This window comes from Cryobacterium sp. TMT1-3 (genome assembly GCF_004402315.1).
Lineage (GTDB): Bacteria > Actinomycetota > Actinomycetes > Actinomycetales > Microbacteriaceae > Cryobacterium > Cryobacterium luteum.
Window position 1 is genome coordinate 1 of record NZ_SOFW01000039.1, and the last position, 56,750, is coordinate 56,750.

The 56,750-nt window shown below is 66.4% G+C and carries 53 protein-coding genes and 1 pseudogene (1 of these 54 running past the window's edge); 31 read left to right on the top strand and 23 right to left on the bottom strand.

Translation table 11 applies throughout. The features are described from left to right. A partial coding sequence (locus E3O25_RS13635; RefSeq protein WP_194085951.1) for a YhgE/Pip family protein occupies positions 1-1,332 on the bottom strand: 1,332 nt, incomplete at its 3' end. A 3-nt stretch (positions 1,333-1,335) separates the two neighbouring features. Next, a complete protein-coding gene (locus tag E3O25_RS13640; RefSeq protein ID WP_092111852.1) occupies positions 1,336-2,151 on the bottom strand; it encodes a hypothetical protein in 816 nt (271 codons plus the stop codon). A gap of 116 nt (positions 2,152-2,267) precedes the next feature. Here E3O25_RS13640 and E3O25_RS13645 point away from each other — a divergent pair, with 116 nt between their 5' ends. Next, a complete protein-coding gene (locus E3O25_RS13645) occupies positions 2,268-2,909 on the top strand; it encodes a TetR/AcrR family transcriptional regulator (protein WP_134361399.1) in 642 nt (213 codons plus the stop codon). A gap of 153 nt (positions 2,910-3,062) precedes the next feature. Here the strand turns inward: E3O25_RS13645 and E3O25_RS13650 are convergent, their stop codons facing one another. Further along, the gene (locus E3O25_RS13650; RefSeq protein ID WP_092111849.1) at positions 3,063-4,739 is read right to left on the bottom strand and encodes a flotillin family protein; all 1,677 of its coding nucleotides are present in this window, start codon (positions 4,737-4,739) and stop codon (positions 3,063-3,065) included. Between the two features lie 164 nt (positions 4,740-4,903). Continuing rightward, positions 4,904-7,180, bottom strand: a complete 2,277-nt coding sequence (locus tag E3O25_RS13655; protein ID WP_134361400.1) for a caspase family protein — start codon at positions 7,178-7,180, stop codon at positions 4,904-4,906. 205 nt (positions 7,181-7,385) lie between these two features. Between E3O25_RS13655 and E3O25_RS13660 the strand changes: the two genes are divergently transcribed. Beyond that, positions 7,386-9,167, top strand: coding sequence for a hypothetical protein (locus tag E3O25_RS13660; protein ID WP_134361401.1), 1,782 nt, complete (start codon positions 7,386-7,388; stop codon positions 9,165-9,167). 16 nt (positions 9,168-9,183) lie between these two features. Here the strand turns inward: E3O25_RS13660 and E3O25_RS13665 are convergent, their stop codons facing one another. Next, positions 9,184-10,041, bottom strand: coding sequence for a caspase family protein (locus E3O25_RS13665; protein ID WP_134361402.1), 858 nt, complete (start codon positions 10,039-10,041; stop codon positions 9,184-9,186). Between E3O25_RS13665 and E3O25_RS13670 the strand changes: the two genes are divergently transcribed. Further along, positions 10,040-10,996: a bacterial transcriptional activator domain-containing protein gene (locus E3O25_RS13670; protein ID WP_092111841.1), complete on the top strand. Its 957-nt coding sequence runs from the start codon at positions 10,040-10,042 to the stop codon at positions 10,994-10,996. The genes E3O25_RS13665 and E3O25_RS13670 overlap by 2 nt on opposite strands. Before the next feature lie 51 nt (positions 10,997-11,047). After that, the gene (locus E3O25_RS13675) at positions 11,048-11,890 is read left to right on the top strand and encodes a TIGR00645 family protein (protein ID WP_134450332.1); all 843 of its coding nucleotides are present in this window, start codon (positions 11,048-11,050) and stop codon (positions 11,888-11,890) included. A gap of 138 nt (positions 11,891-12,028) precedes the next feature. Here E3O25_RS13675 and pflA read toward each other — a convergent pair whose 3' ends face one another. From pflA to E3O25_RS13690, 3 genes are all read right to left on the bottom strand, one after another. Next, positions 12,029-12,820: a pyruvate formate-lyase-activating protein gene (gene pflA, locus E3O25_RS13680; RefSeq protein WP_134361403.1), complete on the bottom strand. Its 792-nt coding sequence runs from the start codon at positions 12,818-12,820 to the stop codon at positions 12,029-12,031. 4 nt (positions 12,821-12,824) lie between these two features. Beyond that, positions 12,825-15,089, bottom strand: coding sequence for a formate C-acetyltransferase (gene pflB / locus E3O25_RS13685; protein ID WP_134361404.1), 2,265 nt, complete (start codon positions 15,087-15,089; stop codon positions 12,825-12,827). A 79-nt stretch (positions 15,090-15,168) separates the two neighbouring features. Further along, the gene (locus E3O25_RS13690; RefSeq protein WP_092111833.1) at positions 15,169-16,908 is read right to left on the bottom strand and encodes an AMP-binding protein; all 1,740 of its coding nucleotides are present in this window, start codon (positions 16,906-16,908) and stop codon (positions 15,169-15,171) included. A gap of 115 nt (positions 16,909-17,023) precedes the next feature. Between E3O25_RS13690 and E3O25_RS13695 the strand changes: the two genes are divergently transcribed. Both E3O25_RS13695 and E3O25_RS13700 read left to right on the top strand, forming a co-directional pair. Beyond that, the gene (locus E3O25_RS13695) at positions 17,024-17,380 is read left to right on the top strand and encodes a hypothetical protein (RefSeq protein ID WP_241983834.1); all 357 of its coding nucleotides are present in this window, start codon (positions 17,024-17,026) and stop codon (positions 17,378-17,380) included. A gap of 21 nt (positions 17,381-17,401) precedes the next feature. Continuing rightward, entirely contained in the window at positions 17,402-17,902 is a 501-nt protein-coding gene (locus E3O25_RS13700; protein ID WP_092111829.1) for a GNAT family N-acetyltransferase, read from the top strand. A 440-nt stretch (positions 17,903-18,342) separates the two neighbouring features. On the opposite strand, the gene E3O25_RS13705 is transcribed toward E3O25_RS13700, so the two are convergent. After that, entirely contained in the window at positions 18,343-19,014 is a 672-nt protein-coding gene (locus tag E3O25_RS13705) for a GntR family transcriptional regulator (protein ID WP_241983833.1), read from the bottom strand. 284 nt (positions 19,015-19,298) lie between these two features. Here E3O25_RS13705 and E3O25_RS13710 point away from each other — a divergent pair, with 284 nt between their 5' ends. After that, positions 19,299-20,846 carry a phosphotransferase gene (locus tag E3O25_RS13710; RefSeq protein ID WP_134361405.1) on the top strand — a complete coding sequence of 516 codons (1,548 nt, stop codon included), beginning with the start codon at positions 19,299-19,301 and terminating at the stop codon, positions 20,844-20,846. A gap of 15 nt (positions 20,847-20,861) precedes the next feature. Here E3O25_RS13710 and E3O25_RS13715 read toward each other — a convergent pair whose 3' ends face one another. Further along, the gene (locus E3O25_RS13715; RefSeq protein WP_092111823.1) at positions 20,862-21,338 is read right to left on the bottom strand and encodes a VOC family protein; all 477 of its coding nucleotides are present in this window, start codon (positions 21,336-21,338) and stop codon (positions 20,862-20,864) included. A 236-nt stretch (positions 21,339-21,574) separates the two neighbouring features. On the opposite strand from E3O25_RS13715, the gene legP reads away from it, so the two are divergent. Further along, a complete protein-coding gene (legP, locus tag E3O25_RS13720) occupies positions 21,575-23,494 on the top strand; it encodes a Dot/Icm T4SS effector Zinc-dependent metalloprotease LegP (RefSeq protein ID WP_134361406.1) in 1,920 nt (639 codons plus the stop codon). On the opposite strand, the gene E3O25_RS13725 is transcribed toward legP, so the two are convergent. The 6 genes from E3O25_RS13725 to E3O25_RS13750 all read right to left on the bottom strand — a co-directional run bounded on the left by E3O25_RS13725 (position 23,465) and on the right by E3O25_RS13750 (position 28,265). Further along, positions 23,465-23,971: a YbaY family lipoprotein gene (locus tag E3O25_RS13725; RefSeq protein ID WP_092111819.1), complete on the bottom strand. Its 507-nt coding sequence runs from the start codon at positions 23,969-23,971 to the stop codon at positions 23,465-23,467. The two genes, legP and E3O25_RS13725, sit on opposite strands and share 30 nt — an antisense overlap. Before the next feature lie 40 nt (positions 23,972-24,011). Beyond that, entirely contained in the window at positions 24,012-24,350 is a 339-nt protein-coding gene (locus tag E3O25_RS13730) for a P-II family nitrogen regulator (protein WP_092111883.1), read from the bottom strand. A gap of 34 nt (positions 24,351-24,384) precedes the next feature. After that, positions 24,385-25,629, bottom strand: a complete 1,245-nt coding sequence (locus E3O25_RS13735) for an ammonium transporter (protein WP_134361407.1) — start codon at positions 25,627-25,629, stop codon at positions 24,385-24,387. Between the two features lie 67 nt (positions 25,630-25,696). Next, positions 25,697-26,686, bottom strand: a complete 990-nt coding sequence (locus tag E3O25_RS13740; protein ID WP_092111815.1) for a DUF3445 domain-containing protein — start codon at positions 26,684-26,686, stop codon at positions 25,697-25,699. Then, positions 26,683-27,723, bottom strand: a complete 1,041-nt coding sequence (locus E3O25_RS13745; protein ID WP_134361408.1) for a PDR/VanB family oxidoreductase — start codon at positions 27,721-27,723, stop codon at positions 26,683-26,685. Before E3O25_RS13745 ends, E3O25_RS13740 begins: the two co-directional genes overlap by 4 nt. After that, positions 27,720-28,265 carry a dimethylamine monooxygenase subunit DmmA family protein gene (locus E3O25_RS13750; RefSeq protein WP_092111811.1) on the bottom strand — a complete coding sequence of 182 codons (546 nt, stop codon included), beginning with the start codon at positions 28,263-28,265 and terminating at the stop codon, positions 27,720-27,722. Before E3O25_RS13750 ends, E3O25_RS13745 begins: the two co-directional genes overlap by 4 nt. 235 nt (positions 28,266-28,500) lie before the next feature. Between E3O25_RS13750 and E3O25_RS13755 the strand changes: the two genes are divergently transcribed. From E3O25_RS13755 to E3O25_RS13770, 4 genes are read left to right on the top strand one after another with little or no spacing between them, the layout of a single operon-like run. Beyond that, entirely contained in the window at positions 28,501-28,881 is a 381-nt protein-coding gene (locus tag E3O25_RS13755) for a cupin domain-containing protein (protein WP_134361409.1), read from the top strand. 16 nt (positions 28,882-28,897) lie between these two features. Then, entirely contained in the window at positions 28,898-29,443 is a 546-nt protein-coding gene (locus E3O25_RS13760) for a dimethylamine monooxygenase subunit DmmA family protein (RefSeq protein WP_134361410.1), read from the top strand. Beyond that, positions 29,440-30,381, top strand: coding sequence for a PDR/VanB family oxidoreductase (locus tag E3O25_RS13765; RefSeq protein ID WP_134361411.1), 942 nt, complete (start codon positions 29,440-29,442; stop codon positions 30,379-30,381). The genes E3O25_RS13760 and E3O25_RS13765 overlap by 4 nt, the downstream gene beginning before the upstream one ends. Then, entirely contained in the window at positions 30,378-31,397 is a 1,020-nt protein-coding gene (locus E3O25_RS13770; RefSeq protein ID WP_134361412.1) for a DUF3445 domain-containing protein, read from the top strand. Before E3O25_RS13765 ends, E3O25_RS13770 begins: the two co-directional genes overlap by 4 nt. Before the next feature lies 1 nt (position 31,398). On the opposite strand, the gene E3O25_RS13775 is transcribed toward E3O25_RS13770, so the two are convergent. Continuing rightward, positions 31,399-31,989: an XRE family transcriptional regulator gene (locus E3O25_RS13775; RefSeq protein WP_092111800.1), complete on the bottom strand. Its 591-nt coding sequence runs from the start codon at positions 31,987-31,989 to the stop codon at positions 31,399-31,401. 119 nt (positions 31,990-32,108) lie between these two features. On the opposite strand from E3O25_RS13775, the gene E3O25_RS13780 reads away from it, so the two are divergent. Together E3O25_RS13780 and E3O25_RS17020 are read left to right on the top strand one after the other, a co-directional pair. After that, positions 32,109-33,569, top strand: coding sequence for an NAD(P)/FAD-dependent oxidoreductase (locus E3O25_RS13780; RefSeq protein ID WP_134361413.1), 1,461 nt, complete (start codon positions 32,109-32,111; stop codon positions 33,567-33,569). Positions 33,570-33,619: 50 nt separating this feature from the next. After that, positions 33,620-33,763: a hypothetical protein gene (locus tag E3O25_RS17020; protein ID WP_166787688.1), complete on the top strand. Its 144-nt coding sequence runs from the start codon at positions 33,620-33,622 to the stop codon at positions 33,761-33,763. Between the two features lie 90 nt (positions 33,764-33,853). On the opposite strand, the gene E3O25_RS13785 is transcribed toward E3O25_RS17020, so the two are convergent. Then, the gene (locus E3O25_RS13785; RefSeq protein WP_092111796.1) at positions 33,854-34,609 is read right to left on the bottom strand and encodes a FadR/GntR family transcriptional regulator; all 756 of its coding nucleotides are present in this window, start codon (positions 34,607-34,609) and stop codon (positions 33,854-33,856) included. Positions 34,610-34,723: 114 nt separating this feature from the next. Here E3O25_RS13785 and E3O25_RS13790 point away from each other — a divergent pair, with 114 nt between their 5' ends. From E3O25_RS13790 to E3O25_RS13815, 6 genes are all read left to right on the top strand, one after another. Beyond that, the gene (locus tag E3O25_RS13790; RefSeq protein WP_092111794.1) at positions 34,724-35,638 is read left to right on the top strand and encodes a carbon-nitrogen hydrolase family protein; all 915 of its coding nucleotides are present in this window, start codon (positions 34,724-34,726) and stop codon (positions 35,636-35,638) included. Then, a complete protein-coding gene (locus E3O25_RS13795; protein ID WP_092111793.1) occupies positions 35,635-36,999 on the top strand; it encodes an APC family permease in 1,365 nt (454 codons plus the stop codon). The genes E3O25_RS13790 and E3O25_RS13795 overlap by 4 nt, the downstream gene beginning before the upstream one ends. A gap of 63 nt (positions 37,000-37,062) precedes the next feature. Further along, a complete protein-coding gene (locus tag E3O25_RS13800; RefSeq protein WP_241983832.1) occupies positions 37,063-37,881 on the top strand; it encodes a carbon-nitrogen hydrolase family protein in 819 nt (272 codons plus the stop codon). 256 nt (positions 37,882-38,137) lie between these two features. Next, a complete protein-coding gene (locus E3O25_RS13805; RefSeq protein ID WP_134361414.1) occupies positions 38,138-40,045 on the top strand; it encodes an HNH endonuclease signature motif containing protein in 1,908 nt (635 codons plus the stop codon). A 200-nt stretch (positions 40,046-40,245) separates the two neighbouring features. Beyond that, complete coding sequence (locus E3O25_RS13810) at positions 40,246-40,641, top strand: hypothetical protein (RefSeq protein WP_134361415.1); 396 nt, start codon at positions 40,246-40,248, stop codon at positions 40,639-40,641. Next, the gene (locus E3O25_RS13815; protein WP_134361416.1) at positions 40,638-41,102 is read left to right on the top strand and encodes a hypothetical protein; all 465 of its coding nucleotides are present in this window, start codon (positions 40,638-40,640) and stop codon (positions 41,100-41,102) included. The genes E3O25_RS13810 and E3O25_RS13815 overlap by 4 nt, the downstream gene beginning before the upstream one ends. Positions 41,103-41,131: 29 nt before the next feature. Here the strand turns inward: E3O25_RS13815 and E3O25_RS13820 are convergent, their stop codons facing one another. After that, on the bottom strand, positions 41,132-41,965 hold the full coding sequence (locus E3O25_RS13820; RefSeq protein ID WP_134361417.1) for a Ku protein: 834 nt from the start codon (positions 41,963-41,965) through the stop codon (positions 41,132-41,134). 71 nt (positions 41,966-42,036) lie between these two features. On the opposite strand from E3O25_RS13820, the gene E3O25_RS13825 reads away from it, so the two are divergent. From E3O25_RS13825 to E3O25_RS17715, 3 genes and pseudogenes are all read left to right on the top strand, one after another. Next, positions 42,037-44,556, top strand: a complete 2,520-nt coding sequence (locus tag E3O25_RS13825) for an ATP-dependent DNA ligase (protein WP_134361418.1) — start codon at positions 42,037-42,039, stop codon at positions 44,554-44,556. 25 nt (positions 44,557-44,581) lie between these two features. Continuing rightward, positions 44,582-45,283: a phosphatase PAP2 family protein gene (locus E3O25_RS13830; protein WP_092111295.1), complete on the top strand. Its 702-nt coding sequence runs from the start codon at positions 44,582-44,584 to the stop codon at positions 45,281-45,283. 280 nt (positions 45,284-45,563) lie between these two features. Beyond that, positions 45,564-46,010 (top strand): annotated as a pseudogene (locus E3O25_RS17715) (phosphatase PAP2 family protein); the annotation flags it as partial. A gap of 27 nt (positions 46,011-46,037) precedes the next feature. On the opposite strand, the gene E3O25_RS13840 reads toward E3O25_RS17715, so the two are convergent. Both E3O25_RS13840 and E3O25_RS13845 read right to left on the bottom strand, forming a co-directional pair. Beyond that, a complete protein-coding gene (locus tag E3O25_RS13840; protein WP_092111297.1) occupies positions 46,038-46,841 on the bottom strand; it encodes a DUF1206 domain-containing protein in 804 nt (267 codons plus the stop codon). 62 nt (positions 46,842-46,903) lie between these two features. Continuing rightward, positions 46,904-47,377, bottom strand: coding sequence for a VOC family protein (locus E3O25_RS13845; RefSeq protein WP_092111299.1), 474 nt, complete (start codon positions 47,375-47,377; stop codon positions 46,904-46,906). 159 nt (positions 47,378-47,536) lie between these two features. On the opposite strand from E3O25_RS13845, the gene E3O25_RS13850 reads away from it, so the two are divergent. Both E3O25_RS13850 and E3O25_RS13855 read left to right on the top strand, forming a co-directional pair. After that, positions 47,537-47,845, top strand: coding sequence for a hypothetical protein (locus E3O25_RS13850; protein WP_092111301.1), 309 nt, complete (start codon positions 47,537-47,539; stop codon positions 47,843-47,845). Positions 47,846-47,875: 30 nt separating this feature from the next. Then, positions 47,876-48,877 (top strand): glutathione S-transferase family protein, encoded by a 1,002-nt coding sequence (locus E3O25_RS13855; protein ID WP_134361419.1) that lies wholly within the window; start codon positions 47,876-47,878, stop codon positions 48,875-48,877. A gap of 8 nt (positions 48,878-48,885) precedes the next feature. Here E3O25_RS13855 and ligD read toward each other — a convergent pair whose 3' ends face one another. Beyond that, positions 48,886-49,908, bottom strand: coding sequence for a non-homologous end-joining DNA ligase (gene ligD / locus E3O25_RS13860; RefSeq protein WP_092111305.1), 1,023 nt, complete (start codon positions 49,906-49,908; stop codon positions 48,886-48,888). Positions 49,909-49,992: 84 nt separating this feature from the next. On the opposite strand from ligD, the gene E3O25_RS13865 reads away from it, so the two are divergent. The 3 genes from E3O25_RS13865 to E3O25_RS13875 all read left to right on the top strand — a co-directional run bounded on the left by E3O25_RS13865 (position 49,993) and on the right by E3O25_RS13875 (position 52,178). Beyond that, positions 49,993-51,294: an MFS transporter gene (locus E3O25_RS13865; RefSeq protein ID WP_092111306.1), complete on the top strand. Its 1,302-nt coding sequence runs from the start codon at positions 49,993-49,995 to the stop codon at positions 51,292-51,294. Continuing rightward, on the top strand, positions 51,291-51,779 hold the full coding sequence (locus tag E3O25_RS13870; RefSeq protein WP_092111307.1) for a DUF427 domain-containing protein: 489 nt from the start codon (positions 51,291-51,293) through the stop codon (positions 51,777-51,779). The genes E3O25_RS13865 and E3O25_RS13870 overlap by 4 nt, the downstream gene beginning before the upstream one ends. A gap of 81 nt (positions 51,780-51,860) precedes the next feature. Beyond that, complete coding sequence (locus E3O25_RS13875; RefSeq protein ID WP_092111309.1) at positions 51,861-52,178, top strand: DUF6457 domain-containing protein; 318 nt, start codon at positions 51,861-51,863, stop codon at positions 52,176-52,178. A gap of 25 nt (positions 52,179-52,203) precedes the next feature. Here E3O25_RS13875 and E3O25_RS13880 read toward each other — a convergent pair whose 3' ends face one another. Further along, complete coding sequence (locus E3O25_RS13880) at positions 52,204-54,498, bottom strand: FdhF/YdeP family oxidoreductase (protein WP_092111311.1); 2,295 nt, start codon at positions 54,496-54,498, stop codon at positions 52,204-52,206. Positions 54,499-54,645: 147 nt separating this feature from the next. Here E3O25_RS13880 and E3O25_RS17025 point away from each other — a divergent pair, with 147 nt between their 5' ends. From E3O25_RS17025 to E3O25_RS13890, 3 genes are all read left to right on the top strand, one after another. Further along, positions 54,646-54,810 carry a hypothetical protein gene (locus tag E3O25_RS17025; RefSeq protein WP_092111313.1) on the top strand — a complete coding sequence of 55 codons (165 nt, stop codon included), beginning with the start codon at positions 54,646-54,648 and terminating at the stop codon, positions 54,808-54,810. Positions 54,811-54,939: 129 nt separating this feature from the next. After that, the gene (locus tag E3O25_RS13885) at positions 54,940-55,653 is read left to right on the top strand and encodes a succinate dehydrogenase cytochrome b subunit (protein WP_134361421.1); all 714 of its coding nucleotides are present in this window, start codon (positions 54,940-54,942) and stop codon (positions 55,651-55,653) included. Beyond that, positions 55,650-56,750, top strand: partial view of a fumarate reductase/succinate dehydrogenase flavoprotein subunit gene (locus tag E3O25_RS13890; protein WP_134361422.1) — the 5' portion only. It continues 939 nt past the right edge of the window; only the first 1,101 of its 2,040 coding nucleotides appear in the window; its start codon is at positions 55,650-55,652; its stop codon lies beyond the right edge, outside the window. The genes E3O25_RS13885 and E3O25_RS13890 overlap by 4 nt, the downstream gene beginning before the upstream one ends.

Consider the following 56,750-nt stretch of genomic DNA (forward strand, 5'->3'; position numbering starts at 1 on the left):
GGTGCTGGCCGTGGTGGCGCCGGCAGCCAGGCTGCTCGCGCCGGCGGCCGTGCTGTCGGCCCCGGCCTGGAGCGTGGCGGCGCCGGCCTGAAGCGACGCAGCACCCGCCGAGACGGAGTGGGCTCCGGTCGAGACGCTCGCAGCTCCGGCAGCCAGGGTACCGGCGCCGTCGGCGAGGGTGCCGATGCCGGTGACGAGCGGCGTTGCAGTCTGGTCGAGCGCGGCCGCCCCGGCTGCCACGGTGGCGGCGCCGTCGGCGAGGGCCGTGATCGATCCCCCACCGGCGGCGAGAGCAGCGTTCAGCTGCGTCACGGTCCAGTCCGGGTGCGCCGTGGTGAGGGCGGCGATCGTGGCTAGGTTCTCGGCGACGGTGTCGGTTCCCGCCTTGAGCTGGGCGGTCGCCGTCGGCAGCGTTGTCGCGCTCGTGTCCAGGGTGGCCGCTCCCGTGGCGAGGTGTGACGCACCACTGGCGACCTGCGCGGCGGCGCTCGCCACCGACGCCGAACCGGTGGCCAGGGAGCTCGCGCCGGTGGCGAGGGTATGGCTGCCGGCATCCACCTGGGACACCCCGCTGGCGAGGTCGGCGGCGCCGCTGGCAAGGGTACCGAGTCCGATGACGAGTTGCTCCGACCCGTCGCTCGCGCTCGTGGCGCCGTCGCGGAGGGTGACGGCGCCGTCAGCGGCCAGCGCGAGGTTGTCGTGCAGGCTGGTGAAGCCCACATAGACGTGGTCGAGGTAGGTCTCAGAGATGGAACTCGACAGCTCGGACCGGATGGCGGCGGTGACCGTTTGGGTGACCTGGCCGACGATGAAGTTTGAGGCGTCGTCGGTGTACACGTGCAGTCGGGCCTGTTCTGGCGCGAAAGCGGATGCTGCGGTGCCGGCCGTGACCGCGCCCGGGTTGGTAGCGGTTGACGCGAGGGTGCTCGAGAAGTCGGCGGGAACGACGAGCACGGCGAAGTTGGTGGTGTCGGCGAGCGAGCGGCGCGCATCCGCTTCGTCGGTGGCGCTGCTCCAGGTGAATCCGGCGCTGTCGCTGCCCACGAGGGAGTCGACGAGGTCGGCGCCGGCAGTGATGGTCTGCTCGGTGCCGTCGGCGCCGGTGATGCTCGCGGCCAGGTCGTCATTGACGATGACGGCGTGGAGTCTGCCGACATTGCCGCTCGTATTCCAGTTCGCCGAGAGGTAGACGCCGCCGTAGATGGCGGGAACGGCGGCGATCATGACGAGCGCCACAATGGCCAGGAGGGATGATCGAAACCTCGACAGCTCGATGCCCGGCAGTGAAAACAGGCGCGGTGTGAACAGGCGGGGTGCGAACGGGCGGGCCACGATTCAGACCTTCCGGGTGAGAGTGGTCAGGGTTGGTTCAGCGCAGTCGAGGTCGAGCAGGCAGACCGGGCGCGTCGGCGCCGGCTGCACATCGTCGTCGACGCGGTCGAGGATCTCCAGTAGCTCCCTGGGATCCTGTCCGCTCGCCGCGATCGTGAGGTCGTGCCAGCCGGCCGTGCGCAGGGTGAGCAGTGCAGCCCAGGCGCGGGTGCGGTCATTTGTGTCTCGCAGGGTGTCGACGTCGTCGACGATCAGCAGGCGGGGCCGGCCGATGAGAGCCACGACTACGCCGAGCACGGCGCGATCGAGCGGTTGCAGGTTGAGGATGCGGTCGGTGCCGGTCAGTCGTGGCAGGCCGGCTGCACTTCGGTCGAGAATGTCACCGGCGCGCGCGTCGACCTGACGCAGCAGCGCATTCACCCGAATGAGGCGGAGTGCCACGGTTTTTCGGCTGACCAGCGGTTTGTACCAGGGCTGGCGCAGCACGAGGGCGGCGGCGATCTGGCGTTCGACCGTGAGGTCGTCGTCGAGCCGGTTTACGATCGGTGTTTCAGCGAGGGCCGACAGGTGCCGCACCTGCCCGCCGCCACCGCGAAGCGGATGCCCGAACACGGTCGCCGTTCCGGCGAACCCGCGCAGGCGGCCGGCCAGAGCGAGCAGGAGGGCGGTCTTGCCCGAGGCGAACCGACCGGAGACCACGAAGAGAGCGCCGACCGGAACGTCGAGGGTGACGGCGTCGATCACGGTCCGGCGGCGATTCCTGATGCTGAAATCGCGCGTTCGGATGGCGAAGTCGCCAGGTTCGAGGTCGAGGGTCATGCGGGTTTCCATCCAGCGTCGGGTTGTGCGGGGCGCGAGGCCGCCTTAGTATTTCAGTACCGAGAGTATCCAATACCCAAAGTATTCAGTTGTCAATTGCAATTCGGAGAAAACTCATGGTCGAGACGCCCGCACCACCCGCCAGCGCTCCCCTGCCACGCAAGCGGCCGCTGCGCACCGACGTGCGGGCCGACATTCTGCGAGCGGCCACCGAGCAATTTTTCGAATCGGGCTACCTCGGCACCAAACTCGACGACGTTGCGACGCGGGCCGGATATACCAAGGGAGCGGTCTACTCCAATTTCGGGTCGAAACAAGCCCTGTTCGGATCGATCCTGAACGAACGGCTGGCCACCCTGCTTGGCGGGCGGTTCGCGACCATTCTCGGCGACGAAGTTCAACTCGACGACGCGGCCCTCGCCCGCATCGCCCGTCGTCTGGCCGAGACGCTGGTCGACGACGGCCCCTGGCACCTGCTGCTCATGGAACTGGCTGTGCACGCCGCGCGTGATCCCCAGGCCGCTGACCTCTATCGCCAGAGCCGGCAGAGCGTGCGGCTCGCTCTCGGCGCGGTCATCCTGGAACGCGCCGACCGATTCGGCATCGACCCGGCCGCCCACCGCGTGGATGTGCTCGCTCCCCTGATCATGTCGGCGACCAACATCATGGCACTCGAAGGAATTCTCGACCCGCACTACTTCACGAGCGAGGTGCAGGCCCGCATGATCGAGGCGCTGCTCGTTGGTACCCTGCGGTAGTCCCTCCCGCAGCATTCACCTCCGTCGCAGCGCGGGAGTCGACGGTGCTCGTGGCTGAAGGCCGTGACGCCGACCCCGGCGGTCCCGGCTGCTGTGAGCCCCGCGAACATGACCGCCGCGGCCTGGCCACTGACCAGGCCGCGGGCCACCTCGTTACGGAAGCAGGCGGTCCCCCGCCATCCTGGGCAACCGGTCCGCAGCGGCACGGGCGATCGCGGATTCGGCTTCGTTGGCGACAGCGTCGAAGTCGACGCCATCGATCGAATCAGCAACGGATGCCCCGGCTGCCGCTCGCGCCGCGGCAGCAGCCGTCGCGGTCGATGATGACACTGATGTGGGTGTAACCGCAGAAACCGTTGACCCGGCGTCCGCGATCGATGCCGGCGCCGAAACCGCAGCATCCGTCACGGTCGAACGCGGCGCGGCACCAGCAGCCGGCGAAGCGGATGCGCCGGCGCGGGCCGGCCCCGAGCTTCGCAGCGCGGCCCCGGCGGTGCCGCCGAGCAGCCCGCCGAGCAGGTCCTTGATGCCGATGCCCATGGTGGAACCGAGTACGGCATCGACCTCGCTGAAGCCCGACGCGACGTTCTTGGAGAGTTGGCTGGCGCCATCCGTTGAAATGACGGTGAGCTGGTCGATGTTACCCATGGGAGCGGCCAGTTCGTGGGCGATCTGCGGCAGCATCTCGACCAGGCGCAACTGAATGAGCGCCTCGGACTGCTGCGCGACGGCCTCGGCAGAGAGGCGTGTGGCCGTGGCTTCGGCGGTACCGCGGGCGAGGATGGCGTCGGCTTCGGCCTGACCCTCGGCGCGGGTGGCCTCAGAGTTGGCGACACGGCTGTCGCGATCAGCGGTGGCCTTAGCAACGGATGCCTCGGCGGCGGCGATCGCGGTCACCCGGATGCGATAGGCATCCGCGTCGGCGATGGCGTTGACCTCGGACTCGAGCTCGGCCTTGCGCAGGCTCGCGCGACGCTGGGCGGTGAGTTCCTGCTCCTGCACGATGGCCTGCTGCGCCTTCGCCTCGGCCAGCGGCTTTGAGGCCGCAGCCTCGGCGGAGGCCTTGTCGGTGTCGAGCTGCAGCGCGGCCCTGCGCAGGGCGAGCGTGTTCTGCGCTTCTGCGATGGCCTGCTCGGCGGTGATCAGGGCTTCCTGCGACTCGCGGTTGGCGACGTGCTCGGCTACCTCGGCCTGACGACGCACCTTGGCCTGCTCGGCACGACCGATGTCGCGGATGTAGTCGTTCTCGTCGGTGATGCCCTTGATTTCGAACGAGTCGACGTCGAGGCCCTGATTGGCGAGCGATTCGCGCGCGGTGGCGAGCACCGAACTGCCGAGCTCGTCACGCTTCTGGATGACGGTCATGACGTCGGTCGCGCCGATCGAGGAACGCAGCGAACCGCTCAGCACCTCTTGAGCGAAGCCGTCGATGTTTTTGTCCTGCCCGAGAAAGCGCTGGGCCGCAGCCCGAATCGCGGCGGGGTCGTCGCCGACCTTGACGATAGCGACGGCCTCGACAGAAAGCGTGATGCCGTTGCGGTCCTGTGCGACAGCGGTGATCTCGATCGCCCGGCTGCGCAGGCTGATCTTGAACGCCTTCTGAAAGAACGGGGTGATGAACACGCCCTGGCCGTGCACGACCCGCTGCCCGGATTCCTCGAGCGTCGCACCGTCAACGATGGTCTTACGGCTCTTCTTACCGGTGATGATGAGGGCTTCGTCGGGCCCGGCATTCTTGTAGATCGTCTTGGCGTAGATCAGGCCGATGAGCAGAACAACGACGATTGTGAAAATGATCCCGGGGATCGGGCTGAACAGAAAATCGAGCATGGGTTCCTTCCGAGGCGCGAGGCGCGTACATCGTGTCGGCGATCCGGTCGGGTTCCCGTGGCGCCGAGCTGTCTGCCCAGTCTCGCAGGCCACGGCGCCGGATGCGAAAGATGTCGACAATCAGAGCGTCGCCCGTGTGCCCATCCTCTCGGCCATGTGACCGGCTACCCGTCGATGAAGTCGGCGGCAGCGCGCAGAAACGCGGCGGCGGCGAGGGCGCGCGCTGCGGCATCCGCTTCGCGCGAACCGGCGAGAGCGCCGCTGCCCGGGCCAGCCGGGGCCACCGGGCCGCCGCTTCCAACACCACTGGCCGCACCCGAGGCACCACCACCAGAGGCACCGCCACCACTGGCGGCCGCCGCATCGAGCAGAGCCGTGATCGCGTCGGGGATTCCTGCCGCGGCAACCACGCCAGCCATCTCGGCCGCAGCACCAGCACCACCCAGCGGCGCCAGAAAGACGCGTGACTTCGCCGCCCGCGGGCCGTTAAAGTCGGGGTTCTGCCGCGGCTGGCTCGAGAAGGCCTCCCGCACCTTCGCCAGGAACTCCCCGTTGGTCAGCCGGTTCGCGCTCGGCACCACGAGCAAGCTCGCCGCCACGGTGAAGTCGCCGTGCCCGCCGGTCTCGTAAGCGACCTCGGTGGGCTTGCAGGCGCTGAACAGCACCTCCCGCGCCAATGCACGTTTGCCGGCCCTGGCCGGCGTGCCGCGTTTGGCCCGATAATTCTTGCTCGTCTGCTCATCAGGAATAATGAACCGCGCCCGACGCCCATGGGGAGCGGATGCCGCACTCAGGTCGGCAACCTCGGCCGGTTGCAGCTGCAGCCGGCGCTGGCCGTCGCCGGAGTGGCAAGAATCGAAGAAGGCCGTGAGACTGACACCGTCGGGCAGCTGGTCGAAGATCTCGCCCAGGTCGTCGTCGATGATCAGGTTCCCCTCGCGAAAGTCGACCGGGCAGAGCGCTTCGTCGTACTTCTTCTCCGCATTGCCGGCCTCGGCTTCGTCGCCGTCGAGGTCGTCGACATAGGTGCCATGGCCGGCGTACTGAAAGACCAGCACATCACCCACGACGCTGCTCGCGACCAGATCGAGCAGCCCGAGCAGAATGTTCTGCCGGGTCGCCTCCGCGTCGAGCAGGGTGCGCACCGCAAAGCCGGCGGCGGCAAGCTGCGCGGCCCAGGCCTCGGCATCCGCTACGCAGCCGTAGAGAGCATCGCCGCCCGGGTAGGCGTTGATGCCCACGCAGAGGGCGTGGTGGGTGCCGGCCGGCCGGGGCGCGGTCGGGCCTGGAGCCGGCCACAGTTGATCGCCGAGGTCGCGGGTGATCGGGAACGATTGGATGCGCGAGCTGCCGGTGACCCGGCGGGCGACGCTGTCCATCGTGGGAATATCGTTGTCGAAACCGCCGTGGCTGGTCGACGTGCTGCGGCTGGCCAACGGGCCCGTCGTCGTCTTCGACCAGACGATATCTGCGGCACCACCGACACCGGGCGACCCGCTCGCGCCCGACAGACCGAACAGTTTCGTGAGCACCGGGTTGGCCCGCAGGCACTCCTCGAGGCCGAGTATGGGCGAAAATTCCTCGGGTTCGAACGAAGCCCGCACGAGGTAGAGCAGGGATTTTCCGTAAGCGCCCAGGCAAGTATCGTCGCGCTCGAGCTTTTCGGTCATGGTGAACAGGGCGAGCGATTCCACCCCGTGGCCAACGAGAGGCATGAGCTGTTTTTCGAAGACGTCGGTGCGCACGGCCGGCGCGAGCAGGCTGAGTGTCTCGACGGCCGGCACCCCCGCTCTCAAGGCGGCCGGAAGAAAGAAGGAGTGGAAGATCGACCCGGCGCTGTGCCCGACCGCGTGCACACTGATCGTGCCGGGGTGGGCTATGCAGTACGCGCCCAGCGCCTCGGCCACGTAGCGGGCGCCGCCGTCTCCGGCCGACGCCGCCTCGGCCGAACGCTTCATCTGCCCCCAGATGGCCTGGCCCTGGCCGAATCGGGCGGCCAATTCGAGCACTCGGTCTTTCGCTTCGTCGAGCCAGCCGCGGCGGCCCCGGGCCCAATCACCGACGGCGCTCGTGATAGCACCGGCGAGGCTGGTCTCCCAGACAAAGTGAATCGGGTACACGCCGTTGGACTTCCACCAGTCCACCTGGGTAGCGGCGATGCGCAGCCCGGCTTGCTCGTCGACGAGCCCGCCGTGGGCGTAGAAGACCACGGGAACGACACCGCCCTGCTCGGCCGCGAAGGCCGGGAGGTGGGTGGCGAAAATGGCGTCGACATCTTTCTTCGTTGTTGCGAACGCCCCGCTCGATGAGAATTTGCCGCCGATGAGATTGACCACGTGCGGCCGGAGCTGCTCGAGCTCGCTTTTCGGTAACGATGGTTGCCGTTTCGTGGCCAGCTGGTGAGTGGAACTGGTCGACTGGGCGGGGCTCGATTCGTTCATAGCGTCGTTCCTTTCACGGTCGAACACGGGTGCCGCCGCACAGATCACCGCGATGACGATACCGGCGCGACGATACTGACGGCACGGTGATTATGGCCCGGAAGCGTTACTGCGGCGTTACTGCACGCCCGCTGCACCGCGTCGCCTTGACAGACCGGGTGTTCGGTTGCATATTGCAGGCACTAACGGATGCTGCGGGGCCACTATGACCAATGGTGCGGAGACAAATGGTGCGGAGCCGAATTGTTCTGAGCTGCCTGCCGCGGAGCCGCCGGGTACCGACCCCGGATCGGGCAATCCGGCGCACAGCGGCCAGCAGGTGGGCCTGACCGTGCTCGCCGAGGGGCCCTTCACCCGGGGCCCCGACGGTCCGCTCACGACAACCCTGCGGGTCCCGGTCGAACGCATCGGTCCGGGTCCGCGCAGTGCCCGGTTCGACGTGATCGTGCGCCGCCCCGGCGAGAAACCCTTCAGCCTCGAACTGGGCTCCCCCACCCCGCCCTGGATGGTCGTCGACGAAAGACCTCCCGACAGTCTCGCGGCGCTGTTACAGGACAGCCGCTTTCTGGCGCAGCAGGTGTACGCGGTGGCGGCATCCACTTTGGCGTTGTTCGAGTCGACGCTGGGGCGGCGCATGGGCTGGGTCGGCGGCGGCCGGCTCACCATCAGCGCTTACGATCGGGTCTCTTACCGGGAGTCTGGCTACTATCGCGATGACGGCCTGATTCGCTTCGGGCACAAGCGCGACGGCCGCGCGCAGAAAGCCGTGCCGCTCGCCCTGTTTCGGGACCTCGTGGCGCACGAAGTCACCCACGCCATCGTCGACGGCTACCGGCCGAAGTGGGCCGATTCTCATGCAGAAACCGACCAGCTCGCCCTGCACGAAGCCATCGCCGATCTCGTGGCACTGCTGTCGGTGTTCTCCACGCAGACCCTGGTCGAACAATTGCTGACCCAGAACGGCGAGGCCAGCCTCGACCTCGACACCCTCGACGAAAATCTGCTGCGCAGCGACCTGTTCCGCTTGGGTGACGGGATGTTCACCCGTGGCTCGGCCCGGCCGTCACTGGCCGAGGACCCGCACCCGAACTGGCGCACGCTCAGTGACCCGCACCTGCGCGGCGGGGCAATCGTGCAGGTGCTCCTGCGCGTGGTCGCCCGGCTGTGGATCACGCGTCTCGACGCGCCCGGTGGCCGCTCGAGCCTGTTCCAGGTGGCCCGAGCCGGGGCATCCGTCGGCCGGCAGGTGTTGAGCATGCTCATTCGCAGCCTCGGTTACATGCCGCCGGTGGATGTGACCTGGGAAGACCTGCTGCGCGGCATCCTCGCCGCCGACCGGACGGTCGTGCCCGATGACGACCTCGACTACCGCGGCGTCGTAGTGACGGCCTTCGCCGAGGCCGGAATCGTGCTGCCAACACCCACCGACCTTTACGGCGTGTCGACCTTCACCGGTCTGCGGTATCCGGTGCGACTCGCCGCCCTGGGTTCGGATCCGGAGGAAATCGTGCGATTCCTCTGGGAGAACCCCACCCTGCTCGCGGCGGCGAAAATCGATCCGACCCGGCCGATCGTGGTCGAACGGGTGCGCCCCACCCTGCGGGTCGGCCCCGACGGGTTCGTGGTCTCGGAGATCGGCTCCACCTTCACGCAGGGGTTTCAGTTGAGCACCGCCGAAGCGCGCCGCTTCGGTCTGACCACCCGGGCACCGGTGTTCATTCGCGGCGGCGGGCAGCTGCGCTTCGACGAGGGCGGGCGCCTCAGCTTCGCCGCCCTCAAACCGATTCTCGACCCGGAACGTCAGCAGGCCAAGCTCGACGCCGCAATCCAGGCGCCTCACCCGGTGGATGCCGCACCCCCGGCTGCCCCGCCCGTCGCCCCGCGTGCTGCCCCACCCCCCGTACCTGTGCTGCCGGGCGCGACCCGACGGATTGCCGCTGCGCCGCCCGAAGTATCAGCGCATCGGCGGCCCACATTTCACCCCTGACCGGTTCACCCGGTGACTAGAAGGCGGTGCCCCACGCGGTCGCTTTTCCGGGAGCGGATGCCTCCAGTTGCGCCCGCTGGGCGAACTTGCGCCCGCGTAACTTCACATTGACCTGCTTGATGACCGCGGCGCGACTCGGAGCGACGCCGGGCTGCAGAGCATCGAGCAGGAAATGCGTGAACGCCCCGCTATACCGGCCGTCGAAGTTCGCATCGGCCGCGGTCTGGTCGGCCCGGCAGGCGGCGAACAGAACCGGCTTGGCCGCCGCCTTCGAGGTGCGCACCAGGTCGCGCAGCGTTCGGGTATCCGCGCCTTCGGCTTCGGCTCCGTCGCGGCCGAGTGGCGTCGGGGGTGGAACGAACCGGGGGCGGCGGTCGTCCAGCGTCGGCACCAGATCCATGGCACGCAGCCCGCTGCCACTGTGGCAGGTGTCGAGGATCACATCGAGCAGCACTCCCTTCGGCAACCGGGTGAACAGCTGGTGCAACTCGTCGTCGAGGATCAGGGAACTCGCGTCCCAGGCGGCACCGTTCTGCCGCAGGTCGTAGGTGGCAAAAGCTTCGTCGACCTGGTCGGCCTCATCGCCGCTCGTGTCGGGCACCTGGGTGCCGTGACTCGACATGGTGAACACGATGTGGCCGAGGTGTTCCCCCGGCAGGTTCGCCCGGTCGAGGGCCTCGGTCAGCGCGCCCAAAACGGCGTCCTTGGTCGCGGCCTGGTCGGTGAGCACGGTGATGCTCGAGTCGGCGAAAGCGAAATCCCTGCTCAGCAGGGCGCTCACGTCGGCGGCGTCGTTGACGCCGCCGTTCAGCCAGCTGCTCATCGGCAGGTTCTCGAACCGGTTGATGCCCACGCAGAGGGCGAAGTGACTCATGGCCGTCCAATCTCGAAAGCCCGTGCCCGGTGAGGCTAGCCCCGTCGGCGTTACCGGTGAGTTACTGGAGGGCGGCGCGGTGACGCGCGCCCACGCATCCGTTGTGGGGGTGACGGCATTGACAATCCCGCCCGGGCTGGCCATTCTGGGCGGTAGCACCCGCCTCTTCGGTGCGGGGCAGCTGTGTATTCTTCGCGGATCGAGCACCATGGGATTTTCGGCGACACCGGGTTGGGATCTTCGCGTGCTGGGCTACTGGCAGTTGCGCTTCAACGGCGTGCCGGTTGAGGTCGGTGCCCGCCAGCAGCGGCTGCTCGCCGCCCTCGCCCTGCTGCACGCCCAGCCGCGGCACGTGCTCGCCGCCCTGCTCTGGCCGGACAGCCCGGAGCATCAATCTGCGGGCAACTTGCGGGCGAGCGTCTTTCGCATCTCCCATGAGCTGCCCGGGTTGCTCAGCGCCACCGATCCCCTGCAGATGGACACTGTGGTGCGCGTCGATCTGCGCGAGGTGCGCGCGTTGATCACCGAGATCACCCTGAACGCCACACGATCGGTATCACCGGATTCCATCGATCTGCTGCAGGAAGCGAACCTGCTGCCGGGCTGGTACGAGGAATGGGTGATCAATCAGCAGGATCACCTGCTGAATCAACGCTTGGACGCCCTGGAGACCGTGGCTCGCTCCTACCTCGCGGCCGGCAGCTTCGGTCGAGCCCTGAGCGCGGCGCGTGCCGCCGCGGTCGTCGATCCGCTGCGGGAGAGCGCGCAGCATCTTCTGGTGCGCTGCCACCTCGCCGAAGACAACTATGCGTCGGCGGTGCTGGTCTACCGCAGCTATCGCACCCACCTGCGCCGTGAGCTCGGCATTGCGCCGTCTGCCCGTTTTGCGCAGTTGCTCGGGCTGGAGACCGCCACGAGTGATTCCCGCCTGCTGGTGCGGTCGCTGAAAAACTAGAGCGCCAGGCGTACAGGAGGTTCCCACCCGACCCTCACTTATGATCGACCGGTGACTGAAACAGCCTTCCCCCGCCCGTTCCGCCCCCAGTCCCGCTGGGTACGCAGCGTCGGCCTGATGATTTTCTTCAGCCGCTGGCTGCAGGCGCCCCTCTATATTGGCCTAATCATCGCGCAGATCATCTATGTGATCGTATTCATGGTCGAGCTCATCAACCTCGGTGGCGACGTCTGGACCTCTCTGACCGTGCCCGGCGACGACGGTGGCATCCACGTTGAAGAAGCCGCGATCATGCTCTCGGTGCTTGGCCTGATCGACGTCGTGATGATCGCGAACCTGCTGATCATGGTCATCATCGGCGGCTACGAAACGTTTGTGTCCCGCATCCGTTTGGAGGGCCACCCCGACCAGCCGGAATGGCTCTCGCACGTCAATGCCAACGTGCTCAAGGTCAAGCTGGCCATGGCCATCGTCGGAATCTCATCGATCCACCTGCTGAAGACCTTTATCGAGGTCGGCGACCTGGCCGCGCGCGGCACGCCGGTCAGCTCGGACCCGACCGAGACCATCACCGGCAATGTCTACACCTGGGACGGCGTACTGTGGCAGGTCATCATCCACATGGTGTTCATTCTCTCGGCGATCGCCCTGGCGTGGATCGACCGCATGTCGCAGTCCGGTCACGCGGCACCGCCGGCGACCGTGCCGGCACCGGCCATCGCCCCGCAGCCGGTCGCAGCGCTCGCCGCCGGGCCCATCCGTCGCGAACTCGCACCCGCCGCATCCACCGGCATAGCTCTGCACCTCACTCAGCTGGGCCAGCTGCGCGATGCCGGCGTGGTGACGGATGCCGAATTCCTCGCCAAGAAGACGGAGTTGCTCGCCCGCTACTAGCAAGTCAGATCGTTTTCCTGTCGTCCAAGTACGTAACGCCGGTAAATTTTGCGACACGCCGTGATCCGAGCACGGAAAGCCCGGCGTGTCGCATTTCTACCGGCGTAACGCACCGGGCGAGCCGCACACTCGTGCTGACTAGAAGGTCGTCAGGCCGCGCACACGAAACTGGGCCCGCACCCGCTCGAGCAGTGCGGCATCCGGCGGTTGCACTCCGTGTAGCGGATACGAAATGGCCAGGCGGTTCCATTTATCCTCGCCCATCTGGTGAAACGGAAGCACCTCGACCCGGGTGACGTTGGGCCAGCGAGCTACAATCTCGGCGACCGCGTCGACGTTGTCGACGGCGTCGGTGAGCCCCGGAACCAGCACGAACCGTGCCCACACGTTGGTGCCGCGGGCGCAGAGCCGGTCGCCGAACGCGATCGTCGGTGCCAGTTCGCGACCGGTCACCGCTCGGTAGGTGTCGGGCAGGCCCGACTTCACGTCGAGCAGCACCAAATCGGTATTTTCTAGCAGCTCGTCCGACGCATTCGCGCCGAGATACCCCGAGGTGTCGAGCGTCGTGTGCACGCCCAGCGCACGGCACTCGGCGAACACGCGGGCCACGAATGCGGGTTGCATGAGCGGCTCCCCGCCGGAGAGCGTGACGCCGCCGCCGGTCGCCGTGAACACACCCCGATACCGGCGGATGCGCGTCAGCACCTCGTCAATCGGCGTGAGCGCACCGTCCCGCATCTTCCAGGTGTCGGGGTTGTGACAGTACTGGCAGCGCAGCAGGCAGCCGGACAGAAAATAGGTCAGCCGGGTGCCAGGACCGTCGACCGCTGTCACCAGTTCCCACGAGTGCACGCTCGCCACCGTGCCCGTGCGATGTCCCTCAACCTGCTCGTGGTGAAATTCAGGTCGGCCCAGCTGTACCGCGACCACGGTGTCAGACGCTCGTGTGGAAGGTGCGGCTGATCACGTCGAGCTGCTGCTCCCGGGTGAGGCGCACAAAATTCACGGCGTAGCCCGACACCCGGATGGTGAGCTGCGGGTAGTTCTCCGGGTGCTCCATCGCGTCTTCGAGGGTTTCCCGATTGAGCACGTTGATGTTGAGGTGGTAGCCGCTCGAGAGCGTGTAGGCGTCGATCAGGCCGACCAGGTTGGTCACCTGCTCGTCGGGGGTGTGGCCGAGCCCGGCCGGCACCACGGTGTTGGTCAGCGAGATACCGTCTTGCGCTTCGGAGTAAGGCAGTTTCGCCACGCTGAGCGCCGAGGCCAGCATGCCGTGCGTGTCACGGCCGTTCATCGGGTTGGCGCCGGGTGCGAAGGGCGCGCCGGCCCGACGTCCGTCGGGGGTGTTGCCGGTCTTCTTGCCGTAGACCACATTGGAGGTGATCGTGAGCACCGACTGGGTGTGCACGGCGTTCCGGTAGGTCGGGTGCTTGCGGATCATGGCCATGAAGGTTTCGACAATGGTGACCGCGATCGCATCGACCCGGTCGTCGTCGTTGCCGAACGCCGGGTAGTCGCCGTCGATCACGTAGTCGACGACGAGGCCGGTATCGTCGCGCACCGGCCGCACGGTGGAGTACTTGATGGCGGCGAGGGAGTCGGCGGCGACGCTGAGGCCGGCAATGCCGCAGGCCATCGTGCGCAGGATGGTGCCGTCGTGCAGCGCCATTTCGAGGCGTTCATAGGCGTACTTGTCGTGCATGTAGTGGATGCAGTTGAGCGCGTCGACGTAGGTTTCGGCGAGCCATTCAAGGCTCGCGAGGTAAGCCGTCCACACGGTGTCATAGTCGAGCACGTCGCCCACAAGCGGGGCGGTGACCGGCGCGATCTGCTCGCCGGTCAGTTCGTCGCGGCCGCCATTGATGGCGTAGAGCAGCGCCTTGACGACGTTGACCCTGGCTCCGAAGAACTGCATCTGCTTGCCGACACCCATCGGTGAGACGCAGCAGGCGATGGCGGCATCGTCGCCCCAGGCCTCACGGATGAGGTCGTCGGACTCGTACTGGATGGCCGAGGTGTCGATGGAGACCTGCGCGCAAAAACGCTTGAAACCCTCTGGCAGTTGGTCGCTCCAGAGCACCGTGAGGTTCGGCTCCGGCGCCGGACCCAGGTTATACAGGGTCTGCAGATACCGGAATGCGGTTTTGACGACGAGGGTGCGTCCGTCCAGGCCGATGCCGCCGAGCGATTCGGTGACCCAGGTGGGGTCGCCCGAGAACAGCTGGTCGTACTCGGGGGTGCGCAGAAACCGTACGATGCGCAGTTTGATCACGAGATCGTCGATGAGTTCCTGGGCCTGGCTTTCGGTGAGGATTCCCGCCGCCAGATCACGCTCCAGGTAGGCGTCGAGAAACGCGCTGGTGCGGCCGAACGACATGGCGGCACCGTTTTGCTCCTTGACCGCGCCGAGGTAGGCGAAGTACAGCCACTGCACCGCTTCGGTCGCGGTTCTCGCCGGCCGCGTGATGTCGAAACCGTAGGACGCCGCCATCTGCACGAGTTCCATGAGCGCGCGAACTTGTTCGGCATTCTCTTCGCGGGAACGAATGACGTCGTCAAAGCTGAATGACTCATCGAGCCGGGCACGTTCGAGCTTTTTGGCCGCGATCAGCGCGGTCACGCCGTAGAGCGCGACGCGGCGGTAGTCGCCGATGATGCGGCCGCGACCGTAGGCATCCGGCAGCCCGGTGATGAGGTGGCTGTGCCTGGCCCGCTTAACGGCCGGCGGATACACGTCGAAGACACCGTCGTTGTGGGTCTTGCGATACTTCGTGAAGATGGTTTCGAGCTCCGGCGACACGGGGTAGCCGTAGGTTTCCAGGCTGGTCGCGACCATGCGCCAGCCGCCGAAGGGCATGATGGCGCGCTTGAGCGGAGCATCCGTTTGCAGACCCACGATGATCTCATTGGCACGGTCGATGTAGCCGGGCGCGTGCGCGGTGATCGATGCCGGGGTGGTCGGGTCGACGTCGTAGACGCCGAGTGCCCGTTCCCGGGGGAACATGGCCGACAGGCGGGCCCAGAGGCCGAGGGTGCGCTCGGTCGCCCCGGTCAGAAAGCTCGCGTCACCGGTGTACGGCGTGTAGTTGCGTTGGATGAAATCGCGCACGTCAACGCCGTGCTGCCACGGCCCGGCGGTGAAGCCGGCCCAGCCTGTGTCGTCGGTGGTCGTGGCACGCGGGGAGTCGAAGAGGGTCATTCTCCCACGCTAACGACCGGGCCGGCTGCTGTCTCGGGCCGTAAGTCCCCTCTTTGCGCGCTACGGCAAGCGGATGCCGCTAGCGCTTCAGCCCCGGAAACTGGTCGTCGCGCCACTCGTCAGGCAGCCGTGTTCCGGCGGCGGCCGCATCGTCTTCGCGCTCGCGCAGCTCGACCCGGCGAATCTTGCCCGAGATGGTCTTGGGCAGGTCGAAGAACTCCACCCGCCGCACCCGCATGTAGGCGGGCAGCCCGGTGCGCGCGTGCCGCAACACGGCCTCAGCGGTCTCAGCGGTCGGCTCCCAGCCCGGGGCGAGGTGGATGTAGGCCTTGGGAATGTTCAGCCGGGTGACGTCGGGCGCGGGAACGACAGCGGCCTCGGCGACCGCGGGGTGTTCGAGCAACACGCTCTCCACTTCGAACGGTGACACCTTGTAGTCGCTCGACTTGAACACGTCGTCGGTGCGACCGATGAAGGTGAGGTAGCCGTCGGCATCCACCGTGGCGACATCGCCGGTGTGAAAGAAGCCGCCGCGAATGGCGTGAGCGGTCAGGTCGGGTTCGCCGTGGTAGCCGCTCATGAGGTTGACCGGGCTCTGGGACAGGTCGAGGCAGATCTCGCCCTCGTCGGCGGGTAACTCCGTGATGGGGTCGAGCAGCTGGATCGAGACGCCGGGCAGGGGCAGGCCCATCGAGCCGGCCTTCAACCGCGATCCGGGGCCGTTTCCGACGATCGCCGTGGTTTCGGTCTGGCCGAATCCGTCGCGGATGGTCAGTTTCCAACCGTTGTCGATCTGGCGGATGACCTCGGGGTTGAGTGGTTCGCCGGCGGAGAGCAACTCGCGCAGGCTGTCGGGGCGGGCGCCGACATCCGCTTGGATGAGCATGCGCCAGACCGTGGGCGGTGCGCAGAACGTGTTGACCTTGGCGCGGTGCAGTTGCGCGATGAGGGCGTTGGGATCGAACTTGGAATAGTTGTAGACAAAGACGGTGGCCTCGGCGATCCACGGAGCGAAGAAGCAGCTCCAGGCGTGCTTGCCCCAGCCGGGCGAGCTGATGGCCAGGTGCACGTCGCCGGGGCGCAGGCCCAGCCAGTACATGGTCGACAAATGGCCGACCGGGTAGGAGGTCTGCGAGTGCAGCACCATCTTCGGCTTGCTCGTTGTGCCGGAGGTGAAGTAGATCAGCGACGGGTCAGCAGATGCGACGACCGTCGTGATCGGCTCCGGTGTCACTCGGTAGGCGTCGGCGAAGTTTGCCCAGCCGGGGCGCGGCTCGCCGACGCCGATGCGGGTGTAGTCGCCGGGAACGTCGTCGAATTTGGCCGCGTCGGCCGAGTTGGCGATCACGTGCCTCACGCCACCGCGACGCACCCGGTCAGTCAGGTCGTGCGAGGCGAGCACTGCGCTCGTGGGCATAATGACAGCGCCGACCTTCATGATTGCGAGCATCGCCTCCCAGATCTCTCGCTGGTTGCCGAGCATGAGCATGACGTGGTCGCCGCGCCCGACGCCCTGCCGGCTGAGCCAGGTGGCGACCCGGTCAGAGCGGTGGGCCATCTCGTCGAACGTGAACTTCTGCTCACTGCCGTCTTCTTCGACGATCCACAAGGCGATTTTGTCGTTGCCGCGCGCAAGCACGTCGAACCAGTCGGTGGCCCAGTTGAAGTGCTCCCCCACGTCGGGCCAGAGAAACTCCTGCGCGGCGCGGGCGTGATCGTCGCGCAGGGCCAGCAGCTGGTCGCGTGCTGCACGATAATTCAGCGTGCTCGTGTTGGTCTTGCTCGTGTTGGTCGTGTTCGTGCTCACCTGGTGAGTCATACGCCGTTGTCTCCTCGAACGAGTCGCCCAGTGCGACGACAGTCCATTCTGTCAGGACCCGCGGGCGGTCGTCGCCGGGCCGATAGTCTGCGAAGGATGACACCTGCAACTCATCGTGTGCGCCACCACCGCCCGCACTCCACTGTTCGACGGAACCCTGGTACCCGCCGACTGCTGCGTGGTCACGGTCGGTTCGCATGAAGCGGATGCCCGAGAGCTCGACTCGGCGCTCCCCGCCCGCTCCCAGCTCGTGGTCGAAGACGCTGCAACGGCCCGGCGTGAGGCCGGCGACGTGATCTTGGCGCTCGCCGAGGGAGCGATCGAACCGGGCAACCTCGTGCCGCTGCGCGACCTGGCCAGGGGCACGGTCGCCGCTGAGACGGCCCGTCCGCGCGTCTTCAAGAGCACCGGCATGTCGTGGGAAGACCTCGTGATTGCGACGACCGTACACCGGGCAGCGCCAGCAGGGTAACGTGCGGCCTATCGTTGGGGAGTGACCTATTCCATTCGTTCCCTCGTTGCGGCCGATCTGCCGCTCCTGCTCGCCCTCAATAATGCTGCGGTTCCCGCGGTCAACGAACTGGATGCCCCCGCGCTGGCGGTACTCGTCGACCACAGCCAGCTCGCGGTTGCCGTCGTCGACGACGACGCGGCCGACGTCGCACTCGGCTTTGCCGTTCTGTTCGTGGCCGGAGCCGACTATGCGAGCGAGAATTACCGCTGGTTCTCGGCCCGGTCGAAGGATTTTCTCTACGTCGACCGCATCGTTGTGGCCGACGGGTATCGCGGGCAGGGCCTCGGCCAGCTCCTGTACGACGCCATCTTCGGCGCTGCCCGCCGCATGAAGCTCGCCGAGGTGCTCTGCGAGGTCAACCTGCAGCCGCGAAACCCGGGCTCACTCGCCTTTCACGACCGGCTCGGGTTCACCGAGGTCGGCCAGCAGTCGACCAAGGGCGACACCGTCGTGGTGAGTCTGCTGGCGGCATCCGTTTAGCGTCTCGCCCGCTCGTCCGTCGTTATGGGGACAGACGCACTGCTCTGTATACACAAACTGGCGAGAAGTTCAAGGGGGTGCGGTGTTGTGTGCTTGCCCCTTAGGGTCATCCTGACGTGAGTTATCGCTTGCGCAGACTCAAGCCAAGGGACCCCCCTCGATGCGAATTACCTGCCCCTTCTGCAAATCACAAGCCGACTTGAATCCGAACCCCGCGCAGGCCCTGCGCATCACTCTTCCCCTCTACGTTCTCAAGTGCACCGGTTGCGAGCGCACCAGCATTCGTGTCGAACCCGTGCGCCTTCCCCGAGTGGCTCGCCCGGCGCTCGCGACGGTCTGATTTCCCCGCCGCGCACCCCGGGGTGAACGGGCCGCGACGCGTTCTCGGGTCGCGACGCGTGGGCATCCGCTGTTTGGCGAGTACAGGCGTATGGGAGCTCTCAGGCGATCGAAACGGATGCCGGTTCGCTCGGCGAGTTCGTCAATCGCGCCAGGGCGTCGTCTTCGTGTTCGCCCAACCGGAGCTCGGCGAGGGGCCCGTTACCGTCGAGAATGGCCTCGGCGATACCGCGGTGCTCGGCGATCCATTCCTCGGTGCCCCGGTACGACGCCTGCAGCACGGTCAGGCACATGCGGGTCTCTGTCATGAGGGTGCTATGGATGCGCGCCAGGCTGCGACTGCCGCTCAGCGCCACGAGGTCTTCGTGAAAGGCCAGGTCGGCGTCGCTCATGGCGGCGCGATCGCCGGCGTTTGACGCGTTTTCCATCTTCGCAACCTTGGCCAGCAGATCGTTACCGGCGGCGACGTGGTCGGCGCGTACGAGCAGTTTGCAGGCGGCCGATTCAATGGCGGTGCGCAACACGTACATATCGCGAATCTCGGCGTCCGTCATCTCGATCACAAACAAGCCACGGTTGCGAATGCTGACCAGCAGGCCCTCCTGGGTCAGCCGCTGCATGGCTTCGCGCAGCGGGCCCCGGCTGACTCCGAGTTCCCGGGCCAGCTCGGCCTCGCCCAATTGCGATCCGGGGGCAACCTCGCCGTGGGCGATCGCGTAGCGCAGCTTGCGGGCGATGATCGACGGGGTGGATTCTTGGACGACGGGTTCCAATGAATATCCCTGGGGCATACCTTTCACAGTTCTTTCTCGAGTCAGTACCTAAACACGCGGGTGAAAATTCCATCGACAGTGTGACCCGATTCCAGCCATCTGTCAATTGTTTACAATTCTATCGCTGGCCTTTCGCACTATCGCTTGATTGGCGTAATCCTACTTGGGGGCTCGACGATCAGGTGCCGCTTTACCGTCTGGCCCTCAGTTCAGCTTTTCTCCATCCAACCGAGGGAGACCCGCGCTATCGCACGGCGCACGGGTGGGGAGGCTACGCTGGCGGCATGATCGATGGAGACCGCGCCCATAATGCACGCCGCCCCGCCAATCCCGACCTCGCCCCCGCACACCGCGGTATCCCTCTGCCCGACTACGTCAACGCCTGGTTGTCAACCCAGCGGTGGTTCGGCAACAAGGGACACGTACCCGCCCTGCGCAGCATCGGCTACTTCTCCCTGGCCTCGTCCGAAGCCGGCGTGACCATTCGCGTCGACCTCGTGCTGGACACCGCCAGTCTCGGCCTGACGCTGTACCAACTGCCGACCACGGAACGCGCCTCGGAGCTGCCCGGTGCTGCCGATGCCCTGATCACGGTGCGGAGGCCCGGCTCCGACCACGCGCGTTTCATCTACGACGCCCCCTACGATCCGGCCTTCGCGGCTGCGGTGCTCACCTTTATGGAAGGGCAGGGCGTGTCCACGTCGACCCGCCCACGGCAGACCGACCGCTGGTCCGCCAGCGCGCGTGGCGAGGATCTGAGACCGGGGACACAAATCCCGTCGGCGGCGCTCGTCGTCTCGAGTCGCGTGCTCAGCGGCGAACAATCCAATACGTCCATCATCGTGCAGCGTGCCGATGCGGCCGGGGCACCGACGCCGCCGATCATCTGCAAGATTTTTCGCATCATCCATGCCGGGGAGAATCCCGATGTGACGGTGCAGGCCGCGCTCGCCCGCGCCGCATCGCGTCGGATACCGCTGCCATTCGGTGCCATAGCCGGCCAGTGGGACGACCCCGCCGAACCCGGCAACCGTGCTGTCGGCCATCTGGCCTTCGCCCAAGAGTTTCTGCCGGACGCACCGGATGCCTGGCGGACTGCCCTGGTCGCTGCGGCCTCCGGGAGCGACTTCACCGGCCCCGCTTTTCGACTGGGGCAAGCCACCGCGGAAGTTCACCACGATCTGGCCGGCACACTGCCCACCCTCGAGGCGACTCCCGCGGTGATCGCCGAGGAGATGGCGCAGATGCGGCTGCGCTCTAGTCAGGCTCTGCAGGAAGTACCCGCTCTGGCCGGGCATCGCGATGTTATCGAGGCGGTTTTCGCCCGGGCGGAGACCGCGGCCTGGCCGAGGCTTCAGCGCATTCACGGTGACTTCCACCTCGGCCAGGTTCTCGACGTGCGGGGCCGCGGCTGGGTGCTGCTCGACTTCGAGGGGGAACCGTTGCGCACCCTGCGGGAGCGCACCCGACCCGACCTTACCCTGCGGGATGTCGCCGGCATGCTGCGGTCCTTCTCCTATGTGGCGGGGGCGATGACGGCAACAAGCGCCGCGACAGTGCAGTCCGCCGGTGCCGGTGCCGAGAAGATTGGCAAAACCTTCACGACCGCGCTCACGATTTTTCAGTGGGCAAGGGCCTGCCGCGGTGCCTTCCTCAACGGATATGCCGAACAATCCGGGATCGACCTGGCCGAGCAGAGCGACCTCCTCGACGCCTTCGAGCTCGACAAAGCGCTCTACGAAGCGGTCTACGAGATACGCAATCGCCCGAATTGGCTGCCGATCCCGCTCGCCGCAATCGAACGGCTGGTCGGCCGCGGTGAGTTGGGCTGAGCTGATCTGACGGATCTATTCGGCGGCGGCCGAGGCTCGCAGATCGGCGATGATGATCTTGGTCTGGCCCATCATCGTTGCCATTACCCGACCGGCCCGCGCCGGATCGGGGTCGTTGAGCAGCTGGCCGAGCGTGGTGGGCACCACCTGCCACGACAAACCGAATTGGTCTTTCAACCAGCCGCATTGCCCCGGCTGCCCGCCGTTGCTGGTGAGCTGGTCCCACAATTGGTCGACCTCCTTCTGCGTGTTGACCTGCACGAAGAACGAGATGGCCTCGGTGAACGGAAACTGCGGTCCGGCGTTGAGCCCTTGAATCTCCAGCCCGTCGAGCACGAATGACACCGACATGGCGCTGCCGGCCGGCGCCGGCCCGCCCTCGGGGTAGCGCGCCACATTGAGCATGCGCGAATTGGGAAAGATCGAGACGTAGAACTCGGCGGCCTGCTCGGCCTGGCCGTTGAACCAGAGAAAGGGGCTGATACTCGTCATTGGCTACTCCTTCGGGGCCTGGGCGACCACCCCAGGGGTGGACGATTTCAGCCATGATACCCAGAGCGATCGGCACTGGTATTGCTCCATAGAACCCGACCACGAATAACGCTCCGATAACGCCCGTCGGCGTAGCCTGACCGCCAGTGGGCGAAGTGCCAGTCCTGGTGCCGCCCAGTTGCGGCACCGCCCAATCGGCCAGTGCCAGGGGAACAGAACATACAAGGAGCAGTTCCATGGCAGATAACAGTTTTGGCCCCGGAGGCGACCAGAAATTCGTCAGCGAGGGTGAGTTTCAGGCGGGCGAGGCGGCCTCCGGCATCATCGCCGGCGTCACCTTCGGGCCCACCGAGGTGGTCTACTACAAGGTCAACAACCTGGCCGTGTTCGAAGGCGACATCGTGCTGGGCACCGTTGCCGAGTTGGAGCAGACCAAAGACGCAGCAAACCGGGACGATGCCCGAGCACGGGGCGTCATCATCACCGGCGCTCGCTTTCGATGGCCGAACGCCCAGGTTCCATTTCAGATCGATTCCGCCCTGCCCAACCAGCAGCGCGTGCGGGACGCGATCACACACTGGGAGGCGCGCACGCCCATCCGCTTTCCGGAACGCACCCCGGCCAATGCGGCGCAGTTTCCCAACTTTGTCGAGTTCAGCGATGCCGGCGGATGCTGGTCGATGCTGGGCATGCAGGGGAACGGCATGCAGACCATCAGTCTGGGTACCGGTTGCAGCACCGGCAACGCCATCCATGAGATCGGCCACGCCGTCGGTCTCTGGCATGAGCAGAGCCGCGAGGACCGCAATACCTTCGTGACCATTAACGTGGCCAACATCGAAACCGGTATGGAGAGTCAGTTCGACCAGCACATCGTGGACGGCGATGACGTCGGCGGCTATGACTACGGCTCGATCATGCACTACCCCCGCACCGCGTTTTCGAAGAACGGGCTCGAGACGATCACTCCGGTGCAGGCCGGTGCCCAGATCGGCCAGCGCACCGCGCTGTCGGCCGGTGACATCGCCGCGGTCAAATTCATGTATCCGCAGACGGCCAGAGCAAGCTCCAGCCCCGTTGTGTCGTGGGGCCCGAACCGGCTCGACGCCTTCGTTCTCGGCACCAACCGCGCCGTGTTCCACAAATGGTTCAGCGGAGCCTGGGGACCGTCGGTCACCGGGTACGAGAACATGGGCGGAATCGCCGAGTGCGCTCCGCAGGCCGTGGCGTGGGGTCCGAATCGGCTGGACCTGTTCGTCACCGGAACCGACAGCGCGCTGTACCACAAGTGGTGGAACGGAAGCGCCTGGGGGCCATCGGTGACCGGCTATGAGAACATGGGCGGCATCATTCTCGGTGACCCCCGCGTGGTGGCGTGGGGGCCGAACCGGCTCGACGTCTTCGTCGTCGGCAGCGACCACGGGCTGCATCACAAGTGGTTCAACGGAGCCTGGGGTCCCTCGGTCACCGGCTACGAGAACATGGGCGGCATCGTCGTCGGCCAGCCAGAAATCGTCTCCTGGGGCGCGAACCGGCTCGACGTCTTCGTCATCGGCACGGACCGGGCGCTGTACCACAAGTGGTGGAACGGCAGCGTCTGGGGCCCGTCCCTCACGGGCTATGAGCGGCTCGGCGGGGTCTGCACCTCGTCGCCGCGCGTGGTCTCCTGGGGCCCGAACCGGCTGGATGTCTTCGTCACGGGCACGGATGGCGCGCTGTACCACAAGTGGTGGAACGGCAGCGCCTGGGGCCCGTCGGTGAACGACTTCGAACGGCTCGGCGGCATCGTCGTCGGCGAACCCGAGGCCGTCTCCTGGGGGCCGAACCGGCTGGACCTGTTTGTGATCGGCACTGACAGTGCGCTGTACCACAAGTGGTTCGACGGCAATGCCTGGGGCCCGTCGGTGCTCGGGTACGAGAACATGGGCGGCATCGCTACCTCGCAGCCGCGCGTGGTGTCGTGGTCGTCCGGCCGGCTCGATGTGTTCCTGACCGGAACCAACAGTGCGCTGTTCCACAAGTGGTTCAACGGCGCCGCCTGGGGTCCGTCGCTCACGGGCTACGAAAGCCTCGGCGGCGTGATCACCTCGTTTGACGAGGCCGAGGTACGCGCAGCCACTGCCAGCTCAGACTCGCAGCACCGGGATACGAACTGAAGCACGGCCCTGGCCTGGCAGCACCGAGTGGGACTGAGTCGAGACGAAGTCCCCCTCGGTGATGTCGGGCCGTTCAAACTCCAACTCATGCGTGGCTCGGGAAGGCTCTCGGGCCTCGGGGTGCGCCATCGGCTCGCGCGAATCTGGCTCGCGGCGCACGTTCTCGGTGTCGGCGGTGTGTGCCGTGACGCCCGATCGCACATGCACGCGTACATTCAATCGACGCGGCGCAGCGATCAGGCTGGTCGGTACGGCCACGTGGAAGGGCACTCCGGTGTCGGGCCGCGCGGCACACGCCGAGTCGACGGGTGCCGACGCGGGAATCTCAAAACGGGACCGGCCAACGATGGTGCTCGGGGCATCCGCTTTCGACACGTCTTCGACCAGGACCGTGACCGTGAACGGTGTCGGTGGCCGCTGGCCGGGTGCGAAGTCGATCATGCCGCGCACGGTCGTGGTGGAAAGCGAATCGATCATGCCGCACAGGATACTCCGGCGTTCCGCGCTGCCCCCTGCCCTACACGGCGGCGGGACCGCGCTCCCCCGTGCGCACCCGCACGACGTCGGACACGTCGGTGGCCCAGACCTTACCGTCGCCGATCTTGCCGGTGCAGGCCGCGTCGACGATGGTCTGAATCGTGGAGTCGAGGTCTTCGTCGGTGACGATCACGTCGATGCGCACCTTGGGCCGAAAGGAGACGGTGTACTCGGCGCCGCGGTAGATCTCGGAGTGGCCCTTTTGCGAGCCGTACCCGCTCACCTCGGTGACGGTAAGGCCGTTCACGTGTACGCCGATGAGGGCATCGTGCACGGCGTCCAGGCGGTGCGGCTGAATGATCGCGGTGATGAGTTTCATGGTGAGTCCTTTGGTGGCGGGTGCGGAGGGGGTGTTAGACGCGGCCGGAATCATAGGCTGTCTCGGCGTGGTAGCTCACGTCGAGGCCCACATATTCTTCTTCTTCGGACACGCGCAGCCCGATGGTCTTGTTCAGGGTCCAGGCGATGGCGTAGGTCATGGTGAAGGAATAGACGCAGGTCACCGTGATGGCCACCAGCTCACGCCAGACGATATCCCAGCTGCCCCCGAAGAGGATGCCGGTAATGCCGGCCGGTGCGTCGCTCGCGGCGAACAGCACGACACAGATCACACCGACCACTCCGCCGACGCCGTGCACCGCGAACGCGTCGAGGGTGTCGTCGATACCCAGTTTGGTCTTCCATTTTAGGGTCAGGCAAACGACGGCACCGCTGAACAGGCCCACGAGCAGCGCCCCGACCGGGTTGACGGCGTCGGCTGACGGGGTGATGCCCACGAGTCCCGCGATGGCGCCGGAGGCCATGCCGAGGGTGGTCGCACGTCCGGTGCGAATCTTCTCGACGAGCGCGAACCCGATCATGCCGGCCGAACCGGCCAGCAGCGAGGTGAGCACGACGTACTGGGCGAGAAAGTTCGCGCCGGCGGCGGATCCGCCGTTGAAGCCGTACCAACCGAACCAGAGAATACCGGCGCCGAGTACGACGAGCGGCAGGTTGTGCGGGCGGTGGCCGCCCTTGCTCTTGCCGAGCACGAGCGCGAGCGCGAGCGCGGCGACGCCGGCGTTCATGTGCACGGCGGTGCCGCCGGCGAAGTCGTGCAGTTCGATGACGTTGCGCAGCCAGCCGCCGACATAGCCGCTCTCCTCGTCGGTGAAGGTGAAGACCTGGTGGGCGAGGGGAAAATAGACCAGGGTGAGCCAGAGTCCGGAGAACAAAATCCAGGCGCCGAATTTCATGCGTCCGGCCGCGCCGCTGGCCACGATGGCGATGGTGATTGCGGCGAACAGTATGAAGAATGCCGCCCAATACAGGCCCTCGGCACCATTGCTGCCGGCATCCGCTACGAAACTCTGCAGCCCGAAGAATTCCAGCGGATCCCCGATGATGCCGAGGCCGCCGAGGGAGTTTCCGGAGACCATGCTGTAGCCGTAGAGCACGTAGAGCACGCTCGTGACGGCGAGGGAGCTCATGACCATCATGATCATGTTGAGCACGTTCTTGCTGCCGAGCATGCCTCCGTAAAACATGGCGAGACCGGGAAACATGAGCGAGACGAGGGCGAAGGCGGCGAGAAGCCAGGCGAGGTCTGCGGCGGGCATAGGGGTTCTCCTGTTGCTGGTGGTGTGTGGCTGGTGCTCTGGGGAGTGGATGCTGCGGGTGGCGCGGTTAGGCAAGCAGCCAGGCGACGGCCTCGGTGCGGTGACCGATGAACCCCTTGTAGGTGGCGAGGTCGTCGGGAAGTTCGGTGAGCACCTGGGCGAGCTGGTCTCGCCAGGCGGGAATGGCCTTGATCTCGGCGAATGACGCCATGAAGGTGCGGATGCAGAAGGTGATCGCCCCCGACATCGGGAGGCGCATGAAATGCTCCAGTTCGATGCGCAGCTGCACGTTGCCGAAGTCACGGTCGCTCACCAGTCGGGGCATGTCGCCGCCCCATTCCGGGAGTTCTTCGAGACTGACGTCGAGTTTGCGCGATCCGGAGGCCGACAGGGTCCAGTTGACCCGCCGGTAGACCGAATCGGTGGGCAGGTGCATGAGAAACAACTCGGCGCGGCTCGTGAGTCCCTCGCCGGTGAAACGGGGAACCGGACCGTGGATCTCCCGAAAATTCATGCCGACGTCGAAGCTGACCGACCAGGCCGCGGCGAAGGTCACGAGCCCGGCGTCGAAGAAGAGTTGTCCGTCGCGCTCCTTCACCAGGAGCAGATCGTCGGGAATCTCCCGGCCGAGAAAGCTCAGCGGGTCATACGGCAGGGTGCTGAGGTCGCCCAGCACGAAGGTCTGGTCGGTGCCGAGCAGGTTGTTGCGCCAGTGGAACCGGTCACCGTTCTCGGCGAGGTGACAGCTGAGCGGATAGGAGAGGGCCAGGTCTCGCAGGTAGTAGACCAGGATGTCCCAGCAGGCCGGCATCATGCCGTCCAGAATCTGGGTGCGCCCGGGATCAGCGTCGAGGATGCGGCGGCGCTCCGCCATCACCTGCGGGTAGTCGGGGTTGGTGAGATCGACGATGTGGGCGCCCCAGGAGCCTCCGGCGGTTGCGCGCAGCACCCGGGCCGGCTCCACGTTGACCGAGTATCGAAAGGCCGTGAGGTCGTCGGGAAACGGCCAGGGCAGGTTGGTCGTGTGGGTGATCTCGGCCGTACTGGTGTTCGTCACAGGTCTACCTCGATTTCAGCGCCGCGTGAAACGCAGCAGAGCATGGTGGTGTTGTCGGCTTTCTCCCGCTCGGAGAGTACGTAATCTCGGTGTTCGATCTGTCCGGATCGCACCGGGATGCGGCATTCGCCGCACACCCCCTGGCGGCAGAGGTTGGCCACATCGTGGCCGTTGTCGAGCAGCGTCTGCAGCAGGCTGACGCCGGCCGGCACCGCCAGGCGCGCGCCGGTCGAGGCGATGATGGCCGCGAACGGCAGGCCGGCATCCTGCGGCGGCACTTCGAAGCGTTCAGAGTGCAGGCGATCGGCCGGCCATCCGGCGGCCTCGCCGAGCTCGAGATAGCGGTCGACGAAGGCGGGTGGGCCGCAGGCGTAGGCGTGGGTACCCATCGGCTGGGCGGCGAGGCGCTCGGAGAGCAGGGCGGCGGCATCCGTTCTGGTGTGCACTTCGTGCAGGGTGATCGCCCCGCTCGCGGCGAGGGCGCGCAGGTCATCCCGGTGGGCGCCGCACCCGGCGCGGTAACTGTAGATCACCTCGGCGGGGCGGCCCCAGCGTGCGGCAGCCCGGGCGTGCGAAAGAATGGGAGTGACCCCGATTCCCCCCGCGATCAGCAGGGCCTTGCGCTCGGTGGTGACGGGTGCGAAGAGCGATCGCGGGCCCTCGATCTCAACCCGTCGGCCGACCTGCACGTAGTCGTGCAGCCAGGCCGAACCGCTCGATTCGGCTGACCCGCCCGCTGGAACAGGGGCGCTGCGCCGCAGCACGGAAATCGCGTAGCGGTGCGGGTTGACGCCGTCATCGATCAGGGAATAGGTGTTGCGCACCGGACCGGCCTGCACGATCAGGTGGCTGCCGGGCTCATACGCGGCGAGCATGCCCCCGGCGGGGTCTTCGAGAACGATCTGCACGATCGCGTCGGTGAGCTCGCGCACCGCGGTCACCACGAGCGATCGCACGCCGGTATCGAAGGACGGATGCTGGTGGCCCGGTTTGCGCGGATCCACCGCGCGCGTCGGCGCCGGGCTGACCACCGTCATGCTGCCTGCGCCAGGGTGTTCGGGACAGCGGCCTGCGAGGCGAGGAAGCTGCCGCGCCGCGACGAGGTGTGTTCGTGGATTTCGAGGGTGCGCGCGCAGCCGGGGCAGGTGACGAGGGAACCGGGTGCGGCTGCGACCCGGCTGGTGGCCCGGCAGTGTGCGCAGAACATCGGGAGGTCTCTGGTGTGGGTGAGGATGCAGCGCAGTTCCGGCGGCAACAGTCCCGCGCCGCGGGCCGCGGCGAGCGCCTGAAACACGTCGAACTGGCCGCCGATGATGAGAACGCGCAGCCCGACGCGGGCGCTGCGGTACACCGCGCTCAGGGTGTCGGCCTCGGCCGGGCCGAGGGCAGCAAAGGCCAGGAGCGTGCTCGGCGCGAGGAGCTGCGCCTGGCGCAGTCGCTGTCGGGCGAGGTCGGTCTCGGCCCGGCCGCCAATCGGCACGATGAGGTGCGAACGCGCGCTGGTGTCGAGGTCGCCGGCAGGCCAGAGCGGCAGGCTGCGAGCCGGTGGGTGGACGTACACGCTATTGAGCGTCGGCACGGCTTCTCCAATCAATCGATGATTACTGTGGTGCAACCATGTTTACCGGCAATCAACACGGTCGGTGTTTCGCGCACGTAAAATCGCCGCGTCGATCGTCGCCACCATCCCGAACGGGGGTGACCGGCCAGACGAAACGTGCATTTAACAATCCGGAAACCCGATCCGGGTTTACTGCGAGTAATCATTGTGTAAGCAGATTCACTGCCCGCACGACAGCGACAAGGAGACCACGATGACCACAACCCTCAACGGCACGCTCACCAAGGCCGGCTCGATCCACAAGGTCGAAGGCGCCTACCTGGGCCTGCCGAGCATGAACGCGCCGGGGTCGGAGGCCTTCATCGGCGACGCGCTGTCCAATCCCGGGGGCGCTGCAATCTCGTGCGGCTTCTTCGAACTCAAGGCCTCGGAGCCGCTCGTCTACGAGTACACCTACGACGAGATGAAGGTGGTCGTCGAGGGCGAATTCATCCTGACCGACCAGGCCACCGGCGAGGTCACCCATGCCGTCGCCAAGGACGTGTTGTTCTTTCCCAAGGGCACAACGGTCAAGTTCGAGACGCTCGATTATGCGCTCGGATACTACGTCGGACACCGCTCGTTCGCACCCTAGGCCGGTCGGAGAAATCATGACCGCCGGTACCGCCGTGCTCGCCACGGCCACCAAGAGCGTTCCCCGGGCCGCGACGAGCAGTGCTGACACCATCAGCCTGCTCGTCGCGGCCCGGGAGTGCATCGTCTACTGCTTTGGAACGGCCGCTCCCGCTGCGGCCAGTACCACCTGGCCGCGCGCCAGCGCCCCGGCCGCGCTCTGGCGCGAATTCACCGCGCCGCGCGCTGACCGTTCCGCCCTCACCCACATCGGCACGCTTCTGTCCACCGCGCACGTCGGGGCTCGGCTGCTCCTGGCCGGGCCCGAAACGGATGTCTACCAGGCCCGCTCCCAGGCACTCGCCTGCGGCGCCCTCGACGAGGAAATCGCGCTCTGCACCACCGACCGCAGTACTCTCCGGGTGCACTGCGCCCACTGCAAGACGGTGACTGAGACCGCGCAGCCGATCGGCGGCGTCGTGAGCTGTGCCGGGTGCGACCGATCCCTGCTGATCTACCACCACTTCTCCCGGCGCAGTACCGCCTACCTGGGGTTCATGGTCGACGCCGAGGAGGCGCAGTGACAGGCGCCTTGCTCGACCTCGTCGTGCGCGGTGTGACCGTGGCGGCCCCGGGCATCCGTTCGCTGGCGTTCGAGGCGACCGACGGTGGCCTTCTTCCCGCGTACGTCGCGGGCAGCCACATCGTGGTGCACCGTGCCGGGCGCACCAACTCCTATTCGCTCACCGGATCGGGCAGCAACCCGAGCGAGTACACCATTTCGGTGTTGCGCCAGCCAGGCGGCGCCGGCGGCTCGCTGGCCCTGCACACCCTTAGGGTCGGCGACGCGGTGAGCGTGTCTCGCCCGCGCAGCGCGTTCGCGCCGATCGCCACGGCCAGATGGCACCTGTTGATCGCCGCCGGAATCGGCATCACCCCGATGATCTCGCACCTCAAGGCCGGCCGGGACTGGCAACGGCCGACGACCCTGCTGTACCGCTACCGCCCCGGCGCGGCCGCTCACCTCGACGAGGCACGGGCCCTGGCCGGTACCGCGCTGGTGGAGAGCACGGGCCGCGAACACTTCGCCGTCGTGCTCGCCGAGCACCTGCGCAGCCAACCTCTGGGCACCCACCTCTACGTCTGCGGGCCGGTCGAGTTCAGCGCGAACGTGCTGCAGGCGGCAGCGGATGCCGGCTGGCCCGGTTCAAGGCTGCACTCCGAACCGTTCGCTGCCGCCGATCTCGGCCCGGGTAAACCTTTTCGAGTACACCTGGCTCGAAGCGACGTGGACGTGGACGTACCCGCCGGGGTGTCACTGCTCGACGCGCTGGAGCGGGCCGACCACGTGGTACCGAACATGTGCCGCAGCGGAATCTGCGGCGAGTGCATCGTGCCCGTGCTCCGGGGCCGACCCGACCACCGCGACCTGTATCTCAGCGACGACGAAAAAACTGAGAACGCCAGCATGATGTGTTGCGTCTCGCGCGGCCTCGACCACGAACTGGAGTTGGACCTATGACGCCTGCACCACTGACCGACACTGCACCGCTGCCTGATCCTGCTTCCGGTGCCCCATTCGCCGAGCGTGCCCGGCACCTGCCCTTCCCGTTCACGGCGAACAGCTACCGCTACAGCGCCAACGTGGAACCAGCCCCCGGCCGGGTTGACACCGATGCCGGCCACTGGGGTGAGAACATCATCGACATCGACTGTGACTACCGCTGCGACCTGGCCGAACGGGCCGAGATCCTCGCCCGCGATCCCTCGCGCTGCCAGACCCTCGCGCACATGCGTCCCGCGGTCTGGGACGTGATCGAGACGCTCCTGCCGATCATGGCCGCCGATTATCCCGAGATGATGGCCTTTTACCGCGACGGGCTCAACTGTTCTTGGCGCAACGACCTGCTCGGGCTCGAGCTCGAGTTCGTGATCGGCGATGATTCTTCGCTCGGGATGGACCCGCTGGTGTTCATCGGCGGCCAGATCCAGGATGACATCGCGCTGCTCGACGCCCGAGACGGCGCACTCTGGCTGGATGCCGGGTCGGTCACCTTCGCCGCGGACTGGTGCCTCGGCTTCGATGTGGGCATGCGCTTCACCGAGATTCACGGGCCGGTCCCCCGCGTGCACGAGGAACGCATCGTCAGCCGGGCCGAACAGTTTTTGCTGCGACTGCAGCCGGGCGACAATTTCCGTCGTACCAACTGGACCATGACCGTGGATCGCCGCCTGGACACCTCCACCGACAGCTACCCCGAGTGGGGCGCCGATCGGCGTCTGGTGCTGCTCGACCCTGCGCTGCCGGATCGGCTGCACCTGCGGGTCGAGGTGCAGCACCTCATCCGACTGCCACGCACCGGTGCCGTGCTTTTTCTGGTGCGCAGCTACCTGGTCTCGCTCACCGAGATTGCGACGGTTCCGGCCTGGCGGCGGCGACTCGGTCAGGTGCTGGCGGAACTTCCGGCCGACATGGCCGAGTACAAGGGCATCGACCGATATCGAGCTTCGGCCTCCGCCTGGCTGCTGGGGAGCTGAGCTATTTGGCCGTGATCGCCAGAAAGGTGATGGGCAGATCGAGCAGCTGCAACGGGCCGTGCGGGCCCTCGCCGTCAAGCAGCAGCGAGTCGCCGGGCACCATGGTGTACTCGTAGGCGCCGTGCCCGTAGACCATTTTGCCGGTCAGCATGTAGAGAAACTCGGTGCCGGCGTGCTGAAACAGCGGAAAGATGTCCGAGGCGTCGGTGAGCGTCACCAGGGTGGGTTCGATGGCGTCGGTGCGGCCCTTGAGTGAGCCGAGCACCCGGTACTCGTGGCCGTGCTGGGTGCCGCTGCGCACGCTCAGGCTGCCCTCGCCACTCTTGGTGAAGGTGGCGTCCCGATCGGTGTCGGCGCCCCGGAACAAGGCCGTGACCGGCACTTTCAGCCCCTCGGCCAGACGCTGCAGTGTGGTCAGGGAGCAGGATGTGCTCGCGCTCTCGACCTTGGAAATCATGGCTTTGGACAGGCCGGTACGCAGGGCAAGATCGGCCGATGACAGGCCGCTCTCGGTGCGGTACTTGCGCACCTGGATGGCGATGATTCGTTCCAGCGCACCGGGCGTTGCGGGGCTTTCAGCAGAGTGAGGCACCGTGCAATCTTACGGGCCGGTCACCACCAGAAAACGGAACACACCAGCGGTGAATACCCCGTCGGGTATAGGTGTATGGTCAGGTGAACAGCGCAGTTGCTGAGATAGTGAGGTCTGAAATGGCACGTGTCGTCGTACTGGGAGCCGGAGTATCCGGTCACACCGCAGCGCTTTATCTGAAGAAGCGTTTGGGCAATGCCCACGAAGTGATTGTTGTCTCTCCCAACTCGAAGTGGAATTGGATCCCTTCTAACATCTGGGTGGGTGTGGGCAAGATGAGCGCCGATAAGGTGGTGTTTCCGCTCGCTCCGATCTATCGCCGCAAGAAGATCGATTTTCGTCAGGCCAAGGCCGTGGCGATTCGTCCCGATGGCGATGAGGCCAGCCCTCAGGGCGCCGTCGATGTCGTCTACACCGACCCGGTGCGGGACGGCCAGACCGAGCGCATCCGCTACGACTATCTAGTGAATGCCACCGGACCGAAACTGAACTTCGAGGCCACCCCGGGTCTTGGCCCGGACGGGCACACCGTTTCGGTCTGCACGCCGAGCCACGCCGTCGAAGCCGCCAAACACTTCGACTCCGTCATCGACGCACTCAAGGCCGGCCGCGAGCAGACCCTCGTGGTCGGTGTCGGCCACGGCACCTGCACCTGCGAGGGCGCGGCGTTCGAATACGCCTTCAACGTGGAACAGGAACTGCGCACCGCTGGCGTACGCGACAAGGCGGAGGTCATCTACCTCACTAACGAACACGAACTGGGCGACTTCGGTGTGGGCGGCATGACCTTCAGCCAGGGCGGCCAGCGCGTCACGAGTGAAACCTGGATGGACTCGCTCTTTCGCGAACGCAACATGAAGGCCATCACCCAGGCTGCCGTGACCAAAATCGACCCCGGAGTCATTCACTACACGCAGATCGACGGCACCGAGAACACCCAGGCGTTCGACTTCGCTATGCTGCTGCCACCGTTTCGAGGCGTGGGCCTCAAAGCTTTCGACCGTTCGGGTGCCGACATCACCGACGTGGTGTTCGCGCCGAGCGGCTTCATGCGGGTCGACGCCAACTACACTGCGAAGCCGTTCGAGGAATGGACGGCTCAGGACTGGCCGCGCACCTATCAGAACCCGAGTTTTCACAACGTCTTCGGCGTCGGCATCGCGTTCGCCCCGCCGCACGCCATCTCCCGCCCCTACGCCACCCCCGGCGGCGTGGCTGTCGCTCCGGCACCGCCCCGCACCGGCATGCCGTCGGGCGCCATGGGCAAGATGGTCGCCATGACCATCTCCGACATGATCCTTGACGGCGCGACCACCCCCACCCACACCGCGTCGATGGGCGAGATGTCGGCCGCGTGCATCGCCTCGACCGGCACGGGCCTGCTCACCGGCACTGCCGCGGCAATGTCGATGTCCCCGATCGTGCCCGATTTCTCGAAGCATCCCACCACCGCCGGTCGCCACCCGACCGAGACGACGGGTGATATCGGGCTGGCCGCACACTGGGTCAAGCGCGTGCTGCACACGATGTTCCTCTACAAGGCCAAGGCGTATCCGTTCTGGTACCTCATTCCCGAGTGAGTGGCGGCAGGCCGCATCCGCTTTTCGTACGTCGTTAGAAGGAGAACACCATGGACACCGCCCAAAGCCACATCGATGTCGCGCCGCTGCCGAGCGCACGAGAGCTGCGGCGACGCAGCAACGTGCTGGTTCAGCTCGTGCGTTTCATGCAGATCAATGTGAGCATGTACCTGCTCGCCAAGCGCCACCACTAGGCGCCGTCAGTACACACCGCGCCAGTTACGGGTGGGCGCTCCAGCTGTAGCTGGCGCGCCCACCGCCAGCTGGCGCTGCCGCCCGACGCGTCAGGAACGCGGGTCGCCGGCGGCCAGCCCGACGAACATAGAGTCGTGCAGCACCGACACGTGCTGCCGAATAATGGCAACGGCGGCCACCGGGTCGTGCTCGCGCAGGGCGGCGACCAGGCGGGCGTGCTCACGGTTGACGCCGTGCAGGTAATCCACCGGGTAGGGCAGAAAATACCGATACAGGGCGTTGAGCGCGGCAGCGTACTGCGGTAGCGCCCAGTCCAGCCCGCTGGCCGCGGCCACGCCCAAGTGAAATCGTGCATCGGCCGCGTGGTAGTCGGTCCAATTCTCAGCTGTCGCCGCCTGCGCCACCGCCTCATCGAGCACGTCGAGCTGCCCGGCCGAAATATTCAACGCCGCATGGTGCACGAGCGCGCATTCCAGCAGCACCCGCTCATCAATGAGCCGGTGCACGTCGGCGGCATCGGCCAGGTAAGCGGTGATCGACGCGACCGAAGCGGATGCCCCAGGCTCGGCCACAAAAGTTCCCCCCGTGCGTCCGCGCCTGCGGGCCAGCACCCCTTCATCGGCGAGGCTTTTCAAGGCCCGGCGGGCCGTGATCTCGCTGACCCCGAGCGCTGCGGCCACATCGTGGTCAGACGGCAGCTGCTCCCCCACCACCATGAGTCCGAGCTCGATGGCGAGGGCGATGCGTGCGCGTACGGTGTCCGTGGCGCTCAAGCGGGTGATGCCGGATACCGCCGGGTTGGCGAGGGCGGGCACCGCCCCGTGGGTGTCATTTCCGTCAACCATCACGCACCTACAGTAACTGCCCGCGCCGGCGTACCACCATGGACTAGACAAAAGTGATCATTATGATCTAATTTATTTGTTGCAGACACGGTTGTCCAGATCGAAGGAGTCACCATGCCACGAACAGTGCGCATCATCGCCGTCCAGGCCGCGCCACATGCCCTCGGTGCGTCGCTGGACGACTTCGCGAGCGAGCTCCACCACATTCTCGTCGACGACCCGGGCGCACAGTTTGTCGTCTTTCCCGAGCTGCACCTGTTCGGTACCGAAACGGGTGAAGCCCTGAGCCTGGAGCAGCGCAACGACGTGCTGCGGGCATCCGCTGTGCCGCTGGATGGTGAGCTGGTCGGCCGGCTCGGGGCGATCGCCCGGGCGGCGGGCGTCTGGCTGCTGCCGGGAAGCATCTGTGAACGTGGGCCGGGCGGCGAACTGTTCAATACGGCCGTGGTGTTCTCTCCAACAGGTGAGCTCGTGGCGAGCTATCGCAAGATCTTCCCCTGGCGTCCCTACGAGCCCTACGAACCCGGCGACCGTTTCGTCGTGTTCGACGCCCCCGGCATTGGCCGGTTCGGGCTGTCGATCTGCTACGACGCCTGGTTTCCCGAGGTGACGCGGCACCTGGCCTGGATGGGCGCTGAGGTCGTGCTCAACATCGTCAAAACCACGACCCCCGACCGGGCCCAGGAAGTCGTACTGGCCCGGGCCAATTCCATCGTCAACCAGACCTTCACGGTGAGTGTGAACTGTGCCGGCCCGCTCGGCGAGGGCCGCAGTCTCATCGTCGACCCGGAAGGGGCCACCCTGGCCGAATCCACCGGCACCGAAACGGTCGCGCTGGCCGTCACCCTCGATCTCGACCACGTCGCGCGGGTACGTGAACACGGCACGGCTGGAACGAACCGGCTGTGGGCGCAGTTCCTGCCGACCGACGCCCCCCTCGAGCTGCCGCTCTACGCCGGGCGCATCGACCCGACGAGCTGGACGCCACAACTCACCGAAACTTTCCTGGAAACGGAACTCCTGACATGACCGGCACCCCCGCTCTCGCGCGCACCCTCGGCCTGCGCTCTCTCGTCTTGTTCGGCTTGGCCTATATGACACCACTGATCGTGCTCGGCATCTTCGGCGTCGTCGCCGAGACCACCGGGGGTGCGAGCGGCTCCGCCTACCTCGTCGCCCTCGTCGCGATGCTGTTCACCGCCTCGAGCTACGGCCGCATGGCCGCCGCCTACCCGGTGGCCGGCTCCGCGTACACGTATGTGCGGCGCACCGTCGACTCCCGGGTGGGTTTTCTGGTTGGCTGGGCCGTGCTGCTCGACTATCTCTTTCTGCCCATGGTGATCTGGCTCATCGGTGCCGCCTACCTCGAAGCGCAGTTTCCCGGCGTTCCCGCCTGGGTCTGGATCATCGGTTTCGTCGTGATCACGACCCTGCTGAACATTCTCGGCATCAAGGTCGCCGACAAGGCCAACTTCCTGCTCATGGCCTTTCAGGTGCTCGTCATCGGCGCCTTCGTGGCGCTGTCGATCGCGTCGATCGTCGCCAGCCAGGGCGCCGGCGGTCTGATCAACGCCTCGCCGTTCGCCAACCCCACCTCCACCTTCGCGGGAATCACCGCCGGCGCGGCCATCGCCGCTTACTCCTTCCTCGGCTTTGACGCCGTCACCACCTTTACCGAGGAGACCATCAACCCGCGTAAGACCGTACCTCGGGCCATCCTGCTGGTCGCGCTCATCGGCGGCGCCATCTTCGTGTTGGTCTCCTATACCACCCAGCTGGTGCGTCCGGGCGGAGTCTTCACCGACGCGTCCTCGGCCGCGTTCGATATCGCCATGCAGATCGGTGGCAACGTGTTCGGGGCCGTGTTCCTGGCCGGCCTCGTCATCGCCCAGTTCGCCTCCGGCCTCGCCGCCCAGGCTGCGGCCTCCCGGCTGCTGTTCGCCATGGGCCGCGATGGTGTGCTCCCGCGTCGTATCTTCGGCGAGGTCAGCAAGCGCTTTCGCTCACCGGTGTTCAACCTCGTCATCATCGGCGTGGTCGGTTTCATCGCGATCTTCCTCGATGTCGCCACCTCGACCTCGTTCATCAACTTCGGGGCCTTCGTCGCGTTCACCATGGTCAACGTGGCCGTCATCTTCTACTTTGTGCGTCAGCGACGCGAAGGCAACCGCCTCAATCCCGTGTTCTACTTCGTCATCCCGTTGATCGGTGGCCTGATCACGCTCTACCTCCTCACCCGCCTCGATGCGAACGCCATCGTTCTCGGCCTGAGTTGGCTCGCCGTCGGGGTAATCGTGCTCGGCGTACTCACGCGCGGTTTTCGCCGTCAGCCGCCCGAAATGGACTACGTCGAAGCGGATGACGAAGCTCTCGTCACCGAGACCCGCTGACGGAGTTTAGGCTGACGTCGTTTAGGCTGACGGGACGGGCGTGACCGGCACGCGGAGAGCAGGGTGAGCGTGCGAGTCAGCCTCGCCCAGATTGCGTCCGGCGCAGACGTCGACCGCAATTTACTGCTGATTCAGCAGGCCGCCCGGCGTGCAGCCGCTGACGGGGCCGACCTCGTCGTGTTTCCCGAATACGCCATGTACGAGAAGAAAATGGTCGATGCGACTTTCTCTGCGGTAGCCCAGCCGGTGACCGGGCAGTTTGTGGCTGCCCTCGCGGCGACCGTGCGGTCGCTTCGCATCACTCTCGTGGCAGGAATCGTCGAGATCAACGATCACGAGGCGCGACCATACAACACCATTGTGGTGCTGGGTCCCGACGGAGACTTGCTAGCCAAATACCGCAAGATGCACCTGTTTGACTCTTATGGCTTTCGAGAGTCAGAGTGGATCGCCCCGGCGACCGATCTGACCCCGGTGGTGTGTGAGGTGGTGGGGCGTTCGGGCGAGCGGATGCGCATCGGCCTGATGACCTGCTACGACCTGCGATTTCCCGAACTCGGCCGCGAACTGGCCGATGCCGGCGCCGACCTGGTTCTGGTCTGCTCCTCGTGGGTCCCGGGCCCCGACAAGACCGAACAGTGGCGGGTTCTCGCGCAGGCGCGCGCCATCGAGAACTCCTACTTCGTCGGCGCCGTGTCGCAGTGTGCACCCATCTCGATCGGGCACAGCCTGCTCTCCGATCCGGCCGGTCGGGTACTCGCCGAGCTCGGCCGCACACCAGATCTGGTCACCCTCGTCGTCGATCCCGACCTGGTACGTCAGACGCGCGAGCGCAACCCCTCCCGCGATCACCGGCGTCACACCATCCAGCCTCGGGAATAGGAATCGCCGCACATTCAAACGCGCCCGAATAGGTCCCCTCACACAAAGTTGAGGCGAAATTTGTCAGGCTCAAGGCGAAGCTGGAGCGAGTCTGCGAACGGACACACTCCGTCGGTCGAGCCCGCCGAGACCACCCTCGACCAGAGTGAGCGGGTCTGCGAAACGCGGCCGCTCGTGTGAATGCAGCTTCGGGCAAAATTCCCGACAGATCTGAGAAAGCCTCGCTTTCGCGGGGTGGGTTTGGTACACTTGTTCTATGAGCCAGCGCGGCGACACCCCCCAGCCGGGCCGCGCCGATCCGTTCTTCGCCGCGTACGGCCGACCGCCGATCACTCTCGAGGAGCGTGCCGAGTTCGAGGTGTTCTGGGCGCAGTGCCAGGCAGACTGGCAGGTCGAAATTGCTGAGGGCCTCGGGCAGTTCGCTCCGTACGAGGCCCTGGAAGACGTCGACACTGAACCCTTCACTACCGCGCCGTTCCGGGCTGCCCCGGTCGGCGCGGACCCGGTCGGCACGGCGATCTATCGGCGTGAGATGCCGGACGGCCCGCCCCTTCCGGCCGGCCTCGACCTCACCGAGGTGTTCGCGGCGGTACCGCCCGAGCACCGGTTCGACGACGACCTCCGCGAGGAGTTCCTCTACGCCGAGTACCTGCGCACCACGCACGACACGAACGACGAGCCGCACCACTCCGCCCCGGCCACCGATGACCCATCCGCCGATGACCAGACCTGCACTGACCGGACCTGCACTGATCGGTCCGGCGCTGACCAGTCCGGCACTGATCGGTCCGGCGCTGACCAGTTGGATCCCCTCGAGGGGTTGAATCCGTTTCAGCGGCGGCAGGCGCAGTTCGTCGACCGGGTGCTCTACTTCGAAAAGCTCATCGGCTGGGCCCAAGCCAGCAAAGCCGAAGTACTCACCGAAGCGTGGGACTACACCACCAACACCGCCGAAACCGGCCGCCCCCAAGCCGGACCGCAGCACGAGCACGACTGGGCCGCCACCTTCGCCGCCCAACAAGGCCTCGTCGCCGAGATCGCCTGCGCGCTCCGCATCCCCGGCGGCACCGCCTCCGGCCTCCTCCAGCAAAGCCGAGTGCTGGTGGCTGAACGGCCCGACACTCTCACAGCCCTCCGAACCGGAGACATCTCGCTGCGCCACGTGCGCCAGGTCCTCGACCAACTCAGCTCCGTCCCCCAGCCCGCCCGCACCGACCTCGAAACGGTGCTGCTGCCCCACGCGAAACGCCTCACCCCTGCCCAGTTCGACGGCAAAGCACGCAAACTGCGGGAACGGTTCCACCCCGACAGCATCACCGTGCGCCGCGCCCGCTGCCTCGCCGACCGCGGGGTGCAGTTCTTCCCCGATAAAGACGGCATGGCCACCCTCTGGCTGCGCGCCGCCGGCGACGACCTCCAAGCCGTCTACACCCGCGTCACCGACGCCGCCATCAGCCTGCAAGGCCCCGACGAACCCCGCACCCTCAGCCAGTTACGCGCTGATGTGGCCGTTGACCTGCTTCAGCAGGGCGTCACCGGCAGCGGACTCGGCGCCGGGCTCACCGCGAACGTCAACATCACCGTGCCGGTGCTCACCCTGATGGGTAAGAGTGAAGAGCCCGGCGAACTCGAAGGCTACGGGCCGATCGACCCCGAAACCGCCCGCAAGCTGGCCGGCACCGCGACGAGCTTCCTGCGCGTCCTCACCCACCCGCACACCGGCATCGTCCTCGACGTCAGCGCCGAACCCTTCCGAGTACCCGCCGCACTAAAGAAATACCTCCGCCTGCGCGACGGAAGCTGCCGCTTCCCCGGCTGCAACCGCTCCGCCGGCCACAGCGACCTCGACCACACCATCGATAAACAATTCGGCGGCCCCACCACCGCCACCAACCTGCACTTTCTCTCCCCCGCCCACCACAACCTGAAGCACTTCAGCAACTGGACAGTCACCGCCGACCCCGACGGCACCCTCCACTGGACCAGCCCAGCCGGCAAACACTACGCCACCGACCCCGCCACCCGCATCACCCCACCGCCGCAACAAGCACCACCAACACCCCCACCACCAGCCACGCCACCACCACCCGTACCGGACCCCTGGACCTCCGACAGGGCCGCCTCCGGCTCGGACACCACCGACACCGACACCCACCCGTTCTAGCGCCGCGCGGTCACCCTGCGCGGCGGGGAATGCCGGGTGCAGAATGCTGACCGGCGGGCGGGGCATCCGCTGAGCCGCTCGTCCGCAACACTATTGCCGAGGGCAGCTACCGGGTGTAGGTATGGGGCATGGTCGAATGCCTGCCCCATTTCATCGGATCAAAGTCCATTCCCGGCGCTCAAATTTCGGATCCTCTCGCGGTGTGCAAGATCTGCGGGGGAATCACCTGCAACGAGCACGGCCAGCGCGACCCGGCCGTGCCGGAATTCGTCTGCGTACTTTGCGATATTGCCCTTCTCAATCACAGCGCCGGCGGCGGTGGTGACGGCGGCCAACCATCCTCCTCCAGCCGCTTCGCCTCGTGGGAACAGTTCCTGGAACGGCAGCCATCGTATCCGCAGGACTGGCTGGCCGAGGGCCTGTACCAGTGGACCAACGAACCCGGCCTTCTGATCGAGTACGTGGGACCAGACCCGGCGGCCCAGAAATTGCTCGCGGCAGCCGCCGCACTCGGCTCTCTGTTGGAGATCCCGCCCGAACACCTGCCGCAGCGGGTGGCGCTGATGCTCGGTTTCGGACCCCAGCTGCTGCTATGACCGTTCCGGCCGTCGCGCCCGCCTTCGACTACGAGATCCGCTGCCGCGACGATGTGGCCGAGGGGACCCTCAGTATCCCGGAACGCTCCGACTGGTGGAGCCTCCCGTCCAACGTGAGTTCTGACATCGTTCGAGTGGATGTGGGTGGTCGCGTCGATTTTCTGCGCGCCACCCAGCGAAAGTTCGGCCAGTCGAACGAGGCCTTAGTGGTCTGCGGCACCCCGCACCAGCTGCGCCTGCATCGGCTGCGCACCTCGACCGATGGGCGCCTGGCACTGTTCGGGCTGGCGCTGGCGATCATCGTCGAGGGCATCAAACTGTCCCTCACCATCGGTCAGAGCACTCCGCTCGTGGCCATCGGAGCGGTGGGCGTGAGTGTGCTCAACGTTCAGGCCGTGCTGCTGACCGCGATCGGCCTCGTGCTCGTGGTCTGGAAGCGCGTGCTCGCGGCACGGGGTTGAGAAGCACCCGCCATGAGACGGACAGCCGCTCAGGAGGCCGAGCGGGCTCGCTTCGGCTTCGATTTGGGCTTGGCCCGGTCACGGCTGGCCTCGACGCTGCGCCGCAGTGCTTCCATGAGGTCGAGCACCTCGCCGCCCTCACCTTCGTCGGTCGTTTCACCGAAGGTCACCTCGGTCGACACCGCGTCACCGCTCTTCAGCTTGGTCTCAATTAGCGCCCGCAATTCGTCCTGATAGTCGTCGTTGAAGGCATCCGGTGCAAAATCGGCCGCGAACGACTCAACCAATGCCGCCGACATATCCAGTTCTTTGGCACTGATATTGACCCGCTCGTCGAGGGACGCAAATTTGGCCTCGCGTACCTCGTCGTCCCAGAGCAGGGATTGCAGCATGAGCACGTCGCCGTGCACGCGCAACGCACCCAGCCGGGTCTTCTGCCTCAGGGCAAAGTGCACGATGGCCGTGCGATCGGTGGCTTCCAGCGTGCGCCGCAGCAGCACGTAGGCCTTGGCAGACTTGCCGTCCGGTTCGAGAAAGTAGCTCTTGTCGAGCATGATCGGGTCGATCTGGTCGCTCGGCACGAACTCGACCACGTCGATCTCCTTGCTGTGCTCGGCCGGCAGCGACGCGAAGTCGTCAGCGGTGAGCACCACGGTCTGCTCGCCGTCGTCGAAAGCCTTGTCGATGTGGTCGTACGGAACGACCTTGGCGCAGATCTCACACCGACGTTGGTAGCGGATGCGTCCCCCATCGGTATCGTGCACCTGATGCAGTGACACGTCGTGATCCTCGGTGGCGCTGTACACCTTGACGGGCACATTGACGAGCCCGAAGGTGATCGCACCGGTCCAGATGCTTCTCATGCGACCAGTACACACCCGAATGAGACATTTTTCGCCTAGTAGACCCGGGGTTTCCGCGGCACAGTTGACGCATGAACGCCAGCAGCCAGGTCGTCTCTGTGGAAGGCCACCGCATCACACTCACCCACCTGGACAAGATTTTGTACCCGGAGACCGGCACCACGAAGGCCGACGTGCTGGCCTACTACGCGGCGATCGCCGACGTGCTGATCGCCCACGCGGCGAACCGCCCGGCCACCCGCAAGCGCTGGGTACACGGAATCGGCACCATCGAGCACCCCGGCACGATGTTCTTTCAGAAGAACCTCGAACCGTCAACGCCGAGCTGGGTGAAACGGCACGAGATCGCGCACAAAGATCATGTGAACACCTATCCGCTCGTGAACGACCTCGCCACCCTCACCTGGCTCGGGCAGATGAGCGCCCTCGAAATCCACGTGCCGCAGTGGCAGTTCGGCCGCACCGGCACCCCGCGCAATCCCGACCGGCTGGTGCTCGACCTCGACCCGGGCGACGGTGTCGGACTACTCGAATGCGCCGAGGTGGCGCGGCTGGCCCGAGTGATCCTGCAGCACATGGGATTGCAACCGATGCCGGTGACCAGCGGGAGCAAGGGCATCCACTTGTATGCCGCCCTCGACCTGTCGTACACCTCAGACCAGGTGTCGGCCGTGGCACACGAACTGGCCAGAGCGCTCGAGGCGGACCACCGCGATCTCGTGGTGAGCGACATGAAGAAGACCCTGCGCCCCGGCAAGGTGTTCGTGGACTGGAGCCAAAATAATGCCGCGAAGACCACCATCACACCGTATTCCCTGCGCGGGCGCAGCCACCCGATGGTTGCGACGCCGCGCACCTGGAAGGAGCTGGCCTCGGCCCAGCTCGAGCAGCTCGACTACAGGCAGGTGCTCGCCCGCTTGAAGCGCCGGGATGATCCGCTCGCGCTGCTGTCGGCCGGGTCGTTCGAGCATGCGGCTGGCACAACCAGCGACACGGCGACCCCCGCCCTCGTGACAACGGACCGGCTGACGGTGTACCGCGGCAAGCGCGACGCCGCGAAGACGCCGGAGCCCGTTCCCGCTGCGCCGGCCGTGGCGTCCAACGGCCTGTCATTCGTCATTCAGGAGCACCACGCCCGCAGCCTGCACTGGGATTTTCGACTCGAACACGAGGGGGTGCTCGTGTCGTGGGCGCTGCCCCGCGGCGTGCCCGTCACATCAGCGCAGAACCGGCTGGCGGTACACGTCGAAGATCACCCGCTCGAGTACGGCAGCTTCGAGGGAACTATTCCGGTCGGGGAATATGGTGCCGGCGACGTGTCCATCTGGGACCGCGGCGTGTACGACCTCGAAAAATGGCGCGACGACGAAGTGATCGTCACCCTGCACGGCGAGCCGGACGCCGGGCTCGGCGGCACCGCCCGGTTTGCCCTGATTCGCACGAGTGACAGCCACGGCAGCAGGGCAGCCAACAACTGGCTGATTCACCGCATGAAACCGAGCGTCGGATCCTCGGGCAGCTCACGCACGAATGCCCGCCCGCACGGCGGCCCAGCCGCCGAGATCACTCCCCCGCCACCGAAAAACGCCTACTCTCCCATGCTCGCCGCCGCCGGTTCCGAAGCCGATCTCGGCGACGACCTCGGACTTGGCGAGTGGGCGTTCGAAATGAAGTGGGACGGCATGCGCGCACTCGCCTATGTGTCGCTGGCCGAGCACAACGTTCGCTTGGTCACCCGCAACGGGCACGATGTGACCGCGTCCTATCCCGACCTCGTCGCCGACCTGCTCGCGGCACTGGCGCCAAAAGCGAGCAGCGCAGCACAGGACAGCGCAGTGCTCGACAGCGCAGTGCTCGACAGCGAGATCGTGGCCGTCGACAAACGCGGTCGCCCCGACTTCGGCCTGTTGCAGAGGCGGATGAAACTCACCGAGGCCCGCGAGGTCGCCTCAGCGGCCCGCACGGCTCCGGTGCAGCTGATGCTCTTCGACCTGCTCGAGCTGAACGGCCGCTCGCTCACCGGATTGACCTACACCGCGCGCCGAAACCTGCTGGAAGCCACGGTGACCGCGACCGGCTCCACGCAGGTACCGCCACGTCTCACCGGCGGCTTCGCCGAAGCCTTTCAGATCAGTCGCCAGCTCGGTTTGGAAGGGGTCATGGCCAAACGGCAGGACGGCCGCTATACGATCGGGCGGCGGTCCAGGGACTGGGTGAAGATCAAACATTTTCGCACCCAGGAAGTAGTCGTCGGCGGCTGGCGACCGGGCCGAGGCAACCGCGCCGGTGCGATCGGATCGCTGCTCCTGGGGATACCCACCGACACGGGCTTGCGTTACATCGGCCGGGTGGGCACGGGGTTCGGCGAACGCGACCTGGCCGACATCCGCTCAAGGCTCACCCGTCTGGTGCGCAAGACCACTCCGTTCAGCGACATCCCGCAAACGGATGCGCAGGGCGCGGTCTGGGTGCGCCCCACCCTCGTCGCCGAGGTCGAGTTCGCCGAGTGGACTGCGACCGGTCGGCTGCGCCAGCCGTCCTGGCGAGGCTGGCGACCCGACAAGGCACCGGGCGACATAACATCCGAATGATGCGGGTACGAGCTAGCATTACCCCATGGTGAGTGCTCGACATCCCGAACACGCGGCGATACCACGCGCACAACGCGTCACCCGCCGGTGGCCGCTGATCAGCGGTCTCGGTGCGGTCGCCCTCTCCCTCGGCCTCGGCGTCCTGGTACTGCTGCGCGGCACCGCTGACACCGCCGACGCCGCATCGCTCGCCATCGACCGGTCCTGGCTGGCCTGGATCGACCGGTTTCGCGGCCCGGCCCTGGACTCCGCCGCGCTGGTCTTGAACTATCTCGGCTTCGGGCTTACGGCGTCGCTGCTGATTCCGGCACTGATCGTGGCCGTTCTGCTGCTGGCCCGACGTTTCTGGGCGGTCGGCTTCTATCTCGCGGCGACGATGCTCACCGGCGGAGCCGTTCAGGTGATCAAACGTCTGTTCGCGAGAACCCGCCCGCAGGACATCCTGGTGACCGTCGATTTCGGATCGTTTCCGTCGGGTCACGTGGCGAACGCGGCCGCCATGGCCACCATTTTCGTACTCCTGTTTCCACGGTGGTGGGTCGGGGCGCTCGGAGCCGCCTACACGCTGGCCATGATGATCAGCCGCACCTACCTGGGAGCACACTGGTTGACCGACACGATCGGTGCCCTGCTGCTCGGCACGGGCATTGCCGTTGTAGTCTGGGCGCCGTTGGCGGCAAAACTCGACGGCGAATACCGGCTGCGAGCCGACCGGAGACCGCACTAACCAGACCTCGCTGTTGCACCGAAAGGACGCGCGGATGAATGCCATCCAGCCCACCACGGCGTGGCGCTCACGCTGGAACAAGCTCATCGTCGATCCCCGTCCGCTGTCAGCGGCCGGGCGTCGTCACATGCGGTGGACAGCCGGCGCGCTCGTGGCCGCCGGAATCATTTTGTTCGCCTGCGTGCTCGTTGACGTGCTGCAGCCCGACCGGGCGTCGTTCTACGATTCTCCGGTTCGGGAGTGGCTCGTCGATAACCGGTCGCCGACCCTCACGGTCGTCATGATCGGGCTGGCCATCGTCTTCGGGCCGGTCGCACTGCCGATTATCGTGCTGGTGCTCACCGTGGTCTGGGGTTTCACGGGCAAGCACGCGTGGCGGCCCCTGCTGCTGGCGATCGCCATGCTGACCGGAGTCATTCTGGCTCAGATTCTGGCTCCCCTTATTGCCCGCACCCGCCCGCCGGTCGAGCTGATGCTGTTCGGCGCCGACTACTCCTTCTCATTTCCATCGGGGCATGTTCTCGGCGCGGCCGATTTTGTGCTGGTGCTGACCTACCTGATCGTGTCGCGGAGGCCCAGCCGCCGGGCTGTCGCCATTGGGTTCAGCATCGCGGTGGTCTGCATCGCCCTCGCCGCGATCAGCCGGCTGTATCTCGGCTACCACTGGGCGACGGATGCCCTCGCCTCGCTCTCGATTTCGCTCGTGGTGCTCAGCGCCGTGATCGCCTGGGATACCCGTCACGCTGCCCGCGGTCTACAACCGGGCGCGGCGGGCTCGAACGAAGCAGTAGACGCCGTACGCGATCAGGCCGATGCCGATCAAGATCAGGGCGATCGTTCCGAACGGCAGGGCGGCGAGCGCCTTGAGCGCCCCATCGAGCCCGGTGGATTTACTGGCATCCTGGGTGAGCGCGGCGGCACCGATGAGGATCGCGACGACGGCGAGCGCGACGCCCTTGGCGACATACCCGACGACGCCGAGGGCGATGACCGCGCGCCCGACCGGCCCGCTCGGCACGGCGACGTCTGACCGAAACTTCTGCGCTGCACCCTTGTAGATGAAATACCCGGCAACGCCGAGCACGGCCACCCCGGCCAGGAACAGCACGATTGTGCCGCCGGGTGAGGACAGCAGCGACGCACTGGCGCTCTGGGCGCTGCCGGCCGAACTGGACGAACCGCCCTGAGCAAAGGTCAGGGCGGTGGCTCCGAGCGCGAAGTAGACGATGGCTTTGGCAATATTGGCCAGACGACGCGACCACCTGCGTTTGGGCTCGCCCTGCAGCACGAAGGCGGAGATGAGTAGCCAGAGCCCCAGGGCGAACATTCCGATCACAACGGTCCAGAGCAGAAATACTCCGCCCGGGCTCGACGCCAGTTGCGCGAGCGCCCCGCTTTGATCAGCCGAACCGCTGCCGGCGCCGATCGCCACGGTGATCGCGATCGAACCGATCAGGATGTGCAGCAACCCGTTCACGGCGAATCCCAGCCGGGCCAGCAGTTGCAGAGTGGAACTGTTGCTCGCGTCGCGAGCGATGTGTGTCGCCGATGCATTCATCACGGGCTCAGCATAGGCGCACACACACCGTCCCGCGCAGGACTAGACCGTCCACTGGCACATCACCGGGTGACGTCGTCTCGGAGTGACGGGTCACCGGCCTCGGACGTCTGGGCACCTTCGGCGGCGACACCGGCGATGTTGACCATCCAGTTGGTGCCGAATTTGTCGACCAGCGTGCCGAAGCTGTCACCCCAGGGAGCTTTGTTGAGCGGCATGGTGATGGTGCCTCCCTCGACCAGCTTGTCCCAGTAGCCGGTCAGTTCGGTCTCATCCTCGCCGCTGAGGGAGACCGTCACGCTGCTGCTCGTGGGGAGTTCCATGCTGTTGGGGGTGTCGGAAGCCATCAGCGAGAATCCGCTCGTGGTCGTCAGCTCCGAGTGCATGATCTTGTTCTGTTCGGCCGGATCTTCGCTCGCCTGGTATTCCCCGAAGGTGCTGCGGGTGACCTCGCCGCCGAAGACGCCCTGGTAGAAGTCCATCGCTTCGCGGGCAGTGTCGCGAAAGCCGAGATACGGGTTGAGACGACTGCTCATGGTTGTTCTCCTTCTCATCGGGGCGGGGTTGTGGAGTGGTGCTGTGATTATTGCCCCGATCCAGCAATCTGACGAGTCGTGACAGGCAGCCGTTCCCAGGAGAGCGCTATGGCCGTTCCCTGAACCGACACAGACTGCTCGGCGGGTACAGTGACGGGCATGAAGCTGATCGCCATCGACCCGCCCACCCGCAGCTTTTCGCGCTGGCTCACCGACGAAGAAATCGGCCGGGTGATCGCCCACAAACGCGGCTGGCGGCAGGCGCCCGACGGCAGCGTGCTGGCGGGCAAGATTCGCAAGACCAGAATCAGCGCTTCGCTCGCGCAGCTCGGCGCCACCGCGGTCGCGCGCGGCTGGGCCAGCCGGCCGCGGGTCGAGCCGAGCGACAGCAGCGGCCCCACCCACATGATGTGGGGCATCATCGACGCGCGCACCGACGCCGAGATCGCCGCAGAACTCGGCGGGTAGTTCTCGGGGTACGTCGCGTAGCGTGGATGTATGAGCCTCGACCCCAGTTACATCACACCCGGCAAAGATTTCGACCGCGACACCAATTACATCGAAGACCGCATCACCCAGGACGGCCGGGACGGCTGGCCCGTGGAACCCGGCCGCTACCGTCTGGTCGCCGCCCGCGCCTGCCCGTGGGCCAACCGCACCACGATCGTGCGCCGCCTGCTCGGCCTCGAGGGCGTCATCTCCCTCGGCCTGCCCGGCCCCACCCACGACAAGAACAGCTGGACCTTCGACCTCGACCCGGGTGGCGTGGACCCGGTGCTCGGCATCGAACGCCTACAGCAGGCCTTCTTCGCCCGCTTTCCCGACTATCCGCGGGGCATCACCGTACCGGCGATCGTCGATGTCACCTCGGGTCAGGTCGTCACCAACAACTACCCGCAGATCACCCTCGACTTCGAAACCGAGTGGATCGCGCACCACCGCTCCGGTGCCCCCGACCTCTACCCCCAAGCCCTGCGGGCCGAGATCGGCGAGGTCGCCAACCTCATCTTTCACGACGTCAACAACGGCGTCTACAAGTGCGGCTTCGCCGGCAGCCAGAAATCCTACGAGCGGGCCTACGACGCACTCTTCGCCCGGCTGGACTGGCTTGAAGAACGCCTGGCTGGGCAGCGGTATCTCGTGGGCGACACGATCACCGAGGCGGACATCCGCTTGTTCACCACCCTTGCCCGCTTCGACGCGGTCTATCACGGGCATTTCAAGTGCAATCGCAACAAGCTCAGCGAGATGCCGGTGCTGTGGGCCTACGCGCGCGACCTGTTCCAGACTCCCGGTTTCGGCGACACGATCGATTTCAACCAGATCAAGAAGCACTACTACGTGACCCACGTCGACATCAATCCCAGTGGCATCGTGCCGAAGGGTCCGGATGCTGCGGCTTGGCTGGCACCGCATTCTCGCGCCGATCTCGGTGGCCGTCCGTTCGGCACCGGAACCCCGCCGGAGCCGCCGCTGCCCGCCGAGCGCATCGTGAACTGACGATCGCGCTAGTCGGGCTTTTTGGCGCGGCTGGGCTGCACCCGCGGCGGCTCCCCCGGCATCTTGGGAAAGTCCGGCGGAAACGGCAGCTCGCCGAGGCCGTCGGCCAGATCGCGTTCCCACCACGAATAGAGGGTGTCGATCGAGCCGGGCTGCTCGTGCAGGGCAGCCCACGGGTCGCCCTGCTCCCGCAGCCGGGCCGGCACGGTGAGGATTGTGAACGCGCGCGGATCGGCCTGGGCCAGTTCGCTCCACTCCAGCGGGCAGGACACCGGGGCGTGCGGCAGCGGCCGCGGGCTGTAGGCGCCCGCCATGGTGCGGTCACGGTTGGCCTGGTTGTAGTCGATGAAAATGCGCTCACCGCGCTCTTCCTTCCACCAGTTCGTGGTGACCTGGGTGGGCATCCGTCGCTCCAGCTCGCGCGCTGCGGCGATGACCGCGTGCCGCACGTCGAGAAATTCGCGGATCGGAGTGATCGACGCGAACACGTGCAGCCCGCGGTTGCCGGACGTCTTGACGAACGCGGTCAGACCAGCCTCGGCCAGCAGATCCCTGAGCTCGAACGCGACCGGAATAGTGTCAGCGAAGTCCGTGCCCGGCTGCGGATCTAGGTCGATGCGCAGCTCGTCGGGATTGTCGGCGAGTTCGGCGCGAGACGGCCAGGGGTGGAACACGATCGTGTTCATCTGCACCGCCCACACCGCGGCGGCCGGTTCGTCGATCACGAGCTGCGGATGCGTGCGCCCGCTCGGGTAGACCACCGGCACGGCCCGCACATAGTCGGGTGCGCCCTTCGGCGGGTTCTTCGAGAAGAACTGCTCGCCGTCGATGCCGCCACTGAATCGTTGCAGCGACAGCGGACGATCACCGTTGGCGCGCACGAATTGCTCGCCCACGGCGATGATGTACCGGGCGAGATCGAGTTTGGTGATTCCCGGTTCGGGCCAGAGTACCCGGGCCGGGCTCGACAGGCGCACCGCGCGCGCGCCGTGCGGGCCGTCAACCGTCACAACCTGCGCGTCAGAGCTCATGCGCACACTGTAGTCAGATACGTCAGGAGCGGGTGCCCGGCACGCGTACTCTGAACGAGTGCCTCGAGTCGTGACTGCCCTGCAATGACTCCAGCGCACCCGGGCCGCGGGGCGGCATCCGCTGGTTGGAACGGGCACTCCCACGGCAGCTCCGACTACCGCAAACTGCTCGCGGGACTGTTCTTCGCCGGCATCGCCACCTTTGCCCAGCTGTACTCGCCCCAGGCGGTGCTCGCCCGGATCGCCGACGATATCGGCGTCAGCGCAGCGGATGCCGCTCTCGTCATCTCGGCGTCGACGCTCGGCCTGGCCGTCGGCGTGATTCCCTGGTCGCTCGTGGCCGACCGACTCGGCCGGGTGCGGGCCATGTCGATCGCCGTGATCGCGGCAACGGTGTTCGGGCTGCTCGTGCCCTTCGCTCCCACCTTTTCGCTGCTGCTCACCGGTCGTTTCGTGGAAGGGCTCATGCTCGGCGGCGTACCGGCGATCGCGATCGCGTACCTGAGCGAGGAAATCGAGCCACGGCACGCCGCCCGCGCGGCCGGCACCTACGTTGCCGGAACCTCGATCGGCGGTCTGCTCGGGCGGCTCGTGGCCGGGCCGATCACCGAATTGGCACACTGGCGGGTGGGAGTCTTCGCGGTGGGAGTGCTCTGCGCTGTCGCGGCCGTTCTGTTCATTACGCTGGTTCCTGCACCGCGCGGCTTCGTGCCCCGACGATTCGTGCCGCGGCGGGCACGCGAGCGTGGCAGCGACCCGGGGCTGGTCGATCTGTTACGCGCCAACCTGTCGTCGCCGCGCCTGCTCGCCCTTTATGCCCAGGGGTTTCTGCTGATGGGCGGGTTCGTCGCCCTCTACAACTACCTCGGTTTTCGCCTCGCCCACGACCCGTTCAACCTGCCGCAGGCCCTGATCAGCCTGGTCTTCGTGGCCTACCTGGCCGGCACCTGGTCGTCGGCCCAGGCCGGCATTCTGGCCGCCCGCTTCGGCCGCTGGTGGGTGCTGATCAGTTCTCTCGCGTGCATGACCGCGGGAGTGCTGCTGACCTTGTCAACCGTGCTGGTACTCGTTCTGCTCGGCGTGCTGCTGGCCACGGCCGGGTTCTTCGCCGCCCACGCTGTCGCCTCGGGCTGGACCGGGGCCGAAGCCCGGATCGGTCGCGCCCAGGCATCATCGCTCTACAACCTCGCCTACTACGCCGGGTCGAGCCTGTTCGGGTGGCTCGGCGGCGTGTTCTTCGTGCAGTGGGGGTGGGGCGGAACCGTCGGCATGGTCGCCGGCCTCGCCGTGCTCGCGGCCGTTGTGACCGTTGCCGCACTTCGTCCTCCGCAGAATCCGGCCCACACCACCGGGTTCGCAGGTAGCCGATCTAACATCGGACCATGACTGAGCGAGTACAACCCGACCCCGTGCACCCCGGCCAGGAATCCGTCTGGGATTACCCACGCCCACCCCGCGTCGAGCACACCGGGGAACACGTCACCATCGAACTCGAGGGAGTGACCATCGTCGACACGACCGACGTCGTGCGGGTGCTCGAGACCAGCCATCCGCCGGTCTACTACCTGCCACGAAGCGCCTTCGCTCCGGGGGTGCTGCAGGCCGCACCCGGCCAGAGCTACTGCGAATACAAGGGCGTCGCCGGTTACGCGTCAATCGGCGCGCGCATCCGCTCAGCGTGGTTCTACCCCACTCCGACGCCGGGATATGAATCCCTGGCCGAGCGGGTCGCGATTTATCCGGGAGCGATGGACCGGTGCACCGTCGACGGTGAAACCGTGCGCGCGCAGGAAGGCGACTATTACGGCGGCTGGATCACCGCGAAAATCGTCGGACCGTTCAAAGGGTCAGCGGGCACTATGGGGTGGTAGCGATTCTCGACGAAATTGTTGCACGGACTTGTCCGGGTGCGGGTACCCTCAGACCAGCCAGGCCTAACTGAAGGAGCTACCGTGAACCGCGACGAGAGTGACGATCAGATTCTCAGGCAGTGGACACGCCGCCTCAGTCAGGCCCTTCAGATTCTGGACCTGGAGGTAGACAACAACCTCGTGCTCAACGTCGCCGACGAAGCCGCCCATGCGGTCAGTCCGATGGCCGCACCCATCACCACCTTCGTCGTCGGCTACGCCGCTGGCTTTGCCGCTGCTCAGTTAGCGCTCGCGTCGCAGACGGCCATCGTTCGGGCAGCGGATGTCGTGATCGCCGTCTGCCGGCAGCCCGCGACCGAGAGTCCCGACGAGGGCGGCTGGGTCAACACCGCCCAGTAGCCCAACGGCGCATTGTCTCAGCCGATCAGGCAGCCGCACGCTCCAATCGAATGATGACGGCCTTCGATACCGGCGTGTTACTGCCGTCCGCGACGCTGTCGAGCGGCACGAGCACGTTCGCCTCCGGATAGTACGCGGCGGCGCAGCCGCGCGGCGTCGGATAGGCCACCAGCCGATAGCCCCGCAAGACCCGGTCGACGTTGTCGCTGAACTCGCTGTGCACATCGACCAGATCCCCGTCGGAAAACCCGAGGGCGATGAGGTCCTTCTTGTTGATGAAGACCACGTGCCGGCCCTTCTTGATCCCACGGTAGCGGTCGTCGAGCCCGTAGATGGTGGTGTTGAACTGATCGTGGCTGCGCAGGGTTTGCAGCACCAGTCGCCCGGGCGGTACCTCGAGGTGCTCGAGCGTATTCGTGGTCAGCATGGCTTTGCCGGTGGGGGTGTTGAAGGTGCGGGAGTCGCGTGGGCCATTCGGCAGCACGAACCCGCCCTCCTGGCGGATGCGTTCGTTGTAGTTCTCGCAGCCGCCGACCACATTGGCGATGTGATCGCGGATGCGGTCGTAGTCGGCTTCGAAACCGGCCCAGTCGACAGCAACCTTGTTTTTCAGCACGGCCTGGGCCAGCCGGGCGATGATCGCGACCTCGGAGAGCAGATTCGGTGACACCGGCTTGAGCTTGCCCCACGACGGGTGCACCGCGCAGACGGAATCCTCCACCGAGACGAACTGCTCCCCGCTGGCCTGGTGGTCGATTTCGGTGCGCCCCAGGGTCGGCAGGATGAGGGCTTCTGCGCCGGTCACGGCATGCGAACGATTGAGCTTGGTCGAGATCTGCACACTCATCTCGGTGCGCGTCATGGCGGCCTCGGCAATGCCGGTGTCACTCATGGCGGCGACGAAGTTGCCGCCGAGCCCGAGCCACACCTTCATCGACCCGTCGCGCATGGCGCGCACCCCGTCGACGGAATCGACGCCGTGCTCGCGGGGCGGGTCGAAGCCGAACTCGGCCTGCAGGGCGTCGAGGAAGGCCGGCGGCATCTGTTCCCAGATGCCCATGGTGCGGTCGCCCTGCACGTTGCTGTGGCCGCGGATCGGGGAGGCCCCGGCACCGGGCTTGCCGATGTTGCCGCGCAACAGCAGCAGGTTGATGATTTCCTTGATGGTCTCGACTCCCTTCTTCTGCTGCGTCAGCCCCATCGCCCAGGTGATGATCACGCGATCGGCGTTGATGTATCGCTGCGCAAGTTCGTCGATCTGGGCCGCGCGCAGTCCCGTCGCGGCCAGCACCATCCGCTCGTCGAGGGCGGCCAGATGCTGCCGCAACTCGGGCAGCCCCTGGCAGTGTTCGTCGAGAAAGGACTGGTCGAGCACGGTTCCCGGCGCGGCAGCCTCGGCGTCAAGCACCCGTTTGGAGACGGCCTGTAGCAGGGCCATGTCGCCGCCGATGCGAATCTGCAGAAACTGGTCGGCAATGTCGGTGCCGTGGCCGATGATTCCGCGCACCCGCTGCGGGTTCTTATAGCGGCGCAGGCCCGCCTCCGGCAGCGGATTGACGGCGACGATCCGGGCGCCGGCGTCCTTGGCTTCTTCAAGCGCGGTAAGCATGCGCGGGTGATTGGTGCCAGGGTTTTGCCCCATGATGATGATCAGGTCGGCCTTCGCGAAGTCGTCGTAGCTGACCGTGCTCTTGCCGATGCCCACGGTCTGGCCCATGGCCCAGCCGGTGGATTCGTGACACATATTAGAACAGTCCGGCAGGTTGTTGGTGCCGTAGGCCCGCACGAACAGTTGGTAGGCGAAGGCGGCCTCGTTGGAGGCGCGACCGCTGGTGTAGAAGGCGGCCTGGTCGGGCGAGTCGAGCCCGTTGAGCTGGGCGGCGATCACGCGAAAGGCCTCTGGCCAGCTGACCGGCTGGTAGTGCTCGCTGCCGGCCGGCTTGTAGACAGGTTCGACCAGCCGGCCCTGCATACCGAGCCAGTATTCGCTCTTCTCCCGCAGGTCGGCAAGCGAATGCTCGGCCCAGAAACTGGTCGGGATGGTGATCGGGGTCGCCTCCCAGGTGACGGCCTTGGCGCCGTTCTCACAGAATTCGAAGGCTTTGCGCGTGCCCGGGTCGGGCCAGGCGCAGCTCATGCAGTCGAAACCGTCTTTCTGGTTCATCGACAGCAGGGCGCGCATCCCCCGCAGGGCACCCATCTGGGTGAGCGCCGGGTCCATGGAGTGCAGCACCCCGGGCACGCCGGCGGCCCAGGCCTTGGAATGAGTGACCTCGATGTCATCATCGGTGACGTCTTTGATCGGGGGTTCACTACTCATTCTGATCTCCGTTGCTCTGGTGCCGGCCGCGCGCTCGTCGCTGGCACGATACACCGACTGGAGCGGGAGCATCCGGTGCGACAGGAATCTCTTTTATACCCCCATGGGTATAGTCTGGGGACTCCTCCCCAACGAAAGGCACCCAAAATGTGCAGAGCCATCACCTGCAAGACCTGTCAGAAGACCACCTGGGCCGGGTGCGGCCAGCACGTCGACCAGGTCATGAAGGGCGTGCCGCGCAACCAGCGTTGTGAGGGTCACGTAAAGGAGAAATCCACCGGCGGATTCTTCGCCCGCCTGCTCGGTCGGTAGGGCAGGCCGGCCTCATCCGGTCATCTGTGCACGCAACACGCCGTCTACCCCGATAAGAGCGTCGGTACACTGAACACAGTCAGGAGCCGGCCGCATTCGACGTTCGCCTGACTTTGGTTGGGGGCGCGGATGAGCAGCAGGGCACGCACGACAGCGCGGAGGCCACTGCTCTCCAACTTCGTCTGCAAAACGGTCATGGCCCTCACCGGCCTGATCTTCTCGGCGTTCGTGCTCGTGCACATGGTCGGCAACCTCAAGGTGTACCTGGGCGCCGAACATTTCAACGATTACGCTCACTGGCTGCGGGAGGCGTTCGAACCGGTACTCCCTTACGAGGGATTGCTCTGGGTACTGCGCCTCGCCCTGCTCGCCAGCCTCGCCGGGCACGTCGCCTGCGCGGCGCTGCTCTGGCGTCGCGCCCGTGTCGCCCGCGGCCCGGTACGCCGACGACACGCGGGGTGGCGTTCTTTCACAGCACGCACCATGCCGGTGACCGGCCTCGTGCTGCTGTTCTTCGTGATCTTTCACGTGCTCGACCTGACCACCGGCACCGCGCCAGCCGCGAGCGGGGGGTTCGAAGCGGCGACCGTGAACACGAGTCACGCCTACGAAAATCTCGTGGCCAGCTTTCAACGCCCGCTGGCCGGTCTGTTCTACGCTCTCGCCATGATCGTGCTCGGCCTGCACGTGGCCCACGGCCTCTGGGCCGCAGCCAATGACCTCGGCGCGACCGGCCGGCGATTTCGCCAGGTGGCCGTCGTCGTCTCTGGCGTCGTGGCCCTGGTGATCATGCTCGGCAATATTTCGATCCCCATTTTCGTGCTGATCGGAGTACTGAAATGACCGCTCCACGCCCAACGGGTGCCGCTGCACCGGCTCTCACGCCGGCTCTCACGCCGGCTCTCACGCCGGACGACGTTCGCACGATCGGCGACGCGATCTCCGGCGGCCAGCCAACGCAGAGCGGACCAGACGCCTGGGCGGAACGCAAGCTGCACTACAAGCTCGTCTCGCCGCTGAACCGACGAAAATTCCGGATCATCGTGGTGGGCACCGGACTCGCCGGAGCGGCCTGCGCGGCCGCCCTCGGCGAGCAGGGCTACGACGTGCACGCCTTCACCTTTCACGACTCGCCCCGCCGCGCGCACAGCGTGGCCGCTCAGGGCGGCATCAACGCGGCCCGCGCCCGCAAGGTCGACAACGACAGCCTCGCCCGTTTCGTGAAAGACACCGTCAAGGGCGGCGACTTTCGCGCCCGCGAGGCCGACTGCTGGCGCCTCGCCGAGGAAAGCGTGCGCGTGATCGACCACCTCGACGCCATCGGCGCCCCGTTCGCCCGGGAGTACGGCGGCCAGCTGGCCACCCGTTCCTTCGGCGGCGTGCAGGTGTCACGCACCTATTACACCCGCGGGCAGACCGGGCAGCAGCTCGAAGTCGCCGCCTCGCAGGCACTGCTGCGTCAAGTCGCCGCCGGCACCGTCACGCTGCACACCCGCAGCGAGATGCTCGACCTCATCGTCGACGACGATGCCGCGGACAGCGCGGGCACGGGCGGTGCCGCCCGCGGCATCGTCGTGCGCGACCTGATCACCGGCCGCATCTGGTCGCAAACCGGCCACGCGGTCGTGCTCGCGACCGGCGGTTACGGCAACGCCTTCTTCAAGTCCACCCTCGCCAAGAACTCGAACGTTTCGGCCGCCTGGCGCGCGCACCGCCGCGGGGCCCTGTTCGCGTCGCCATCGTTCTTGCAGTTTCACCCGACGGCGCTGCCGCTCGGCTCGGACTGGCAATCCAAGACCATCCTGATGAGCGAATCGCTGCGCAACGACGGCCGCATCTGGGTTCCGGTGCAGCCGAATGACTCGCGCGCGGCGAACGACATTCCCGAAGCCGAACGCGACTACTACCTCGAACGCCGCTATCCCGCCTACGGCAATCTC

Bases quoted from the DNA above. Each gene is read 5' to 3' on its own strand.
- E3O25_RS13640 (WP_092111852.1), bottom strand. From the start codon at position 2,151: ATGACCCTCGACCTCGAACCTGGCGACTTCGCCATCCGAACGCGCGAT.
- E3O25_RS13645 (WP_134361399.1), top strand. From the start codon at position 2,268: ATGGTCGAGACGCCCGCACCACCCGCCAGCGCTCCCCTGCCACGCAAG.
- E3O25_RS13650 (WP_092111849.1), bottom strand. From the start codon at position 4,739: ATGCTCGATTTTCTGTTCAGCCCGATCCCCGGGATCATTTTCACAATC.
- E3O25_RS13655 (WP_134361400.1), bottom strand. From the start codon at position 7,180: ATGAACGAATCGAGCCCCGCCCAGTCGACCAGTTCCACTCACCAGCTG.
- E3O25_RS13660 (WP_134361401.1), top strand. From the start codon at position 7,386: ATGACCAATGGTGCGGAGACAAATGGTGCGGAGCCGAATTGTTCTGAG.
- E3O25_RS13670 (WP_092111841.1), top strand. From the start codon at position 10,040: ATGGCCGTCCAATCTCGAAAGCCCGTGCCCGGTGAGGCTAGCCCCGTC.
- E3O25_RS13665 (WP_134361402.1), bottom strand. From the start codon at position 10,041: ATGAGTCACTTCGCCCTCTGCGTGGGCATCAACCGGTTCGAGAACCTG.
- pflB (WP_134361404.1), bottom strand. From the start codon at position 15,089: ATGACCCTCTTCGACTCCCCGCGTGCCACGACCACCGACGACACAGGC.
- E3O25_RS13690 (WP_092111833.1), bottom strand. From the start codon at position 16,908: ATGACTCACCAGGTGAGCACGAACACGACCAACACGAGCAAGACCAAC.
- E3O25_RS13710 (WP_134361405.1), top strand. From the start codon at position 19,299: ATGATCGATGGAGACCGCGCCCATAATGCACGCCGCCCCGCCAATCCC.
- E3O25_RS13715 (WP_092111823.1), bottom strand. From the start codon at position 21,338: ATGACGAGTATCAGCCCCTTTCTCTGGTTCAACGGCCAGGCCGAGCAG.
- legP (WP_134361406.1), top strand. From the start codon at position 21,575: ATGGCAGATAACAGTTTTGGCCCCGGAGGCGACCAGAAATTCGTCAGC.
- E3O25_RS13725 (WP_092111819.1), bottom strand. From the start codon at position 23,971: ATGATCGATTCGCTTTCCACCACGACCGTGCGCGGCATGATCGACTTC.
- E3O25_RS13730 (WP_092111883.1), bottom strand. From the start codon at position 24,350: ATGAAACTCATCACCGCGATCATTCAGCCGCACCGCCTGGACGCCGTG.
- E3O25_RS13735 (WP_134361407.1), bottom strand. From the start codon at position 25,629: ATGCCCGCCGCAGACCTCGCCTGGCTTCTCGCCGCCTTCGCCCTCGTC.
- E3O25_RS13745 (WP_134361408.1), bottom strand. From the start codon at position 27,723: ATGACGGTGGTCAGCCCGGCGCCGACGCGCGCGGTGGATCCGCGCAAA.
- E3O25_RS13755 (WP_134361409.1), top strand. From the start codon at position 28,501: ATGACCACAACCCTCAACGGCACGCTCACCAAGGCCGGCTCGATCCAC.
- E3O25_RS13760 (WP_134361410.1), top strand. From the start codon at position 28,898: ATGACCGCCGGTACCGCCGTGCTCGCCACGGCCACCAAGAGCGTTCCC.
- E3O25_RS13770 (WP_134361412.1), top strand. From the start codon at position 30,378: ATGACGCCTGCACCACTGACCGACACTGCACCGCTGCCTGATCCTGCT.
- E3O25_RS13780 (WP_134361413.1), top strand. From the start codon at position 32,109: ATGGCACGTGTCGTCGTACTGGGAGCCGGAGTATCCGGTCACACCGCA.
- E3O25_RS17020 (WP_166787688.1), top strand. From the start codon at position 33,620: ATGGACACCGCCCAAAGCCACATCGATGTCGCGCCGCTGCCGAGCGCA.
- E3O25_RS13785 (WP_092111796.1), bottom strand. From the start codon at position 34,609: ATGGTTGACGGAAATGACACCCACGGGGCGGTGCCCGCCCTCGCCAAC.
- E3O25_RS13790 (WP_092111794.1), top strand. From the start codon at position 34,724: ATGCCACGAACAGTGCGCATCATCGCCGTCCAGGCCGCGCCACATGCC.
- E3O25_RS13795 (WP_092111793.1), top strand. From the start codon at position 35,635: ATGACCGGCACCCCCGCTCTCGCGCGCACCCTCGGCCTGCGCTCTCTC.
- E3O25_RS13805 (WP_134361414.1), top strand. From the start codon at position 38,138: ATGAGCCAGCGCGGCGACACCCCCCAGCCGGGCCGCGCCGATCCGTTC.
- E3O25_RS13815 (WP_134361416.1), top strand. From the start codon at position 40,638: ATGACCGTTCCGGCCGTCGCGCCCGCCTTCGACTACGAGATCCGCTGC.
- E3O25_RS13820 (WP_134361417.1), bottom strand. From the start codon at position 41,965: ATGAGAAGCATCTGGACCGGTGCGATCACCTTCGGGCTCGTCAATGTG.
- E3O25_RS13825 (WP_134361418.1), top strand. From the start codon at position 42,037: ATGAACGCCAGCAGCCAGGTCGTCTCTGTGGAAGGCCACCGCATCACA.
- E3O25_RS13830 (WP_092111295.1), top strand. From the start codon at position 44,582: ATGGTGAGTGCTCGACATCCCGAACACGCGGCGATACCACGCGCACAA.
- E3O25_RS13840 (WP_092111297.1), bottom strand. From the start codon at position 46,841: ATGAATGCATCGGCGACACACATCGCTCGCGACGCGAGCAACAGTTCC.
- E3O25_RS13845 (WP_092111299.1), bottom strand. From the start codon at position 47,377: ATGAGCAGTCGTCTCAACCCGTATCTCGGCTTTCGCGACACTGCCCGC.
- E3O25_RS13850 (WP_092111301.1), top strand. From the start codon at position 47,537: ATGAAGCTGATCGCCATCGACCCGCCCACCCGCAGCTTTTCGCGCTGG.
- E3O25_RS13855 (WP_134361419.1), top strand. From the start codon at position 47,876: ATGAGCCTCGACCCCAGTTACATCACACCCGGCAAAGATTTCGACCGC.
- ligD (WP_092111305.1), bottom strand. From the start codon at position 49,908: ATGAGCTCTGACGCGCAGGTTGTGACGGTTGACGGCCCGCACGGCGCG.
- E3O25_RS13865 (WP_092111306.1), top strand. From the start codon at position 49,993: ATGACTCCAGCGCACCCGGGCCGCGGGGCGGCATCCGCTGGTTGGAAC.
- E3O25_RS13870 (WP_092111307.1), top strand. From the start codon at position 51,291: ATGACTGAGCGAGTACAACCCGACCCCGTGCACCCCGGCCAGGAATCC.
- E3O25_RS13880 (WP_092111311.1), bottom strand. From the start codon at position 54,498: ATGAGTAGTGAACCCCCGATCAAAGACGTCACCGATGATGACATCGAG.
- E3O25_RS17025 (WP_092111313.1), top strand. From the start codon at position 54,646: ATGTGCAGAGCCATCACCTGCAAGACCTGTCAGAAGACCACCTGGGCC.
- E3O25_RS13885 (WP_134361421.1), top strand. From the start codon at position 54,940: ATGAGCAGCAGGGCACGCACGACAGCGCGGAGGCCACTGCTCTCCAAC.